At 70.9% G+C, this 55,588-nt stretch carries 55 protein-coding genes and 1 pseudogene (2 of these 56 cut by a window edge); 35 read left to right on the forward strand and 21 right to left on the reverse strand.

Annotation, left to right across the window (positions count from 1 at the left end; translation table 11 throughout):
• Nucleotides 1-159 carry the 5' end (the start) of an SDR family NAD(P)-dependent oxidoreductase gene (locus tag ACLBWJ_RS11430; RefSeq protein ID WP_447660336.1) on the reverse strand. 597 nt of this gene lie to the left of the window's left edge, so the window shows 159 of its 756 coding nt (coding positions 1-159); its start codon is at nucleotides 157-159; its stop codon lies beyond the left edge, outside the window.
• A gap of 78 nt (nucleotides 160-237) precedes the next feature.
• Between ACLBWJ_RS11430 and ACLBWJ_RS11435 the strand changes: the two genes are divergently transcribed.
• The gene (locus ACLBWJ_RS11435; RefSeq protein ID WP_447660337.1) at nucleotides 238-504 is read left to right on the forward strand and encodes a hypothetical protein; all 267 of its coding nucleotides are present in this window, start codon (nucleotides 238-240) and stop codon (nucleotides 502-504) included.
• Between the two features lie 31 nt (nucleotides 505-535).
• On the opposite strand, the gene ACLBWJ_RS11440 is transcribed toward ACLBWJ_RS11435, so the two are convergent.
• Nucleotides 536-913 carry a MerR family transcriptional regulator gene (locus tag ACLBWJ_RS11440; RefSeq protein WP_274179388.1) on the reverse strand — a complete coding sequence of 126 codons (378 nt, stop codon included), beginning with the start codon at nucleotides 911-913 and terminating at the stop codon, nucleotides 536-538.
• A 155-nt stretch (nucleotides 914-1,068) separates the two neighbouring features.
• Between ACLBWJ_RS11440 and ACLBWJ_RS11445 the strand changes: the two genes are divergently transcribed.
• On the forward strand, nucleotides 1,069-2,598 hold the full coding sequence (locus tag ACLBWJ_RS11445; protein ID WP_282501495.1) for a SulP family inorganic anion transporter: 1,530 nt from the start codon (nucleotides 1,069-1,071) through the stop codon (nucleotides 2,596-2,598).
• A gap of 30 nt (nucleotides 2,599-2,628) precedes the next feature.
• Here the strand turns inward: ACLBWJ_RS11445 and ACLBWJ_RS11450 are convergent, their stop codons facing one another.
• Entirely contained in the window at nucleotides 2,629-2,913 is a 285-nt protein-coding gene (locus ACLBWJ_RS11450; protein WP_447660338.1) for a hypothetical protein, read from the reverse strand.
• 701 nt (nucleotides 2,914-3,614) lie between these two features.
• Here ACLBWJ_RS11450 and ACLBWJ_RS11455 point away from each other — a divergent pair.
• The 5 genes from ACLBWJ_RS11455 to ACLBWJ_RS11475 all read left to right on the forward strand — a co-directional run bounded on the left by ACLBWJ_RS11455 (nucleotide 3,615) and on the right by ACLBWJ_RS11475 (nucleotide 7,673).
• On the forward strand, nucleotides 3,615-4,451 hold the full coding sequence (locus tag ACLBWJ_RS11455; protein WP_447660339.1) for a DUF222 domain-containing protein: 837 nt from the start codon (nucleotides 3,615-3,617) through the stop codon (nucleotides 4,449-4,451).
• On the forward strand, nucleotides 4,421-4,957 hold the full coding sequence (locus ACLBWJ_RS11460; protein ID WP_447660340.1) for an HNH endonuclease signature motif containing protein: 537 nt from the start codon (nucleotides 4,421-4,423) through the stop codon (nucleotides 4,955-4,957). Before ACLBWJ_RS11455 ends, ACLBWJ_RS11460 begins: the two co-directional genes overlap by 31 nt.
• A 245-nt stretch (nucleotides 4,958-5,202) precedes the next feature.
• Nucleotides 5,203-5,655: a helix-turn-helix transcriptional regulator gene (locus ACLBWJ_RS11465; protein ID WP_274179384.1), complete on the forward strand. Its 453-nt coding sequence runs from the start codon at nucleotides 5,203-5,205 to the stop codon at nucleotides 5,653-5,655.
• Between the two features lie 52 nt (nucleotides 5,656-5,707).
• Nucleotides 5,708-6,004 (forward strand): DUF7882 family protein, encoded by a 297-nt coding sequence (locus ACLBWJ_RS11470; RefSeq protein ID WP_112617853.1) that lies wholly within the window; start codon nucleotides 5,708-5,710, stop codon nucleotides 6,002-6,004.
• Between the two features lie 118 nt (nucleotides 6,005-6,122).
• Complete coding sequence (locus tag ACLBWJ_RS11475; protein ID WP_447660341.1) at nucleotides 6,123-7,673, forward strand: UDP-N-acetylmuramoyl-L-alanyl-D-glutamate--2,6-diaminopimelate ligase; 1,551 nt, start codon at nucleotides 6,123-6,125, stop codon at nucleotides 7,671-7,673.
• Here ACLBWJ_RS11475 and ACLBWJ_RS11480 read toward each other — a convergent pair.
• A complete protein-coding gene (locus ACLBWJ_RS11480) occupies nucleotides 7,607-7,993 on the reverse strand; it encodes a hypothetical protein (RefSeq protein WP_114587647.1) in 387 nt (128 codons plus the stop codon). The genes ACLBWJ_RS11475 and ACLBWJ_RS11480 overlap by 67 nt on opposite strands.
• Nucleotides 7,994-8,156: 163 nt before the next feature.
• Between ACLBWJ_RS11480 and ACLBWJ_RS11485 the strand changes: the two genes are divergently transcribed.
• From ACLBWJ_RS11485 to ACLBWJ_RS11500, 4 genes are all read left to right on the forward strand, one after another.
• A complete protein-coding gene (locus ACLBWJ_RS11485; RefSeq protein ID WP_112617855.1) occupies nucleotides 8,157-8,525 on the forward strand; it encodes a hypothetical protein in 369 nt (122 codons plus the stop codon).
• A 133-nt stretch (nucleotides 8,526-8,658) separates the two neighbouring features.
• A complete protein-coding gene (locus tag ACLBWJ_RS11490) occupies nucleotides 8,659-9,681 on the forward strand; it encodes an SDR family oxidoreductase (protein ID WP_282501489.1) in 1,023 nt (340 codons plus the stop codon).
• Between the two features lie 25 nt (nucleotides 9,682-9,706).
• Entirely contained in the window at nucleotides 9,707-10,222 is a 516-nt protein-coding gene (locus ACLBWJ_RS11495; RefSeq protein ID WP_447660342.1) for an ASCH domain-containing protein, read from the forward strand.
• A 152-nt stretch (nucleotides 10,223-10,374) separates the two neighbouring features.
• On the forward strand, nucleotides 10,375-11,679 hold the full coding sequence (locus ACLBWJ_RS11500) for an alpha/beta hydrolase (RefSeq protein WP_447660343.1): 1,305 nt from the start codon (nucleotides 10,375-10,377) through the stop codon (nucleotides 11,677-11,679).
• 7 nt (nucleotides 11,680-11,686) lie between these two features.
• On the opposite strand, the gene ACLBWJ_RS11505 is transcribed toward ACLBWJ_RS11500, so the two are convergent.
• The 8 genes from ACLBWJ_RS11505 to ACLBWJ_RS11540 all read right to left on the reverse strand — a co-directional run bounded on the left by ACLBWJ_RS11505 (nucleotide 11,687) and on the right by ACLBWJ_RS11540 (nucleotide 22,452).
• Complete coding sequence (locus ACLBWJ_RS11505; RefSeq protein ID WP_282501486.1) at nucleotides 11,687-14,197, reverse strand: DUF2156 domain-containing protein; 2,511 nt, start codon at nucleotides 14,195-14,197, stop codon at nucleotides 11,687-11,689.
• Nucleotides 14,198-14,269: 72 nt separating this feature from the next.
• The gene (locus tag ACLBWJ_RS11510; protein WP_274179378.1) at nucleotides 14,270-15,160 is read right to left on the reverse strand and encodes a hypothetical protein; all 891 of its coding nucleotides are present in this window, start codon (nucleotides 15,158-15,160) and stop codon (nucleotides 14,270-14,272) included.
• A gap of 47 nt (nucleotides 15,161-15,207) precedes the next feature.
• A complete protein-coding gene (locus ACLBWJ_RS11515) occupies nucleotides 15,208-16,221 on the reverse strand; it encodes a LacI family DNA-binding transcriptional regulator (protein WP_447660344.1) in 1,014 nt (337 codons plus the stop codon).
• Complete coding sequence (locus tag ACLBWJ_RS11520) at nucleotides 16,214-17,758, reverse strand: sugar ABC transporter ATP-binding protein (protein ID WP_447660361.1); 1,545 nt, start codon at nucleotides 17,756-17,758, stop codon at nucleotides 16,214-16,216. Before ACLBWJ_RS11520 ends, ACLBWJ_RS11515 begins: the two co-directional genes overlap by 8 nt.
• Nucleotides 17,759-17,804: 46 nt before the next feature.
• Nucleotides 17,805-18,824, reverse strand: coding sequence for an ABC transporter permease subunit (locus ACLBWJ_RS11525; RefSeq protein ID WP_447660345.1), 1,020 nt, complete (start codon nucleotides 18,822-18,824; stop codon nucleotides 17,805-17,807).
• Nucleotides 18,821-19,864 carry an ABC transporter permease gene (locus tag ACLBWJ_RS11530; protein ID WP_112617864.1) on the reverse strand — a complete coding sequence of 348 codons (1,044 nt, stop codon included), beginning with the start codon at nucleotides 19,862-19,864 and terminating at the stop codon, nucleotides 18,821-18,823. The genes ACLBWJ_RS11525 and ACLBWJ_RS11530 overlap by 4 nt, the downstream gene beginning before the upstream one ends.
• On the reverse strand, nucleotides 19,861-21,408 hold the full coding sequence (locus tag ACLBWJ_RS11535; protein WP_447660346.1) for a sugar ABC transporter ATP-binding protein: 1,548 nt from the start codon (nucleotides 21,406-21,408) through the stop codon (nucleotides 19,861-19,863). The genes ACLBWJ_RS11530 and ACLBWJ_RS11535 overlap by 4 nt, the downstream gene beginning before the upstream one ends.
• A gap of 63 nt (nucleotides 21,409-21,471) precedes the next feature.
• Complete coding sequence (locus ACLBWJ_RS11540) at nucleotides 21,472-22,452, reverse strand: ABC transporter substrate-binding protein (RefSeq protein WP_114587640.1); 981 nt, start codon at nucleotides 22,450-22,452, stop codon at nucleotides 21,472-21,474.
• A gap of 317 nt (nucleotides 22,453-22,769) precedes the next feature.
• Between ACLBWJ_RS11540 and ACLBWJ_RS11545 the strand changes: the two are divergent.
• The 5 genes and pseudogenes from ACLBWJ_RS11545 (at nucleotide 22,770) to ACLBWJ_RS11565 (ending at nucleotide 27,091) form a co-directional block, all read left to right on the forward strand.
• Nucleotides 22,770-23,515 (forward strand): annotated as a pseudogene (locus ACLBWJ_RS11545) (linear amide C-N hydrolase).
• 139 nt (nucleotides 23,516-23,654) lie between these two features.
• The gene (locus ACLBWJ_RS11550; protein ID WP_094260399.1) at nucleotides 23,655-23,825 is read left to right on the forward strand and encodes a CsbD family protein; all 171 of its coding nucleotides are present in this window, start codon (nucleotides 23,655-23,657) and stop codon (nucleotides 23,823-23,825) included.
• 159 nt (nucleotides 23,826-23,984) lie between these two features.
• On the forward strand, nucleotides 23,985-24,356 hold the full coding sequence (locus tag ACLBWJ_RS11555; RefSeq protein ID WP_282501480.1) for a sigma factor: 372 nt from the start codon (nucleotides 23,985-23,987) through the stop codon (nucleotides 24,354-24,356).
• A gap of 75 nt (nucleotides 24,357-24,431) precedes the next feature.
• Entirely contained in the window at nucleotides 24,432-25,442 is a 1,011-nt protein-coding gene (locus ACLBWJ_RS11560) for an LLM class flavin-dependent oxidoreductase (RefSeq protein WP_447660347.1), read from the forward strand.
• Complete coding sequence (locus ACLBWJ_RS11565; RefSeq protein WP_447660348.1) at nucleotides 25,439-27,091, forward strand: alpha-amylase family protein; 1,653 nt, start codon at nucleotides 25,439-25,441, stop codon at nucleotides 27,089-27,091. The genes ACLBWJ_RS11560 and ACLBWJ_RS11565 overlap by 4 nt, the downstream gene beginning before the upstream one ends.
• 153 nt (nucleotides 27,092-27,244) lie before the next feature.
• Here ACLBWJ_RS11565 and ACLBWJ_RS11570 read toward each other — a convergent pair whose 3' ends face one another.
• From ACLBWJ_RS11570 to ACLBWJ_RS11580, 3 genes are all read right to left on the reverse strand, one after another.
• A complete protein-coding gene (locus ACLBWJ_RS11570; protein ID WP_323986541.1) occupies nucleotides 27,245-28,165 on the reverse strand; it encodes a hypothetical protein in 921 nt (306 codons plus the stop codon).
• Between the two features lie 6 nt (nucleotides 28,166-28,171).
• On the reverse strand, nucleotides 28,172-29,710 hold the full coding sequence (locus ACLBWJ_RS11575) for a polysaccharide biosynthesis tyrosine autokinase (protein WP_112617871.1): 1,539 nt from the start codon (nucleotides 29,708-29,710) through the stop codon (nucleotides 28,172-28,174).
• Nucleotides 29,711-29,806: 96 nt separating this feature from the next.
• A complete protein-coding gene (locus tag ACLBWJ_RS11580; protein ID WP_274179367.1) occupies nucleotides 29,807-30,406 on the reverse strand; it encodes an arsenate reductase/protein-tyrosine-phosphatase family protein in 600 nt (199 codons plus the stop codon).
• A gap of 23 nt (nucleotides 30,407-30,429) precedes the next feature.
• Between ACLBWJ_RS11580 and ACLBWJ_RS11585 the strand changes: the two genes are divergently transcribed.
• Nucleotides 30,430-31,197, forward strand: coding sequence for a CPBP family intramembrane glutamic endopeptidase (locus ACLBWJ_RS11585; RefSeq protein WP_323986539.1), 768 nt, complete (start codon nucleotides 30,430-30,432; stop codon nucleotides 31,195-31,197).
• 25 nt (nucleotides 31,198-31,222) lie between these two features.
• Nucleotides 31,223-32,857, forward strand: coding sequence for an ATPase (locus tag ACLBWJ_RS11590; RefSeq protein WP_323986537.1), 1,635 nt, complete (start codon nucleotides 31,223-31,225; stop codon nucleotides 32,855-32,857).
• Here ACLBWJ_RS11590 and ACLBWJ_RS11595 read toward each other — a convergent pair.
• Entirely contained in the window at nucleotides 32,849-33,910 is a 1,062-nt protein-coding gene (locus tag ACLBWJ_RS11595) for a sensor histidine kinase (protein WP_112617938.1), read from the reverse strand. The two genes, ACLBWJ_RS11590 and ACLBWJ_RS11595, sit on opposite strands and share 9 nt — an antisense overlap.
• Before the next feature lie 51 nt (nucleotides 33,911-33,961).
• A complete protein-coding gene (locus ACLBWJ_RS11600; protein WP_282501474.1) occupies nucleotides 33,962-35,659 on the reverse strand; it encodes a PAS domain-containing sensor histidine kinase in 1,698 nt (565 codons plus the stop codon).
• A 228-nt stretch (nucleotides 35,660-35,887) separates the two neighbouring features.
• On the opposite strand from ACLBWJ_RS11600, the gene rplM reads away from it, so the two are divergent.
• Genes rplM through glmM form a run of 3 tightly spaced genes read left to right on the forward strand, consistent with a single transcriptional unit; the run spans nucleotide 35,888 to nucleotide 38,222 of the window.
• Entirely contained in the window at nucleotides 35,888-36,334 is a 447-nt protein-coding gene (gene rplM, locus ACLBWJ_RS11605) for a 50S ribosomal protein L13 (RefSeq protein ID WP_112617876.1), read from the forward strand.
• 29 nt (nucleotides 36,335-36,363) lie between these two features.
• Nucleotides 36,364-36,855: a 30S ribosomal protein S9 gene (rpsI, locus tag ACLBWJ_RS11610; RefSeq protein WP_023954328.1), complete on the forward strand. Its 492-nt coding sequence runs from the start codon at nucleotides 36,364-36,366 to the stop codon at nucleotides 36,853-36,855.
• Nucleotides 36,856-36,860: 5 nt separating this feature from the next.
• On the forward strand, nucleotides 36,861-38,222 hold the full coding sequence (gene glmM / locus ACLBWJ_RS11615; protein ID WP_447660349.1) for a phosphoglucosamine mutase: 1,362 nt from the start codon (nucleotides 36,861-36,863) through the stop codon (nucleotides 38,220-38,222).
• On the opposite strand, the gene ACLBWJ_RS11620 is transcribed toward glmM, so the two are convergent.
• Nucleotides 38,215-39,231 (reverse strand): NAD(P)/FAD-dependent oxidoreductase, encoded by a 1,017-nt coding sequence (locus ACLBWJ_RS11620; protein WP_274179362.1) that lies wholly within the window; start codon nucleotides 39,229-39,231, stop codon nucleotides 38,215-38,217. The genes glmM and ACLBWJ_RS11620 overlap by 8 nt on opposite strands.
• A gap of 157 nt (nucleotides 39,232-39,388) precedes the next feature.
• Here ACLBWJ_RS11620 and ACLBWJ_RS11625 point away from each other — a divergent pair, with 157 nt between their 5' ends.
• On the forward strand, nucleotides 39,389-41,119 hold the full coding sequence (locus tag ACLBWJ_RS11625; RefSeq protein ID WP_282501471.1) for a hypothetical protein: 1,731 nt from the start codon (nucleotides 39,389-39,391) through the stop codon (nucleotides 41,117-41,119).
• Between the two features lie 7 nt (nucleotides 41,120-41,126).
• On the opposite strand, the gene ACLBWJ_RS11630 is transcribed toward ACLBWJ_RS11625, so the two are convergent.
• On the reverse strand, nucleotides 41,127-42,071 hold the full coding sequence (locus ACLBWJ_RS11630; protein WP_269268822.1) for a Ppx/GppA phosphatase family protein: 945 nt from the start codon (nucleotides 42,069-42,071) through the stop codon (nucleotides 41,127-41,129).
• Between the two features lie 65 nt (nucleotides 42,072-42,136).
• On the opposite strand from ACLBWJ_RS11630, the gene coaA reads away from it, so the two are divergent.
• The 10 genes from coaA to ACLBWJ_RS11680 all read left to right on the forward strand — a co-directional run bounded on the left by coaA (nucleotide 42,137) and on the right by ACLBWJ_RS11680 (nucleotide 50,988).
• Nucleotides 42,137-43,093 carry a type I pantothenate kinase gene (gene coaA / locus ACLBWJ_RS11635; protein ID WP_404568870.1) on the forward strand — a complete coding sequence of 319 codons (957 nt, stop codon included), beginning with the start codon at nucleotides 42,137-42,139 and terminating at the stop codon, nucleotides 43,091-43,093.
• A 93-nt stretch (nucleotides 43,094-43,186) separates the two neighbouring features.
• Nucleotides 43,187-44,401 (forward strand): esterase/lipase family protein, encoded by a 1,215-nt coding sequence (locus tag ACLBWJ_RS11640; RefSeq protein ID WP_447660350.1) that lies wholly within the window; start codon nucleotides 43,187-43,189, stop codon nucleotides 44,399-44,401.
• Between the two features lie 36 nt (nucleotides 44,402-44,437).
• Nucleotides 44,438-46,288: a glutamine--fructose-6-phosphate transaminase (isomerizing) gene (gene glmS / locus ACLBWJ_RS11645; RefSeq protein ID WP_274179358.1), complete on the forward strand. Its 1,851-nt coding sequence runs from the start codon at nucleotides 44,438-44,440 to the stop codon at nucleotides 46,286-46,288.
• Nucleotides 46,289-46,313: 25 nt separating this feature from the next.
• Nucleotides 46,314-46,670, forward strand: a complete 357-nt coding sequence (locus ACLBWJ_RS11650) for a holo-ACP synthase (RefSeq protein WP_112617885.1) — start codon at nucleotides 46,314-46,316, stop codon at nucleotides 46,668-46,670.
• On the forward strand, nucleotides 46,667-47,803 hold the full coding sequence (gene alr / locus ACLBWJ_RS11655; RefSeq protein WP_282501469.1) for an alanine racemase: 1,137 nt from the start codon (nucleotides 46,667-46,669) through the stop codon (nucleotides 47,801-47,803). The genes ACLBWJ_RS11650 and alr overlap by 4 nt, the downstream gene beginning before the upstream one ends.
• Nucleotides 47,800-48,303: a tRNA (adenosine(37)-N6)-threonylcarbamoyltransferase complex ATPase subunit type 1 TsaE gene (gene tsaE, locus ACLBWJ_RS11660; protein WP_269268828.1), complete on the forward strand. Its 504-nt coding sequence runs from the start codon at nucleotides 47,800-47,802 to the stop codon at nucleotides 48,301-48,303. The genes alr and tsaE overlap by 4 nt, the downstream gene beginning before the upstream one ends.
• Nucleotides 48,304-48,339: 36 nt before the next feature.
• Entirely contained in the window at nucleotides 48,340-49,002 is a 663-nt protein-coding gene (tsaB, locus tag ACLBWJ_RS11665) for a tRNA (adenosine(37)-N6)-threonylcarbamoyltransferase complex dimerization subunit type 1 TsaB (RefSeq protein ID WP_447660351.1), read from the forward strand.
• Nucleotides 48,999-49,466 carry a ribosomal protein S18-alanine N-acetyltransferase gene (gene rimI, locus ACLBWJ_RS11670; RefSeq protein ID WP_269268830.1) on the forward strand — a complete coding sequence of 156 codons (468 nt, stop codon included), beginning with the start codon at nucleotides 48,999-49,001 and terminating at the stop codon, nucleotides 49,464-49,466. Before tsaB ends, rimI begins: the two co-directional genes overlap by 4 nt.
• Nucleotides 49,463-50,530, forward strand: a complete 1,068-nt coding sequence (gene tsaD, locus ACLBWJ_RS11675; protein WP_274179355.1) for a tRNA (adenosine(37)-N6)-threonylcarbamoyltransferase complex transferase subunit TsaD — start codon at nucleotides 49,463-49,465, stop codon at nucleotides 50,528-50,530. Before rimI ends, tsaD begins: the two co-directional genes overlap by 4 nt.
• Entirely contained in the window at nucleotides 50,527-50,988 is a 462-nt protein-coding gene (locus ACLBWJ_RS11680) for a hypothetical protein (RefSeq protein ID WP_274179354.1), read from the forward strand. Before tsaD ends, ACLBWJ_RS11680 begins: the two co-directional genes overlap by 4 nt.
• Here the strand turns inward: ACLBWJ_RS11680 and ACLBWJ_RS11685 are convergent.
• Nucleotides 50,967-52,202, reverse strand: coding sequence for a class I SAM-dependent methyltransferase (locus ACLBWJ_RS11685; RefSeq protein WP_282501468.1), 1,236 nt, complete (start codon nucleotides 52,200-52,202; stop codon nucleotides 50,967-50,969). The two genes, ACLBWJ_RS11680 and ACLBWJ_RS11685, sit on opposite strands and share 22 nt — an antisense overlap.
• A gap of 142 nt (nucleotides 52,203-52,344) precedes the next feature.
• Here ACLBWJ_RS11685 and groES point away from each other — a divergent pair, with 142 nt between their 5' ends.
• The 3 genes from groES to ACLBWJ_RS11700 all read left to right on the forward strand — a co-directional run bounded on the left by groES (nucleotide 52,345) and on the right by ACLBWJ_RS11700 (nucleotide 55,237).
• On the forward strand, nucleotides 52,345-52,641 hold the full coding sequence (gene groES / locus ACLBWJ_RS11690) for a co-chaperone GroES (RefSeq protein ID WP_023954390.1): 297 nt from the start codon (nucleotides 52,345-52,347) through the stop codon (nucleotides 52,639-52,641).
• Between the two features lie 122 nt (nucleotides 52,642-52,763).
• Entirely contained in the window at nucleotides 52,764-53,705 is a 942-nt protein-coding gene (gene rarD, locus ACLBWJ_RS11695) for an EamA family transporter RarD (protein ID WP_447660352.1), read from the forward strand.
• A gap of 173 nt (nucleotides 53,706-53,878) precedes the next feature.
• Nucleotides 53,879-55,237, forward strand: coding sequence for an ABC transporter substrate-binding protein (locus ACLBWJ_RS11700; RefSeq protein ID WP_112617893.1), 1,359 nt, complete (start codon nucleotides 53,879-53,881; stop codon nucleotides 55,235-55,237).
• 301 nt (nucleotides 55,238-55,538) lie between these two features.
• On the opposite strand, the gene ACLBWJ_RS11705 is transcribed toward ACLBWJ_RS11700, so the two are convergent.
• On the reverse strand, nucleotides 55,539-55,588 hold the 3' portion of the coding sequence (locus ACLBWJ_RS11705) for a hypothetical protein (RefSeq protein ID WP_447660353.1). Its footprint extends 931 nt past the window's final position; the window shows 50 of its 981 coding nt (coding positions 932-981); its start codon lies beyond the right edge, outside the window — the gene reads right to left on this strand; its stop codon occupies nucleotides 55,539-55,541.

The following is a 55,588-nucleotide window of genomic DNA, read 5'->3' on the forward strand; positions in this document are numbered from 1 at the left end:
CCCGACGGTCTCGTCGATCAGGTCACGACCGCGGGCCGCGACGATGACCTCTGCCCCCGCGGCGGCCAGCGCCTCGGCGATTCCCCGGCCGATGCCGGAGCTCCCGCCGGTCACGAGGGCGCGTCGGCCGGAGAGCCCGAAGAGGCTGTTCAGATCCATGCGTCCAGCGTACGGAGCGAAGCTGTGTTCGGATAACGCCCTGGCGAGGATCGAATACCTGTTCTATCCTCGGTTGTCATGACCGACACGACGAGCGCTCACGACGTCACCCTCTGGCTCGTCGACGACGTCCCGGCGCGGATGTTCTACGCGGGCAGGCGATGGAGCGTGAACGACATCCCGACCCGCCTCCGCGACTCGGTCTGGTCCCTCGCCGCCGACGACGATCGGCGACGGGGGCTCTACGGATGGCGCTTCCAGGCGACGGATGCCGACGGCGAGGCGTTCGTGTTCGACGTCTACTGCGGCGAGGGTGGCTGGCACGTGCACCGGGCCTACGCCTGAGGTCCGGGGCCGCTCCGCCGTCTCGCGTCGATCAGATGACGCTGAGCTGCTCGAGGAACTCGTCGGCCATCGCGACCTGCCGGGTCAGCTTCTCGCGCCGCTCGGTCGCGCCTGCCCGGATCGTCTCGAGGCGGGCGCGCAGCTCCTCGTCGGCGGGGGCGGCCGTGAGGGCGTCGACGACGTCGAGCAGCTCGCGCATCTCGTCGAGGCTGTACCCGAGCGGCTTCATGCGGCGAATGAGCAGGATGCGGGCCACGTCGTCCTCCGTGTAGAGGCGGAAGCCCCCATCGGTGCGCGCGGACGGCGTGACGAGGCCGATCTCGTCGTAATGGCGGAGCGTGCGGAACGACAGCTCGGTCCGCTCGGTCACCTCTCCGATGCGCATGGTGACCTCATCGCGATTCGACATCAAACCTCACGTTACGTTAGATTCTCGTCGGCGCCATTCTGCGCCGCCCCCTCATTCTTCCCGCGTCGGACAGCCGGCGCTGCGCGGGCTGCGCGACCACCCCGCCCGCGCGATCACTCCGCCCGCGTCGTCGGGCGCCGACCGAAAGGCACCGAGTGACCGCCGTCACCCCCGCCCGCGACAGCGCCGCGCGCTATCGCATCGAACCGACCGTCCTGCAGGCTCTGCGCAGCCCCCGGCTGCTGACCCGCGAGGTGCTGGCCGGGCTCGTCGTCGCCCTCGCGCTCATCCCCGAGGCGATCGCGTTCTCGATCATCGCCGGAGTGGATCCCCGCGTGGGGCTCTTCTCATCGTTCATCATGGCGGTCGCGATCGCCTTCCTCGGCGGCCGCCCGGCGATGATCACGGCTGCGACGGGGGCGATCGCGCTCGTCATCGCGCCCGTCGTGCGCGAGTACGGCATGGACTACTTCATCGCCACGGTGCTTCTCGGGGGCGTGATCCAGATCGTGCTGGCGGTGCTGGGTGTCGCGAAGCTCATGCGGTTCATCCCGCGGTCGGTGATGGTGGGCTTCGTCAACGCGCTCGCGATCCTCATCTTCCTCGCGCAGATGCCGCAGCTCTTCGGTGACGGCATCCCGTGGCTCGTCTGGCCGCTCGTCGCCGCGGGGCTCATCATCCTCGTCGCGCTGCCGCGGCTGACGAAGGTGATCCCGGCCCCGCTCGTCACGATCGTGCTGCTCACGGCGGCGGTCGTGGCGTTCGGCTGGCAGGTGCCGACGGTCGGCGATCAGGGCGAGCTGCCCTCGAGCCTGCCCGAACTGTTCGTGCCCGACGTGCCGCTCACCCTCGAGACACTGCGCATCATCGCGCCGTACGCGCTCGCCATGGCGGTCGTGGGTCTGCTCGAATCGCTCATGACCGCCAAGCTCGTCGATGACATCACCGACACTCACTCGCGCAAGACGCGCGAGGCTCTCGGCCAGGGCGCAGCCAACATCCTGTCGGGCGCGTTCGGCGGCATGGGCGGGTGCGCCATGATCGGGCAGACCATGATCAACGTGAAGGCGTCGGGGGCGCGCACGCGCATTTCGACGTTCCTCGCCGGGGTCTTCCTGCTGATCCTCGTGCTCGCGCTCGGCGACGTCGTCGCGATCATTCCGATGGCGGCACTTGTGGCCGTCATGATCATGGTCACCGTGGCGACCTTCGACTGGCACAGCATCCGTCCGGCGACCCTCCGGCGGATGCCGAAGAGCGAGACGGCCGTCATGCTCATCACCGTCGTGGCGACGGTGTGGACCCACAACCTCGCGATCGGCGTCATCCTCGGAGTCATCGCCGCGATGGTGATGTTCGCTCGTCGCGTCGCCCATTTCGTCACCGTCACGCGAACCCTCGACGCCGTCGGTGACGAGCCGGTCGCCCGATACGAGGTCGTCGGCGAGCTCTTCTTCGCCTCGAGCAACGACCTCACCACGCAGTTCGCGTACGCCGACGATCCCGCCCGCGTCGTCATCGACATGACCCGCTCGCACGTCTGGGACGCCTCGACGGTGGCCGCGCTCGACGCCGTCGTGAACAAGTACGAGCGGCACGGCAAGACCGTCGCGATCGAGGGACTCAACGCGACCGCATCCGCTCTGCACGGCCGCCTGAGCGGCAACGTCGTCGGCGGGCACTGACCCGCGGCCGCGCGGTTGCGGGCGGTTCGGTCAGTACGCGGTGAACGACACGAAGGATGCCGGACCGAATCGTCCGGTGGTGGGGTCGAGGTAACGCAGCCCCAACGTCACCGGTCCGGCGGTCGGCACCGAGAACCGCGAGGTGTACCGGCCGTCGGCATCGAGCGCCATCGGCTGATCGCGCCACGGCACCGCCTCGCCCACGCGGGCACGCTGCGTCTGGAGATTCGGCTGTCCCGTCGCGGCCAGATCGAAACCCGCTGCGGTCGCGGGAGGCGGCGTGGTAGTGGGGCTCGGAGCGGGCGTGGGTCGCATACGCCTCGTACGAGAAGCCGTCGCAGACGATGGTCGCCGTGACGGCCTCACCGTGCGACTTGTCGGTGACGAGGATGAGGCGGGCGGGCGCCCCCTCGCGGCTGGTCGTGCCCGACGAGCACACGAAGCCGACGTCGCCGCGCTGCCATGACCGCTTGCGGGCGTTCGGCCAGCCCCACGCGACCGTGAGAGTTGCGCCGTCGATCTCGATCCATGACGGACGGATGGCATCCCGAGCGGCCTGCTGACCTCGTGCCCGCGTGCGACCGAGCGGCCACCGCGCGGGAGCGGAACCTGATCGTGCCGACCCGGGTGGGCGGCTCGGCGGACGCGGGGGTGAGGCTGGTGGCGCGAGTGCGGGCGCGGTCGCGGTCGCGGCTGCGGGTGCGGGCTCCGGCGCGCGGTCGGTCGCGACGGAGGGAAGCGCGGGTCCGGGTGCCCGTTTCGGAGGGAGCCGGACGGGCGTTCGTCGCAGGGTGCATGTTGATGAGACGTTCGAGGCGACGGATCGTGACGCGGAAACCCGAAAAAAGTTGCGGGGGGAGCCTCGTCGGATGAGATTCGGACCGAGACTGATGGCCTGGCTCGGGGATGCTGGATTGTGGTTTCGTCGATTCCTCCCCAATCGGTCGAGCGAACCGCGTTCTCGCATCGAAGATAAGTTCGACCCGAATGTCGTAACCCGCTGCGACAATGGGAACATGACATCGAATAGCGGTCGCAGGCTCGGAGGCGAAGGCGCCTCGGGTGGGTCGTCGCACGCCGCGGCTTTCGCGGGGTTCGCTGAGGCCCTCGACCTCTTTCATGTCGGGGATGTCGCGCGAATGCGGGCGTTGGCGGAGCTGGGCAGGTCGGCTCTGCGTGAGGCGCGTCGCGACGGGGTACGAGGTATGGCGTCGGACATGGAGCTGCGTTCGGTCGCAGCCGAAGCCGCCGGGATGGCGCGACTCACCGACCGGCGCCTGCAGGGTGAGATCGACCACGCGATGACCGTCATCGATGACTACCCGGCCGTGTTCGAGGCGTGGGCCCAGCGGCGGATCGAACGTGGCCACGTGGATGTGGTCGTGCGGGTCGGCGCGAGGGTGCCCGCCGAGGTGCGCGATTCGTTCGCGGAGGCGGCGATCGCGGTGTGTGAGCGGGATGTGCCCTCCCGGGTGCGGGCAGCGTTGGATGCATTGGCGGCCCGGTTGCATACACAGAACTTCACCGAGCGACACAAGGCCGCGGCGGCGGAGCGGTGCGTGCGGGTCTTCCACGGCACGGACGGGATGTCGAACCTCGTCGCCAACCTCCCGACGGTCATCGCCGCCGGGATGCTCGACCGACTCACCCAGATGGGACAGTCGGTGAAGGATGCCCGGGCGGAGAGTGATGCCGCCGACACGCGGACGATGGATCAGCTCCGCGCAGACATTCTGGGCGACCTCGTCCTCGGCGGGGCGCCGGTGGTGGACCCGACGTATGGGATCGATCGGGCCGGTGGGCTGGGGCGATCCGGGCACGCGTGCAGGTCGCCGTCACCGCCGAGACGCTGATGGGGCGTGACGAGAACCCCGCCGAAGCGGTGGGCGCTGCGCTGATCGATGCCGATACGGCGCGCGAGCTCGCCGGGCAGGTCAGCGAGTGGGACCGGTTGTTCATCGACCCGGTCACCCGGACGCCGGTTGAGATCGACACCTACCGACCCACCGCTTCGATGAAGAAGCTCCTGATGGCCCGCGACCAGCACTGCCGGTTCCCCGGATGCCGACGGGCCGCGATCCGCTGCGAACTGGATCACACCATCGACTACGCCCTGGGTGGGCACACCCACATCTTCAACCTCGCCCACCTCTGCCAACGACACCACTCCATGAAGCAATTCACCAAATGGGAAGTCCGACAGCTCGGCGGCGGGGTTCTGGAATGGACCTCACCCCTCGGCCGGGTCTACCGCGAAGACGTTCCCATACCCGCGGTGTGCTTCACCATCGACACCGCGGATCCGCCACCGGATGCCGCACCCGGCGGACCGCCGCCGGACGAACCGCCACCGTTCTGAGCCTGCCCCCGGACTCCGCGCACGAATGTTGGGAAGTCGCGTCACGATTCGGGCTTCGGGCATCCCCTCCATGAGCGCATCGCGTGTGCTCGGGCTCGACTCGCTGGGGTCGCTGTTCGCCGCGGTGGCCGAGACCTACGCGGTGGCCGGACGTCCGCGTGACGCTGGGCTGTACTCCTCGAGGCCCTCGCCGTCGCCGACATCCTGCTGGGAGCCGGAACTCTCGACGCGACCGTACGCGCAGCATGCCGCAGCCACGGCGGAAGCGATCGCGCTCGTCCTCCGCGGCGACCCCGCCGAGGCGACCCTCGCGCAAGGATCGGCTCGGCGTCCGCCTGGCTCATCACGCCGGCGACGTCATCGCGCCATTCATCAGCGTGCCGCGAGAGCAGCTGGCCCCGCTACGAGAACGCCTCCGCGAGCGCCGTCCCGACCTCGCCGCCGCGGTTGCCGACGCGACGGAGGAATTCCACCGGCGGGAACCACGCGCGTCACAGGCGCTGCCTGCCCTGACACCCCGCGAGCGATCCGTCGCCTCGGTGATGCGAGGCGGCAAGACCTATGGCGAGATCGCCGGGGAGTTCACGGTCTCCATCAACACGATCAAGTCGCAGATGCGGTCGCTGTTCGCCAAGCTCGGCGTATCGACGCGCGATGAGGCCGTCGTCGTGCTCGAGCGTCACGGCTTCTATCTGTGAGCGGATGATACGCCCCGGCCCCGCGTTGCCCGCAGCCGCCTAGGCTGTGCCGGTGGGCAGATTCTTCTACGACAACGCGGCCAACTTCGTCGAGATCGACGACCGTGCGCTCGCGCATCTCCGGCTGGTCCTGATGACGAAGCTGCGGCGCGGCGAACCGCTGATGTTCGAGACGACCTCGCCGCACGGCACGAGCCGTCGCGATTTCTGGCTGCACCCCACGATCTCGGTCCAGTTCCAGTTCGCCGGCAGCCGCCAGCCGCAGATCAACCCGAAATGGATCGACGCCCTCATGGAATCGGCCAACAGCGCCGACGGTCTGCGGATGGTGCCCGAGCCCCAGAGCTGACGTTCTCCGTCTTAAGCGGCGCTTACGTTACGGTGCCAATCTCAGGCTCCGACGTGTTCTTCCCGCGGGTGACCGCCCGTTCATGGAACTGTCGAGTCAGAGATCGATGGGGCGGTACATGCAAGACGCTGGGGAGGGTCGGAAACTCGACCCTGATTGGTGGGCGACGGGGGTCGCCGGGGGGAACGTACCCGGCGGTCGCCTGCGCGGCGACAGCCGCACCGTGCAAGCCGGCGACGTCTTCGTCGCGCTCGGCCGAGACGAACGGGTCCGCGAGCACATCACGCAGGCGCTCGAGCGCGACGCGGCTCTCGTCCTGACCGACGCGAGCGTCACGCACGTCGATGCGCGGGTGCGCGGCATCCCGAACCTGGCCGCCGTGATCGGGCGGCTGGCCGACCAGTACACCGGTCGTCCGTCGGCCGACATGACATTGGTGGGCGTGACCGGCACGAACGGCAAGACCTCGACGGTGCAGCTCCTCGCGCAGAGCTGGGAGCTCCTCGGACGCCGCGCCGCCACCATCGGCACACTCGGAGCCGGCCTGTTCGGCGCTCTGGCGAAGACGTCGCTCACAACCCCGTCGGTGGTCGACATGCACGAGCTCCTCGCCGACATCCGGCGGGCCGGCGCCGACGTGGTCGCGATCGAGCTGAGCTCGCACGCCCTCACGCAGAGAAGGGTCGAGGGATGCCACTTCGACATCGCCGCGTTCACGAACCTCACCCGCGACCACCTCGACTACCACGAGTCGATGGAAGCGTACGGCCAGGCGAAGCAGGGCGTCTTCCGCCTTCCGGGTGTGCGCGCCGCGGTGCGGAACATCGACGACCCCTATGTCGCGGGCATCGCGCTCCCCGCGGGACTCGACGACGTCACCGTCTCGACGTCCGGCGCAGCGGCGGCGACGGTCCGCGCCGACGACATCCGGATGCGCGCTGACGGCGCCGACTTCACTCTCGCGATCCAGGACGACCGCTTCGAGGTAGCATCACCCCTCATCGGCCGGTTCAACATCGACAACCTCGCGATGACGGCGGGCATCCTCCGCGCACAGGGCGTCGCCCCCGGCGCCATCGCGCGGGCAGTGGGGGAGATCCGCCGGGTACCCGGACGCATGCAGGTCGTGTCGCCCGGCGCCGGCCCGCAGGTCGTCGTCGACTACGCCCACACGCCCGACGCCCTGCGGCAGGCCCTCATCGCCCTGTCAGGCGGCGCCGGCCAGCTGACCGTCGTGTTCGGCTGCACCGGCGACCGCGACCGTGGCAAGCGACCCGAGATGGCCGTGATCGCCGAAGAGCTCGCACAGACGATCATCGTCACCGACGACGATCTGCATCACGAAGACGGCGACGCGATCGTGGCCGACATCCTGGCCGGTTTCCGCTCGGTCGAGAACGTCCGCGTCATCCGCGATCGAGCGGCCGCGATCACGATGGCCGTCGCCCCCGCCGGTCCCGACGACATCGTCCTCATCGCCGGCAAGGGCCACGAGTCGGTGCAGATCATCGGCGACGACGCCGTCGCCTCCGACGATGTGTCGATCGCCACGGCCGCCCTCCGGGAATGGCGCGAGAAGCACGCCGCCGGAAGCGGCGACTCTCAGTTGCCGAGGGTCGAGGGCTCGCCCGCGTCGTCCTCCGCGGTGCTCTCCGACGGCTCGAAATGACCGAGTGACTTTTCCTGCAGGAAGGCGCAGAGCTCTGCAGCGATCTGGAGCTCGTGAGTCAGTGCGTTGAGCTCGTGACTGGTCAGGACGAGAGTGTCGGGCGCGCCCTCGATGGAGACGCACCAGTCGAGGTCGTCGCCCGCCGGCCGCGGCTCGATGTACACGGCGTTCGGCGCGTTCGTGAGCGGGACGAGGACGAGGCCCGTGTCGGCCCCGTCGGAACCGTCCTGCACCGCCACGCGCACCTCTTCGCCGGCGCCGCGAGCGTCGATGAACTCAGCGACCCAGTGCTCGAGGGTCTGCTTGCTGTGAAAAGGCACGTTCTCTCCCGGCCGTCGGCGCTCGTCAAACCGCCCGAGCGTAACACCTCCTCGGCCGGGAGAATCCCGGGCAGACCCGGATGCGACGGGTAGTTCGATTCATCGTCGTATCCAACCCGAAATGACGGGCGATCTCGTTCGATATATGACAAAATCCCACGTGATGAGCGATGACATCCCGCGGGTCCCCGTGCGGACCAAGACCCTCCTGGAGGAATGGGTCGCCGAGTTCCTCGAACAGGGGAAAGTTCCCGGCGTCTCGGTCAAGGTCGCCATCCAGGACGGGTCGGACGGGCTCGACACCGGACTCGTCATCGTGCACCTCGAGAATGCGCCCGCCGACGTCTACATGCAGCCGCGGGCGATCGACGACCCCGAGTGGGAGGCGACCCTCACCGCGCGGTCCGACGACCTCACCCTGACGCCCTATCAGATGGCCGGTCTTGCCGCCGAGGTCGCCTTCGCCGGCAACCTGTGCACGTTCCTGCAGTTCAAGTCGATCGAGTGGGACCGGATGTCGGGCATGCGCTGATCGCGCACGCCGAGACCTTTCCCTAGACCATCGCACCCTGCCTGGCAACAGGTGCGTTCCCGCGCGCTCGCGTGCCGACAATGGTCGCGATCGCGAGCTTCCACCGTGGATGCCTCGGTGGAAGGAGATCGTCATGGCTGCAGCGAGCGGGCGCGGAGTCGCCGTCGTCACCGGGGGAAGCGCGGGCCTCGGTCGAGCCATCGTCCGTGAGCTCGCGCACCGCGGCTGGGACGTCGCGGTCCTCGCGCGCGGACGTGACGGCCTCGACGGCGCTGTCGCCGACATCGAGGCGGCGGGCCGGCGCGCGCACGCGGTGTCGGTCGACGTGGCCGATGCGGACGCCGTCGACCGGGCCGCCGCCGATGTCGAGGGCGCCCTCGGCCCGATCGACCTGTGGGTCAACAACGTCATGTCGGGGGCGATCGCGACCTTCCTCGACACCTCGGCCGACGACTTCGACCGCGCCACGGCTGTCACCTACCTCGGCACCGTCAACGGCACCCGCGCGGCGCTCCGGCGGATGCGCGACCGGGGCCACGGACACATCATCCAGATCGGGTCGGCGCTCGCCCACCGCGGCATCCCGCTGCAGGCGGCCTACTGCGGCGCGAAGCACGCGATCCACGGCTTCACCGATTCCGTCGTCTCCGAGCTCACACACGAGAAGAGCCGCGTGGCCGTCTCGATCGTCGACATGCCCGCCCTCAACACGACGCAATTCGGATGGGTGAAGTCGAACTTCTCGCAGCATCCGCAGCCGGTGCCGCCCATCTTCCAGCCCGAGGTCGGTGCCCGAGCCGTCGCCGACGTCGCCGACAAGCCGCGCCGGCGCACGTGGGTGGGGGAGTCGACCGTCGGCCTCATCCTCGGCACTCGCGTCGCCGGGCGCTTCCTCGACTGGTACCTCGCGAAGAACGCCTGGGAGGGTCAGTTCGCGCCGGGATCGGCTGCGTCCGGGACGGCTCCGAACCTGTACGAGCCGGTGCCGGGCGACCACGGCGCCCATGGTGCGTTCGACGACCGCGCGCGGGGCGGGAGCGTGCAGACCTGGGCCATCCGGCACCGGGCCCCGCTGTACACCGCGGCGTCGGCCGCGGCGTCGGCGGCGCTCGTCGGCCTGATCGCCGGCGCGAGGGCGGTGGCGCGGCGGCGCTGAGACGGGCGGGTGCGAGGATCGAGGGATGAGCGAATACAGCGGATCATCCCGCGCCCTGCCCCTCGACGAAGCCGCCGCGGCCGAGATGTGGGAGCAGTACCGGACGGCGCACCCCGAGGCCGTGCTCGCTGCACCCGAGTACACCGTCGAGCACTTCGGCGACAACGTGCGCCTGGCAGATGAGCTGCTCGGCATCGTTCTCGCCGGCGGCAAGCGTGCCACCGCCGAGCTCGTCGCCGATTTCGTCGCCCGCGGCGATCTGATCCCGCGGATCGGATCGCACTGGATCGCCTGCGACAGCACCGGCGCTCCGCGCATCATCATCCGCACGACCGAACTGCGCCTGGGGCCGTTCACGAGCGCGGATGCCGCGTTCGCCGCCGACGAGGGCGAGGACGACCTGTCGCTCGAGAGCTGGCAGCGCGAGCACCGGCGCTACTGGACGCGCGTCGCCGCCGCCCGCGGGGCGGAGTGGTCGGAGGACGAGGACATCGTCTTCGAGCGGTTCTCGGTCGTCTGGCCGCCCGAGCACGCCGACTGAGCCCGACCGCGTCGCGGCCATCCCCGACCTGATGAAACCGCCGCGAAAACCGGACCGCGCGCGGGGTCGAGCACGCGGTCCGGTTTACGCTGTGGACGGGTCGGTGAGCCCGCCGCGCCATCCCGGCTCGACGCGACCCTCGGGAGGTCGATGTGAACTGGCTGCTCGACATCAACATCCTCTCCGGACCGGCCGTCGTGATCACGTGCATCCTCGCCGGCCTCGCGTTCGTGTCGCTCGTCGTGCTGCGACCCAGCCGGCGCTGGCAGCGTCGCCGGTGGACGCTGACCGCTGCGGCGGCGGCCGTCGCCGCGGGTCTGTTCGGGATGGCGCTGACGTGGCTGCTGGCGGATCACTACAACCTGTTCGGCGTCGTCCTCACCGCCGATTCACGGATGTGGGTCGCACTCGGATTCGCCGCCATCGGAGTCGCCCTCGCCTCGCTGTGGCGGCCGACCTGGCGACGTGCCGTCGCCGCGCCGATCGCGATCGTGCTCTTCGCAGCTACCGCGGCCATGGGCGTGAACATCGCGTTCGGCCAGTACCCGACCGTGCGCACCGCGCTCGGACTGCCCGCGTTCGGCGCCGCCGATCTGCCGTCGCTCGACGGCGGAGCCGAACGCCCGACGATCGCGGGCTGGACCGCCCCCGACGGGATGCCGTCGACGGGCGAGGTCGGCACGGTCACGATCCCCGCCACGGCCTCTGGGTTTCCTGCCCGCCCGGCCGTGGTCTATCGCCCGCCCGCAGCGCTCACCGACAACCCGCCGCTGCTGCCGGTGCTCATCGTGCTCTCGGGGCAGCCGGGGCAGCCCCAGGACCCGCTGATCGCGGCGCACCTGCAGCAATCGCTCGACGCCTACGCCGCGGCTCACGACGGCCTCGCGCCGATCGTCGTCTCGCCCGACCAGCTGGGCTCACCCGACGCCAACCCGATGTGCATCGACTCGCCGCTCGGGAAGTCCGCCACCTACCTCACCGTCGATGTGCCGACGTGGATCAAGGCCAACCTGCCGGTCCTGGACGCCCCCGACTTCTGGGGGATCGGCGGGCTCTCGCAGGGCGGTACGTGCTCGATCCAGCTCGGGTCCGCCCACCCCGAGCTCTTCAGCGCGATCCTCGACGCCTCGGGTGAGGAGTTCCCCTCGCTCGGCGACGAGGCGACGACGATCGCGCAGGGCTTCGGCGGCGACCGGGCCGCGTACGAGGCGGCCAAGCCCGCCGCGATCATGGCCGCTCACGCCCCTTATCGCGATATGACCGCGGTGTTCGGCGTGGGCAGCAATGACGCCGGCTTCCTCCCGGGTGTGCAGCGGATCTACCAGGCGGCGCAGGCCGCCGGAATGGATGCCACCTACGTCGAGGCCCAGGGGAGCGCCCACGACGCGACGTCATGGTCGTACATCTTCCAGCAGGGGCTGACCGTCATCGCGGACCACTGGGGTCTGGGCCGCTGAGCCGCCGCTAGCGCAGCGCGCCCGCCATGCGCACCGCCTGCGACAGGGTCAGCGTGGGCAGGTAGCAGCGGGTGAGCGCGACCCCCAGCGCTGGGAGCATCGCCGGGTCGGGGTACACGGCCCACAGCGGCACGAACTCGGGCTGGAACTTGCGCTTGAAGTTCAGCAGCGACCGGAACCCGTAGGCCGGCTCGAGCAGCCCGCCCAGCAGGTCGAGCAGTCGCGCGACATTGGTGCGGGCGGCGTCGTCACCGAGCTGCGTCGAGGCGAGCGGCGACCCCGACAGGCTGAGGAGCGTCAGCCCGTCGCCCTTCATCCGGTCGGCGGCGGCGCCGATCACGAACTCCATGATCCCGTTCATCGCATCGCCCCGCCGGCGCATGAAGTCGAGGGTGTATCCGGTCACCGTGCCGTGCTCGAACATCGGCAGCCAGCTCGTGACCGCTTCGATCCGGCCGCTCTCGTGGACCGCCATCATGATGCGCACCGCCGGGTCGTCGAGCTCGTCGACGCCGCCGAGGGTGAACTCCATCTCGGGCAGCGACCGGTCGGCGACCCAGCCCTCGGAGATCTCGCGGATCTGGGCGTGCTGGCCCGCGCTGAGCTCGCGCCATGAGGTCCACACCGCGGTGATGCCCGAGCGGGATGCGCGGTTGGTGGCGGTGCGGATGTCCTGGCGCTTCTTACCAGCCGTGTTCCAGTCGGGCAGGTGGAGCACGGCTTCCTCGGCCACCGGCATCCGCTGCCAGCCGAGATGATCGAAGATGCTGCCCTCGCGTGCGTCGACGCTGTAGAACACCGCCGTCCAGCCGTGGGCTCCGCAGAACTCCACGAAGTTCGACACGACGTCGGGGCGGTCGTGATCGGGGCCGAAGGGGCCGCCGAGGGTCACCGCGATGGTGCCGCGCACGCGGTAGGCGATCGCAGCGTCAGCGTCGGGAGCGAACCAGTACGAGTTGCCGCGCCAGGTCGACATGAACGACAGCGTGTCGCCCCCGCCCCGCTCGAGCACGCCCCGGGCGCGCAGGCGGTCGGGTGCGTCGAGCACGGTGCGCGGATTCAGGAGCACCCGAGCGACCGCCACGATCAGCAGCATCCAGAACACCAGCGACGGCAGGTACCACAGTGCCTGCGCGGCGGCCGATTCGGGCACGAACTCGACGATGTCGGAGGGGATGAGGGTCGGCGGCACGAGGCGCAGCGGGAGCGCCCGCAGCACCATCACGGCGTCGATCCCCGGACGGAAACCGTCGGCGAGGAGGAGCGTCCCGGCGAAGGAGGCAGCGAGCGTCAGGGCGGTGCCGATCGCCACGGTGAGGGCGAACGTGCGCTTGGCCGCCGCGGCCGTCGAGACGCGCGCCGCCCCGCGGAACGCGATCAGTACGACCGCCACGGCCAGCGGCACGATCGCCCCGACGATGACGCCCGTGAGCGTCTGCCAGACGAAGTCGGCGGTCTCGGGGTCGACGGCGGCGCCGATCGCGGCGACCGTGTCGGGCTCGATCACGAGGAAGGTGTAGACCATCCCCGCGAAGATCGCGAGATTGATGGCGACCGCGACCGCGAGCGCGATGCGCCGCCCGCCCCGGATGCCCCAGGCCGCGAGCAGCAGGACGATCAGCGGCAGCAGCGCCACGACACTCGACCAGCCCTGCAGATCGGCGATCGAGGAGAAGTCGTCGGGGCAGGGCGCGCCGGGCGAACCGAAGGCGCACACCTGACCGTCCACCACGCTCAGCGGATCGATGGAGAGGTACCCGTAGATCGACAGCAGCCCGGCGCCCGAGCCGGACGCGGTCGCCACGACCGGGCCGATCGCGGTGATCGCGACGATGGCGGCCAGCAGGACGCGCTTCTCGTAGTACGAGCTGCGCACCAGCCGGAAGCCGCGGACGCGGCCCCCCAGTGCGAAGCCGAGCGCGAAGCCGACGGGAACCGCGAGGAGCGAGAACAGATCGTTCGCGCCGCCGGAGTAGAGGTAGAGCGTGATGGCGGAGAAGAGCGCCAGCAGTCTCGTGCGGCGGCGCCAGATCGTCCCGAAGAAGGCGCTCGCCGCCATCGCCGTCGCCAGCAGCGGGGCGGTGGGGGAGAAGACGTCGACGGCGGGTGCGTTCAACGGGATGCCGGCGAGGTAGGTCTGCTCGAACAGATCGATCGCGAACCCGAGGAACGACGCCGCGACCCCGCCGACGACGTACGCGATCGCGGTCCGCAGGCTTCCCATCGCGCGCTCCGCCGCGCCGACGACGAGGATCACGAGGACGACGAACGCGACGAGCGCCGGCGCCGTCTCCACGACGAAGAGCGAGGTGAGCGAGCTCCACCAGTGACGCACCGCGGTGCCCGCCGGGTCGGCGTCGTCGACCGGGATGAAGCCCCAGTCGATCGGCTGGAAGATCATCCCCGCGACGCTGAGTCCGATCGTCAAGGCCGCGATCAGCAGCGTCACCGGTCGATGGCGCGACCACGAGCGCGCGCTCGTGGCGAAGGTACGCAGGTCGCGCAGGGGTGACGTCACCTGACGCACGATAGTGGCTCCGCCTGTGGGCACAGAGTCCACGCACAGCTCACGCTTATCCGGCTCGCACCCTCATCCGGCTCGAACAGAGCCGAACCACAGCGCGAAGTAGTAAGCGAAGTTGCGGTTGCCGTACGACGAGCACGGGCCGCCCGAGCCCCACCCCGCCGACAGCGCGGCCGGGTCGGGCTGATAGGGCGTGTAGTTGTACAGCGCCGCCGTCGCGTCGTTCTCGATCGCGACATCCGTTCCCCCGCACGCGGGGTCGGGGTGGAAGGCGATGAAGTGCGTGCCGGGCTGGCGCATGAAGCTTGATGCGCGGTACGAGGCCAGATCGGTCGCCCCCGCGACGATCTGCGCGCCCACGCCTTCGTACTCCGGGTCGCAGGGAGCGGTGTCGGGACAACTCGCGCCCATCGCCGCCCGCAACCGTCCCTCCGTGGGCGCCCGGGCGGCGCGGCCCTCGACCAGCGACTGCTCCTTCTGCAGGGTGACGAGGATGACGCGGGCCGAGATCCCGCAGGCCTCCTGCACCCGGTGGATGATCTCCGCGACCGGCAGCTCACCCCCCTCGATCGCGCGGCAGATGACGTCGCCGGTGCGTTGCGAGACCCGAGCCTCACGCGACGAGATCCCCGCGGTGGCGACGTTCAGACACGCGTCATTGGCGCACTCGCCGATCCGATCGTCGAGGAACGCCTGGATCTCGGCGGCTGAGAGCGCGTCGTGATCGAAGAACAGGGCGTCGTCGATGAGGTTCCCGGGATCGATGTCACCGACGTTCGGCGGGAGCTCCCGCGGCTCCTCGGCCGGCTGCGGCTGCGCGCCGGGGAGCGCCGAGAGATTCGACGCCGTCACCCCGATCGCGACGATGACGGTGACGAGCAGTGCGGGGACGAGAACGAGCACAGCCGCGATCCCGATCCGGCGACGGCGCCGCCGCATCCGGGATCGAGAGGCCATGGGAACGATCGTGCCGCACCCGGTCACGAGAACGCTGGGAGCGGCGCTCAGCCGTCCGACACCGACGACTGCCGGACCATGAGGCGGGTCGGCAGCGGGGTGGCCTCGGTGACGACATCGGGCTGCTCCACCACGAGCAGGACCTTCTGCATGATCAGGGCCCCCAGGGCCGGGAAGTCCTGCTCGACCGTCGTGAGCGCGGGATGGAGGAACGCCGCTTCGGGCACGTTGTCGAATCCGACGATGCCGACGTCCTCGGGCACCCGCAGACCGCGTTCGCGCAGCGCCGACAGTACTCCGATCGCCATGTGGTCGTTGCTCACGAAGATGCCGTCACCCGCGGCGATGTCGCTCTCGATCGCGATGCCGAACCCGCTCGCAGCCGACCAGTCGCCGTAGGTGAGCGGCGGGATGTCGAGCCGCCTCGCGACGAGCTCGTCGCGCCACCCGCGCACGCGCTCGGCGGCGTCGGGATTGCGGGCGGGGCCCGCGATGTGGTGGATGCGGCGGTGACCGCTCTCGGCGAGGTGGCGCACGGCGCTCCGCGCACCCCGGTACTGGTCGATCGACACGAGCTGCGGATGCGGCCGGCTGGTGGCGGCGACGGCGACCAGCGGGATGTCGAGCTCGAGCCCCTGGATGGCCGCGAGCACGTCGAGGTCGACCACGATGAGGACGATCGCGTCGACGCGCTGGCGCAGCAGGCCGTCGATCGCCGACCGCACGGCGGCGACGTCGCTCTCCGGCGAGCTGATCGCATCGACGTTGTAGCGTTCCGAGCGCGCGGCGAAGTTGAAGTGGGTCGCGACGGAGGTCGGCCCGAACTGCACCGTCCCCGGCGTGATCAGACCGATCGTCCGGGTGCGGCGGGTCACGAGCGCCCGCGCCGCGGGAGAGGGGCTGTAGCGCAGCTGCGCGATCGCCTTCTCGACCCGCTCGCGTGTGGCGGGCCGGACGTTCGGCATGTCGTTGAGCACCCGCGACACCGTCTGATGAGAGACACCGGCGAGTCTCGCGACGTCGAAGATGTTCGCTGCCCGGGGCGTGCGCGCGTCAGTCATCGGCCTCTTCGGTCTTGTCGTCGGCGCGCGCCACGAGGGCGATCAGCAGGTCGGAGCTGAGATCCGCGGCCGGTACGACGTGGGCGATGCGGCCGTCGCGGACGACCGCGATGGTGTGCGAGACCCGCAGCACCTCGTCGAGCTCGGCCGAGATGTAGACCACCGAGACGCCGTTGTCGGCGAGCTCTCCGACCAGGCGCTGCACCTCGGCCTTCGCGCCCACGTCGATGCCCCGCGTGGGCTCGTCGAGCACGACCACGCGGGGAGACAGGGCCAGCAGCCGCGCGAGCAGGACCTTCTGCTGGTTGCCGCCGGAGAGCTCCCGGACCGGGCGGTCGATGTCGGCGGGTCGGATGTTGAGGGCCTCGATCCAGCTGCGGGCGAGCTCGCGCGCGCGGGCGGCGCCCACGGGGCGCAGGATGCCGCGCTGCGCCTGCAGGGCGAGCGTGATGTTCTCGAGCACGCTGAGGTCGCCCAGCACACCGTCGGTGCGGCGGTTCTCCGACGAGTAGACGACACCCCGCCCGATCGCCGACCGCGGGCCGTGGCCCCCGAGCGGGGTGCCGTCGAGGAGCACCGTGCCCTCGTCGAGGCCGTCCACGCCCGTCAGCGCGCGGGCGAACTCCGTGCGTCCGGAACCCAGCAGGCCGGCGAACCCGATGACTTCGCCCTCGGCGAGCTCGAGGTCGAACGCATGTCGCGTGCGGCTCGACCGTGCTCCCCGGGCCGACAGCACGACCGGCCCGTCGCTCAGCGGCGCGATGTCGTCGTCGATCGCGGCGAGGCGGGCTGCGGAGTCGCCGAGCATCTTCTCGACGAGCTCGACGCGCAGGAGCTCGGTGGTGGAGTACTCGCCGACGAAGCGGCCGCCGCGCAGCACGGTGACCCGGTCGCACAACTCGTAGACCTGGTCGAGGAAGTGAGACACGAACAGCACCGCGATCCCGCGGGCGGTCAGCTCGCGGACGACGCGGAACAGCTCGGCGACCTCGTCGGCGTCGAGGCTCGAGGTCGGCTCGTCGAGCACGAGCACCCGCAGGTTCGGTCCCGAGACCGCGCGCGCGATGGCCACCAGCTGCTGCACGGCGAGCGAGTGCGACGACAGCAGCGAGCCCGGGTCGATCGATACCCCGAGGGATTCGAGCGCCGAAGCGGCGCGGCGCCGCATCTCGGCATGGTCGATGAGCCCGAACCGGCGGGGCTCGCGTCCGAGCGAGACGTTCTCGGCGACCGTGAGGTTCGGCAGCAGGTCGATCTCCTGGTAGACGGTCGAAATGCCCGCCGCGAGCGCGTCCGCGGGGCGAGCGAGGTGCACCGGTGCGCCGTCGAGCAGGATCTCGCCGGCGTCCAGTCGGAGCGCGCCGGTGATCGCCTTGATGAGCGTCGACTTCCCGGCGCCGTTCTCGCCCATCAGCGAGTGCACCTCGCCCGCGAACAGCCGCAGATCGACGTTCGCGAGCGCCTGCTCGGGGCCGAAGCGCACGTCGGCGCCGCGCACCTCGAGCGTCGGCGCCGCCTCGGGATCCATGCGCACCATCATGCCGCCCCGATGCCCCGCCGCGCTGCCGCGGCGCGGCGGGCCGTCACCGCCGCGTCGAGGATCGGCTGACGATCACCCGCTGCACCACGACGAACACGAGCAGCAGCGCGCCCACCGTGATCCGCGTCCACGACTGCTCGGCGCCCAGGAACGAGATGATCGTGCGGATGAGCCCGTAGACGAAGACGCCGATGAGCGACCCGACGACGAACCCGCTGCCTCCCGTGAGGAGGGTGCCGCCGATCACGACCGCGGCGATCGTGTCGAGCTCGGTGCCGACGCCGTTGAGGGGATAGCCCGCGCCCGAGTAGGCCGTGAGCACGATGCCTGCGATCCCCGCGCACACGCCGCTGATGACGTACACCAGCAGGCGGGTGCGCACGACCGGCAGGCCCATGAGGCGCGCCGACTGCTCGCTGCCGCCGATCGCGTACACGGTGCGACCGAAGCGCGTGTAGCGCAGCACGAGCGCGGCCAGCACGACCGTGAGCAGGGCCAGGATGCCGGTGGGCGTGATGTACCAGCCGCCGACCGAGAGGCGGGTCGACTGCAGCCACAGCAGGCCCTCGTCGGCGACCTTGATCGACTCCAGGCTGACCACGAAGGCGAGGCCGCGCGCGAGGAACATCCCGATGAGCGAGGCGATGAAGGGCTGGACGTCGAAGAACTGCACCAGCACGCCGATCAGCAGGCCGATCGCGCCGCCGATCACGATCATCGCCGGCACTGCGACGGCGACGGGCACTCCCTCCGACAGCAGCCTCGCGCACAGGATGCCGGTGAAAGCCATCACGGCGCCGACCGACAGATCGATGCCGCCGGTGAGGATCACGAAGGTCATGCCGACAGCGAGCACCAGGAGGTAGGCGTTGTCGAGCAGGATCGACGACAGGATGCGGGGCAGCTGGAAGTTCGGGAAGTTGATCATGGCGCCCGCGATCATCACGACGAGGATCACGGCGGCGGCGAACACCGGCACGAGGGCGATGTGGCGGCTGAGGAAGCGGCGCCACGGGGTCAGGGCGCGCTCGTGCGCGCGGGGGGCAGCGGTGAGCGATGTCATGACAGCACCTTCGCGTCGGAGCGGGCGGAGACGGCGCGGGCCGCGGGGCGGGCACCGGAGGTGAACCAGCCGCGCACACGGCGCGACTGCAGCAGGACGACCACCAGCACGGCGCCGGCCATGAACACCGGGCTCACGGCGGGCGGGACCCCGAGGAAGGTGATCGTGGTCTTGAGGGTCTGGATCGTGAAGACGCCGATGACGGTTCCGGCGATGCTGAACTTGCCGCCCGCGAGCGACGTGCCGCCGAGCACGACGGCGAGGATCGCGTCGAGCTCGATGTACATCCCCGCCGCGTTCGCATCGGCGGCCATGATGTTCGAGCTGTAGAGAATGCCCGCGATACCAGCGAGGGTGCCGCTGGCGATGTAGGTGCCCCAGATGATCCCGCGCGAGCGGACGCCCGCCAGGCGGCTCGCCTCGGGGTTGATGCCGACGGCCTCGGTCAGCATCCCGAGGGCGGTGCGCCGCTGGACGACGGCGACGACGATGATCGCGGCGACCGAGACGCACAGGGCGAAGGGCAGGCCGAACACGTATCCCTGTGCCATGAACTGGTACGGCTCGCTGTTGATCGTGGTGATGAATCCGCGCGTGATGAGCAGAGCGACACCGCGTCCGGCGAGCATGAGGACGAGCGTGGCGATGATCGGCTGGATGCCGAGCACCGCGACCAGGAAACCGTTCCACGCGCCCAGGACGAGAGAGGTGCCGACACCCGCCGCGATCGCGATCGCGACGACGCCGAGATTCCCCGGCTCGGGCGATGCCTCGATGATCGTGAGGGCGACGGCGCCCGACACGGCCATGATCGCGCCCACGGACAGGTCGATCCCGCGGGTGGCGATCACGAGCGTCATCCCGAGGGCGACGAGCATGAGCGGAGCGCTGTTGCGGAGGATGTCGATGAGCGAGCCGTACAGCTGACCGTTCTGCACCGTCACGCTGAGGAACGAGGGCCGTGACACGGTGTTCACCGCGATCAGGGCCACGAGGGCGAGCGCCGGCCAGACGAGCCGGTGCGTGATGAGCTTCTTCACGCGATCTTCTCCTTATCCGAGGGGTTCTCGGCGTCGCCTTCGGCGATGAAGGCGACCAGTGTGTCGACGTCCACATCCTGGGTCATGAGTTCGCCGATCTTGCGGCGATCGCGCAGAACGGCGACGCGTTGCGCGATGCGCAGCACCTCCTCGAGCTCCGACGAGATGAAGACGACGGCGAGGCCCTGAGCCGCGAGTTCGGCGACCTTGCGCTGGATGTCGGCCTTGGCGCCGACGTCGATCCCGCGGGTGGGCTCGTCGAGGATGAGCAGTTCGGGCGCGGTGGCCAGCCATCGCGCCAGCAGCACCTTCTGCTGGTTGCCTCCCGAGAGGTTGCGCACGAGGGCGTTCGGGTCGGCGGGGCGGACGCCGAGGGCCTCGAGGTACTCGGCCACGAGTGCGTCGCGTTCGCTCTGCGGGACCCGGCGCAGCGCACCGCGTCGCGCCTGCACGCCGAGCACGATGTTCTCGGCGACGGTGAGGTCCGCGATGATGCCCTCGGATCGGCGGTCCTCCGAGGAGAACGCGATGCCGTGATCGAGTGCGTGACGCGGGGTGGTCAGACGGGTCGGGACGCCGTCGACCTCGACGGAGCCGGCATCCGATCGATCTGCGCCGGCGAGCAGGCGCGCCAGTTCGGTGCGGCCCGAGCCGAGCAGGCCCGCGATCCCGACGACCTCTCCGCGGTGCACATCGAGATCGGACGCCTCGATGACGCCGCGGCGTCCGACGCCGCGGGCACGCAGAACCGGGACGGCGTCGCGGTCGATCTCGCGTTCAGCGGTCGACGACAGGGCGTCGAGGGCGCTCAGCTCGCGTCCGATCATGCGCGCCACGAGGGCCTCGCGTCCGAGCTCGACGATGGGGTACTCCCCGACGAGCCCGCCGTTGCGCAGCACCGTGAGACGGTCGGAGATCTCGTAGATCTGGTCGAGGAAGTGCGAGACGAACAGGATGGCGACGCCGCGGTCGCGGAGGCGCCGCATGACAGCGAAAAGCTGCTCGACCTCGCCGCGGTCGAGGCTCGACGTGGGCTCGTCCAGGATGAGGACCCGCGTGTCGATGACCATCGACCGGCTGATCGCGACGAGCTGCTGCACCGCGATCGAGTGGCTGGCCAGCACGGAGTGTGTGTCGACGTCGAGACCGAGCTCCGCGAGGTGTCCGGCGGCCGCCTCGTGCGTTGCGCGCCAGTCGATGCGTCCGGCGCGGCGCACCTCGTTGCCGAGCATCACGTTCTCGGCGACCGAGAGGTTGGCGCAGAGGTTCACCTCTTGATAGACCGTCGAGATCCCCGCGGCCTGCGCGTCGGCGGTGCTGCGGAACGAGCGCTCGCGTCCGTCGACGACGATGCTGCCGCTGTCGATCGCGTAGACGCCCGTGAGTGCCTTGATGAGTGTGGACTTGCCGGCGCCGTTCTCTCCCATGAGGGAGTGGATCTCACCGCCGTAGAGCGTGAGATCGACGGCATCGAGTGCCTTCACGCCGGGGAACTGGATGGTGATTCCGCGCATGGCGACTGCGACGGGGCGTTCCGTGGTCATCATCGACCCGCTTTCTGGAAGGGGTGGCGGCCGGCCCCCGCCGGCCGCCACCCGGGTGTCGGATCAGTAGGGGCGGCTGTCCAGGACTTCCTTCGCCTGCTCCTGCGTGAAGCTCTGGTCCTCGACGATGTAGGTCTTGTCGACCGACTCGCCCGCGACGACGGACTTCACGACCTCGGCCGTCTTCTCGCCGAGCAGCGGGTTGCACTCGACGATGAAGTTGAACTCGCCGTTCGCGAGAGCGGTCATGCCGTCCTTGACCGCATCGATCGTCACGATCTGGATGTCGGTGCCCGGCTTCATGCCCGCCGCCTTGATGGCGTCGAGGGCACCGAGACCCATGTCGTCGTTGTGAGCGAAGAGCACGTTGATCTCGGAGCCGAACTTCTGCAGGAAGCCCTCCATCACGGTCTTGCCCTCGGCGCGGGTGAAGTTGCCGGTCTGCGAGTCCAGCACCGTGATGTCGGTGCCGGCCACGGCGGCGTCGAAGCCGGTCTGCCGGTCGGTCGCGGCGGACGATCCGGTCGTCCCCTCCAGGATCACCATGTTCGTCGGCTTCGAGCCGAAGTTCTCGGCGACCCACTCGCCGGCGGTCTTGCCCTCCTGCTCGAAGTCGAGCCCGATCCAGCTGGCGTAGAGGTCCTCGGATGCCGAGACCGTGCGGTCTTCGAGGATGACGGGGATGCCGGCATCCTTCGCCTCCTTCAGCACGTCGTCCCAGCCGTCGCTGACGATGGGGGCCAGGACGATCGCGTCGACGCCCTGGTTGATGAAGCTGCGCACCGCGGCGATCTGCGCTTCGGGCTTGTTGTCGGCGGCGTTGAAGATCAGGTCGAAGCCGTTCTCAGCCGAGAACGCCTCCTTGATCGACTCGGTGTTGGCGCTGCGCCATCCGCTCTCGGAGCCGGTCTGGGCGAACCCGACCGTGATGACGTCGTCGCCGCCGGACGCGCCGGGAGAGCTGGAGCTCGCGCACGCCGTGGCGCTGAGCGCAACGACGCCGAGCATGGCGATCGCGGTGACGACGGACTTCACCTGGGACATCGGAAACCTCCTCGTTTCGTCCGGCGGCGTCGCCGGATCTCTGATGCGTGTCACCTCTCGGGGACGCTCGAATGTTAGCGCTCACAACACGGGTGCTGTCAAGAGCGTCTCGGGTCACGAATGCGCAATGCCAGGGGGTTCTACGCCATAGGTCGCCTCGGTGATCCGTTTCATCGAGGTGAGCGCTCACAAGAGCCGTGGGCCATGACTGCACCGAGCGGCGATGCCGGTGTCAAGTGCCCTACCGAGCGTCGCGCGGATCGGGATAGGGCTGGGCCAGGGCCGAGGGGCGGCCCGTCACGACAGGAGGCGGCACCGTGTGCACAGGAGTCAGTTGCACCACACGCGATCACTACTTCGGCCGGAATCTCGACCTCGAGTTCTCCTATCACGAGGAGGTGGTCGTGACCCCGCGGAACTTCCCGTTCCGGTTCCGCCGGGTCGACCCGCTCGAGACGCACCACGCGATCATCGGCATCGCGACGATCGCGAGTTCATCCCCTGGGTGCTCGGACGATTCGAGACCGTCGACGAGGTCGAGGCCGCCCTGGCTGGCGTCACGATCGTCGACGTCTCGTTCAGCGAGGCCTTCCCGGCGTCGCCGCTGCACTGGATCATCGCCGACCGCTCGCGTTCGATCACGGTCGAGAGCGTTCGGGAGGGTCTGCGCGTCTCGCCGGAGCTGCCGCCGGATCGCTACAGCCGCGGCATGGGGGCGATCGGGCTCCCCGGCGATCTCTCGTCGTCCTCCCGGTTCGTCAGGGCCGCCTTCACGCGGATGAACTCCGTCGTGGGCGAGTCGGAGTCGGAGTCGATCAGTCAGTTCTTCCAGATCCTCGGATCCGTTGCGCAACAGCGCGGGTGCGTCCACGTCGGCGAGGAGGGCACGTTCGAGATCACCATCTACTCGTCGTGCTGCAACACCGACACCGGCGTGTACTGCTACACGACGTACGAGAACAGCCAGGTCTCCGGTGTCGACATGCACCGGGAAGACCTCGACGCCGATGCTCTCGTGCACTACCCGCTGGTGACCGGCCAGCAGATCAACATGCAGAACTGACGGCGTTCATATCGCATTCGCGCCGTGAACGCGAGCGGGTGCGCGGGCGGAACCGGTCGACCTACCGTGTGATGACCGGGATGAACCGTCCCGGCATCCGGGGATCAGACCCGGACGCAGATCGACGGAAGGGGCCGATATGGGACTCGACGACAAGATCAAGAACGCAGCTCAGGACGTCGCCGGCAAGGCCAAGGAGGCCACCGGCAAGGCGACCGACAACGAGCGTCTCGAAGCCGAAGGTCACAAGGACCAGACCGCTGCCAACGTCAAGAAGGCCGGCGAGAACGTCAAGGACGCCTTCAAGTAAGACGCTCCCTCACGCGAGCGCCCCGGGTCCCCGCGACCCGGGGCGCTCTGCTGTGCGTGCGGCGCCGCGGATCCATTCATATGACTGGATCGGCCTACCACGGGCGGCCTCGGGACTCAAGCGCTTCCTGCCCGGTCCGCGGTGTCGGACGATTCCCTCATGACAGACCTGCTCGCGCCGGACACGGCCGCGGACGAGCCCGCGCGTCCTGGCACCGACGCCGAGCTCGGCGCGCTTCTCACCGCCGTCGCCGCCGGCGACCGGGGAGCGCTCGCCGACCTGTACGACGCGACGTCAGCCGCCGCCTTCGGGCTCGCGCTGCGGCTGACCGCGAACCGAGCGGCCGCCGAAGAGGTGGTGCGGGAAGCGTTCCTGAATGTCTGGCGCGACGCCCGCCGCTACGACCCCGGTGCGGCCCCGGTCCGCGCGTGGATCCTCGGGCACCTCCGGCGTTGCGTCCTCGATCGCGGTGGGCTGGCCGGGCTGCGCGAAGCGCTCACACGCGTCCACGAGACGGGCGGGCCCGCCTGAGCGCCGGCCTGTACCGCACCCGGCGGCATCGAGCAACCCGACGTCGTCGGGTGCGCGGGACCGAAAGACTGGGGCATGGCCTTCATCGGATATCACGCTTCGCACGAACAGCTCGCGCCCAGCGCGCTCCTGGAAGCCGTCATCGAAGCCGAACGCGTCGGCTTCGACGGGGCGTTCAGCGCTGACCATCTCGCCCCGTGGACGCCGCGTCAGGGGCATTCCGGGAACACGATCGCTTGGCTGGGCGCAGCGCTCGCGTCGACGCGGTTCCCCATCGGGTCCGTGTCGACTCCCGGGCAGCTGTATCATCCCGTCGTCAGCGCACAGGCGATCGCCACCCTCGCCGAGATGTTCCCCGGCCGGTACTTCGCGGCGCTCGGCAGCGGTGAGCTGCTCAACGAGCACGTCACGGGGGCGCCCTGGCCATCCAAGGACGAGCGCACGGCACGCCTGGGGGAGTGCGTCGACGTCATGCGGGGGCTGCTCGCGGGTGAGAAGGTCGATCACGACGGCCGCGTCCGCGTGCATGAGGCCCGGCTGTGGAGCCTGCCCACCGGACCGGCGACGCTCATGGCCACCGCGGCCTCGCAGGAGACGGCGCGCTGGGCCGCCGGGTGGGCCGATGGGCTCGTCACGGTCGGGACGAGCCGCGAGCAGGTCGCCGAGATCGTCAGCGCCTACCTGGATGCCGGCGGCCTCGGTCCCACGTGCCTGCAGGTCCACATCGCCCTCGCCGAATCGTCGGACGAAGCCGCCGCGCTCGTGCGCGACCAGTGGCTCCACGGCGTCGTGACGCCCCCGGAGGCGTGGGACATCGCTCAGCCTGAGGACTTCGCGGCCCGCGCGGGCGACCCCACAGACGCCGAACTCGCCGAGCACGTCATCATCGGCGTCGACTCGCCGAGCGGCATCGCCGAGCTGGCGGACCGCCTCGCCGGCCTCGTCTCCACCGGTTTCGACCGGCTCTACATCCACGAGATCTCCCAGGACCAACGCGCCTTCCTCGGCGAGCGGGCGGGGGCGCTCCTGCACGCGTTGCGCGAACGGCTCGGCGCGAGAACCGACCTCCCCGGGGGCGCACGATGAGGATCTCCGACACGAGCGACCTCTGGTGGAAGAACGCGGTGCTGTACTGCGTGGACGTCGAGAAGTACCTCGATGACGACGGCGACGGCGACGGCGATCTGCAGGGCCTCGCTCGGCGGCTGCCCTACCTCGCCGACCTCGGTGTCACCTGCCTGTGGCTCATGCCCTTCTACCCGACGCCCGGACGCGACAACGGCTACGACGTGTCGGACTACTACGGGGTCGATCCTCGGGTGGGGTCCCACGGCGACTTCGTCGAGCTCATCCGTACCGCTGAGGACCGCGGTATCCGGGTCATCGTCGATCTCGTCATGAACCACACCTCCGACCGGCATCCCTGGTTCCTCTCGGCGCGCGAGAGCCGCGACTCGCCCTACCGCGACTTCTACGTGTGGCGGGACGAGATCCCCGACGACCCCCGTGAGACGCAGTTTCCCGGCGAGGAGGACGGCGTCTGGGAGTGGGACGAGAAGACCGGGCAGTACTACCTCCACAGCTTCTATTCGCACCAGCCCGATCTGAACGCCGAGAACCCGGCCGTCCAGCGCGAACTGGCGAAGGTCATGGGCTTCTGGCTGCAGCTGGGAGTCTCCGGCTTCCGGGTGGACGCGGTGCCCTCGTTCGTCTCCGCGCCCGAGCGCCGCGAGCCGCAGCGTGATCACGATGTCCTGCGCGCGCTGCGGCGCTTCGCCCAGCGGCGCTCGAGCGCGGCGATGCTCGTGGGCGAGGTCAACGTCCCGCACGATGAGCAGGCCGCGTACTTCGGGGCCGACGGCGACGGCGAGCTGCACATGCAGTTCGACTTCGCCAGCAACCAGGCGCTGTATCTCTCGCTCGCGCGAGAAGACCCGCAGCCGCTGCGCTCCGCGCTCGAGAGCCGGCCCGACATCTCGACGATCTCGCAGTGGGCGAACTTCGTCCGCAACCACGATGAGCTCACCCTCGATCAGCTGTCGGACGCCGAGCGCGAAGAGGTCTTCGCCGCCTTCGCCCCCGAGGAGTCGATGCAGGTCTTCGGGCGCGGCATTCGGCGACGCCTTCCTCCGATGCTGGGCGGCGATCCGCGCCGCATCCGCCTCGTCTACAGCCTGCTCTTCTCGCTCCCCGGAACACCGGTGCTGCTGTACGGCGAGGAGATCGGGATGGGTGAGAACCTCGACATCGACGAGCGGGACGCCGTCCGCGTGCCGATGCAGTGGCGTCCCGACGGCGGATTCTCCACCGCCGCCGCGAGCGCGCATCCGCTGCCGTCGCCCGAGGGGCCGTATGGGCCCCAGCACGTGAACGTCGAGGCGCAGCTCATGGCCCCCGACTCGCTGTTCACGTTCGTCCGCGGGCTCGCGCGGAGCTACCGGCAGTCCCCGGAGATCGGCTGGGGCGACCTCGAGCTCGTACCCGCCACCGCGCCGTCTGTACTCGCGCATGGCGCCCGCACGAGCGAGAGCCGATTCGTCGCCGTGCACAACTTCGCGGGGGAGCCGGTCGCCTTCGAGATCGACCTCGGCGAGGAGCCCGACGGCACCGAGCTCGTCTGCCTCGCCTCGGGCGAGAGCTGGGCGCTCGAGGGGGCCACGGTCTCGATGGAGCTCGACGGCTACGGTGCGCGCCGCCTGCGCGTCACGCGCCCGGGTGACGGGCGCCTGCGCTGAGGGGGTTAATCCGCGGGTGAAGCCTCGGGTGAAATCCTCCCCGGGGGCGGTGTGGGCGTCCGGTTCGCGAGCAGGATGGGGACGGGAGCTCGGGAGACGGGGAACGGAAGGCCGGGGGGATCGTCCGTTCCCCGCCTCCGGGCCCGGTCGGCGCTAGCGGGCGATGGTCGTCACGGCGTCGCCCGACCACACGATGACCTCGTCGTCGAAAGCGGCGATCGCCGCCGGCGCGGCCGGATCGCTGTCGGGGATGCACTCCGGGGTCGAGGCTGTTCCCGCCGCGTCGACCCACGTCAGGGCCAAGGTTCCCGCGCAGGCATCCGTCCCGGCGCTCACGAGCGCGGTCGCGCGGCCCAGGACATCGAGAGCGACGACATCCGCGAGCGGTAGAGGAGCGAACGCACCGCTGCCGACGCGGGTGTGGGCGACCCCGTCGCACACCAGAGCGGTCTGCTGCGCCCCCACTCGCACGCTGGCGGGGGCGGCGCAGGGGAGCGCGACCTCGCCCGAGGGCGACGCCAGCACCGTGGGTGCGGAGCCCGAGGGATAGGTCGCTCGCGCCAGGAGATCGGGGTACGGGTCCCAGAACCGGCCCTGCGTGTACGTCCGCAGCAGCTGGGGAGAGCAGTCCGCCGCATCGGCGATCAGCTCGGCCTCGGTGCCGGACAGACCCGACAGCGCGCGGACCTGAGCGATGCCGCGGGAACGCGGGGTGACGTCGACCCAGGTGGTGCCGCCGTCGTCTGATCGCTCGACGACCGGTTCGCCGGCGCCGCAGGCTCCCGCCGTCGCGCGCCACAGCATGCCCTCGGCTGAGCGAGCGAGGAAGCGCTCCTCGGCACCGCCCGTGGCGGGGGTCGCGCTCGACGACGGTGAAGCGCTCGCGTCCGGCCCCGGCCCCCGGAACGAGAAGGTCGGCACGGGGCCCGCGGTCGGCGCGCCCGACGGCTGCGGACTGCGGTCGTGCTGCAGCGCCAGCGCCGTGAGCGCGACCACGACGAGCGCGAGCGCGCCGACGCCGGCCACCGACAACGCGCGGGCGATGGGCGGTGCGGTCAGGTCACGTCGCGCCATGCGCCATCAGCTCGCAGAAGGACCGGAGCGGCGGGACTCGTCGGAGGAGCGAGCGCGGAAGCCGAGGTCATCGAGCGTCGGAGCCGGACCGGTCTCGACCGGCTCGGCGCGGCGTCCCCGACGACCGCGCGGCTGCTTCGCCGGGGCGGCGGGCTTGCCGCGGCGAGCCTCGCGGGCCGCGTTCTCCTCCTGCGTGTAGCCGTAGCCGTAGCCGTAGCCGCCGTAGTACGCGTCGGGCCCGCGGGTGGGCACCATCGTCAGCACCACGCCGGCGACCTTGGCGTCGACGGTCTGAAGAGCGTCGATGGCGCCGGTGAGCTGATGGCGGGTCGTCCGGCCCGCCGCGACACCGACGATCGCTCCGCTGGTCGCACGGGCGAGGATGGCCGCGTCCGTCACGGGCAGGAGCGGCGGGGCGTCGCACAGCACCACGTCGAAGTCGCGCTCCAGGACCTCGAGCAGCTGACGCATCTGGGGCGATGCGAGCAGCTCGCTCGGGTTCGGCGGGATCTTGCCCGACGGCAGCACATACAGGCTGCGACCGCCCCAGGGCAGCATGACGTCGCCCAGGCGTGCTCGGCCGATCAGCACATCGGTGAGGCCCGCTCCGCCCTCGAGGCCGAGATACTCGTCGACCTTCGGCTTGCGCAGGTCGGTGTCGAGCAGGGCGACCTTCTTGCCGGCGTCGGCGAGGGCGATCGCGAGGTTGATGGTCGTGGTCGACTTGCCTTCGCTCGGCACCGAGCTCGTGACGACGAAGCTGGAGCGGCCACCCATGTCGAGGAACTGCAGGTTGGTGCGCAGCGCGCGGAACGATTCCGCGCGGGGGCTCAACGGATCGGCGTGCACGATGAGCGGCCGGTCCTTCGCCTTCGGGTCGAAGGCGATGGCGCCGATGAGGGGCGACTCGGTGACCTGCTCCACATCGCGCGAGCTGCGGATGCGGGTGTCGAGCACGGTGCGCAGGACCGCGATCCCGATGCCGAGCGCCAGGCCGACGAGGAGGCCGAGCGCGAGGTTGAGGGGAACGTTCGGGCTCGACGGGCTGAGGGCCGGCTGGGCGTCGCGGACGCGCGACAGCTGAATGGGGCTCGCGCCCGACTCGCTCGCGGGCTCGATCGCGGGGACCGCCGCCGACAGGCTCGCAGCCAGGGCGTTGGCGATGTCCGCCGCCGCGACCGGATCGGTGTCGACCACGGTGATCGTGATGAGCGTCGTGTTCAGGGCAGCGCTCGCGTTGACCTTCTCGGCGAGCTGGCCCGCCGTCGTCCCGAGGCCGAGCTCGGCGATCACCGGGTTCATCACGATCGGCGTCGAGACGAGGCCGACGTACGTGTTGATCCGCGCCTGCGCGAACGTCGACCCCTGCTGCAGCTCGGCGACGCTGCCGGAGGTCTGCGTCGAGACGAAGACCGTGCTGGACGATTCGTAGGTGGGCGTGCGCGTCAGCGAGTACGCGGCCGCGGCGCCCACACCGACGAGGGTGACCACGAGGATCACGATCCAGTTCTTGCGGAGGATGCGAATGTAGTCGGAGAGCTCCATGCTGCCCTTCGGTGCGCGCCACGAGGGCATCGGCGGAAACTCGGATCAGTCTGCCACAGCCATGTTTCCGGCCGGGGTCGGATCGCGCACCTCGGATCAGGAGGTCGTCGCGACCGCCACGACGCGCACCACCTGGTCGATCGCGGGATCGAGCTGCGCCGCCGACGCCTCATATGTCGACCACGACCGGCGGTAGGGGTCGACGACGTCATCCTCCGTCGGATCGGCGGGCGGGAGGACGAGGCCGCGCTGGCCCGCGACCGCTGCGACCGCCGCCCGCAGTCTGCCCGCGGCATCCTGGTCGGCCGCCGTCGCGACGGCCCCCTGCAGCGCGGCGTCCGACAGCGACGAGGCCAGGCGCGCGAACTCGCGCACGGTGAACGCCACGCGTGTCCGCGCGGGGACGAGCTCCGCCACGGCGCGCCGGTGCTCGCGGGCCATCGCCAGGACGAGGTCGGCCGAGACGAGGTGCTGCTCGGTCAGGAAACGAGCCCGGTGCGCCTCGGCATCCGAGGCCGAGATTCCGCGCGCCAGCGCCAGGCGCTGCGCCTCGGGCGTCATCCCGTGATCGGCCAGGCCTCGCGTCCCGGCGCTCGTGACGCGCACGCCCCGGCCGGCCAGACGGGTCTGGAGCATCAGAGCCGCCAGGGGTGAACGGCAGATGTTCCCCGTGCAGATGGTCGCGATCTCGATCATGGGACCTCCGCTAACGTGGGCGCGTGCACACCCACCCTAGCGAGCCGGTCGCGACGACGTCGCGGCGCCCACGTCACCGTCGCGTCGACTGGCGCCAGGGCGGATCGAGCGTGCGCCGGTGGCGCGAGATGATGCTCGCCTGGGCGCTCGTGAGCCTGGGCGCGGGAATCCTGCTGGGGTATCTCGTGCTGTGGCTCCAGCCCGCGGCGTCGTGGTCGGGCGTCGCCGCGACGGCGGCGCTCTGGCTCGGGATGCTGATCCCCGTCGTCCTCGCGCTTCGCGTCTCGCGACCCGCGGGTCTCCTCCGGTTCCGAGCCGCCGACCTCCTCATCGGGCTCGGCTTCGGCATCGTGCTCCGTCTGGTGCAGGGGCTCATCCAGCAGGGGGTCGAGGGGCAGGCCCGCTTCCCCGGGCTCCTGCTCGTCGACGGGCGGCTTCCCGCGAGCTGGTGGCTGACGGATGCCGCCGCCGCGGGGCTGGTCGCCCCGGTCCTCGAGGAGTTCTTCTTCCGCGGGGTCGTGCTCGTCGCGGTCTACACGCTGCTGCGCCGGGCCGCGGGGCCGGCCACGGCCGGCGTGGCGGCACTGCTGGTGTCGACGGCCGTCTTCCTCGTGAGTCATCTCGTCGGCGGGGCCCTCGGTGTCGACGGCGTCCTCTCGATCGCGCTGGTCGGGGTCGTGTGCGCCGGCCTCGTCCTCCTGACCGGGCGCATCTGGACCGGCGTCGTCGCACACGTCGTGTTCAACCTCTCGGGCGTGGGCCTCGCCCTCGTCGGGGCGTTCGCGGGCTGAGAACGCCGGAGAGCGCGGAGCCGGCATGACGACCTGGTGGAACGCAGTCTCCGGAGGCGCCTTCTACACGCGGTGGAGCGCGGCGGTGTCGCTGCTGGTCGCCGGCGTGTTCTCGGTGCCGTCCGTCGGCGGCGCCGGAATCGAGGCGTATCTGCGCGGTGCCACGGTGGCCGTCCTGGGCTGGTCGGTGCTCGCGGCGATGGTCGTCCCGGTCGCCGCGGCCGAACGGCGGCTCGCGTCGCGTCCCGCGCGCGGCGTCGTCGTGCTCGCGTCGCTCGTCGTCGTCGCGACGATCCGTCCCGCCGTCAACGACGCCATCAGCTCCGCCCTGTTCGGCATCGTCCCGAGCGGGCCGGCGTCGTCGCGGATCGCGACCAACCTCGTCACCGCGCTCGCGCTGCTGTCCATCGTCGCCGTCATCACGTCGCGTCACGCCGCCGCACGGGCAGCCGCCGAGCGGTTGCGCGCGGCGCTCGTGCGGGTCGAGCGCGCGGAGGCGCACCGGCAGCATGTCGCGGCCGAGGCCCGCGCCGCGCTCGTGGCGGGCATCGCGGCCCTGCGCCGCTCACGCGAGCGCATGCTCGCCGGACCGATCGATTTCGACGTCGTCCGCACCTTCTCGGAGGATGTCCGCGGGCTCAGCCACCGCATCGACCGCCTGTTGCGCGAGCGCGACGACGAGATGAGCGAGGCCGGCCCCGCGTCGCACGGGAGAGGCCCGGGCCTGTCGATGCGGCTGGTCGCGCCGCCGTGGTTCAGCGTCGCGCCGCTCTACGCGCTGGCGTGCTTCCCCTACGCCGTCGCCGCCGGCGGCGTCGGAGTGGGCCTCGCCGGCATCGCGGGGGGAGTCGTCGTCGATGTCATCGCCGGCGGTGCGGTGCGTCGGTGGGCCCGGCCGCCGCGTCCGGTCGTCTTCCTGCTGGTGTGGATCGCCGCCGGGTGCGCGATGAGCGTCGTCACCTACCTCTTCCTCCCGCGCATCGGTGTGCTCGGCCTCGTCCCCGTGCTCGCCGTCCCGGTCGTCGCGGTGCTGGTCGGCCTCTGCCGCGACGCGCTGTCGCGCGCCCGTACCGATGAGCGCCGGGCGGCGGCCGGGCTCGCCGAGGTCGCACGCGAGGCCGCCGAGATCGATGAGAGCGCGGGCCCGCGGCGCGCCATCGACGTGCTGCACGGGCGCGCGCAGGGCGCCTGCGTCGTCTTCGCGGCCCGCGTCGACGAGCGCGCCCCGACCCCCGACGAGGTGGACGACTTCCGGTGCCGTACCGAGGCCGCGTTCGAGGAGATCCTCGAGTCCGGTGACCCCGAGCGGATGCCGGCGAGCGAGTCGCTGGATCGCCTGATCGAGGCGTGGGCGCCCGCCGTCGCGGTCACGCAGCGCATCGACGACGCGGTCCGGCTGCGGTTGAGCGACCCCGACGCGGCCGAGCGCGTCGTCTCCGTCGTCACCGAGGCGCTCGTCAACGCCGTCAAGCACTCCGGGGCGCGGCGTGCCCGGGTCGTGGCGCGGGTCACCGGATCGGGTTCGCTGCTGCTGCGGGTGTCGTCGCCCGGGCGGCTCGGGCCCGTTTCCGGACGCGGTCTCGGGACCGTCGGGCGACGCGTGTACCAGGACGGCGACGACGTCGTCCTGGAGACGGTCATCACGCTGCCGTCACTGTGAGGGCGGCAGGCGCAGGGTGACGGTCGTCCCGGTTCCCCTGATGCTCTCGATGGATGCCTCTCCGCCGAGTCGTCGCGCGATGTCGCGGACGCTCGCGAGGCCGACGCCCGTGCCGCCGTCGCCCGGATCGGAGAGGCGGCCGCGGTGATAGGGCTCGAAGATCGAGGCGAGGTCGTCGGAGTCGATGCCCCGGCCGCTGTCGGCGACCGTCACCACGGCGGCATCCGGCTCCTCCGACACCGACACGACGATGGTGTCCTCGCTGTACTTGGCAGCGTTGTCGATGACGTTCGCGAGAGCGCGTCGCAAGAGCGCGCGATCGGTCGAGACGTGGGCGCGGCCGGCGCCGCGGACATCCACGCGCTCGTTGACGTCGCCCGGCAGCACGAGTTCCGCCGCCTCACGGGCGAGGGTCAGCAGGTCGGTCTCCTCGCTCTCATCGCCGTCGGTTCCCCGCACATGCGCCGAGAGCTCTGCGGCCATGGCGATGATGTGGTCGGTCACGCGTGAGACGTGTTGCAGCAGACCCGACTGCGCCTCCGGGATCTCGTCCTCGAGCAGGTCGACGTAGCCGCGCAGAGCGGTGATCGGCGAGAGAAGGTCGTGGGCGAAGGCCCGCAGGAAGCCGTCCTTCTCGTCGTCCAGGCGCTTGGCCTCGCTCAGGTCGCGCACGATCTTGACGAAGCCCGCGGGTTCGCCGTCGTCGTCGCGGACCGCGGTGATCAGCACGTGCGCCCAGAACAGCGTGCCGTCGCCGCGCACCCGCCAGCCGGTGTCCTCGACCGACCCGTCGGTGCGTGCGGCGGCGAGCAGTCGCGCCGGCCGACCGCGCTCGCGGTCCTCGCGGCGGTAGAAGCGCGAGAACGACGTGCCGATGACCTCATCCGCGGGGTAGCGCTTCAGACGCTCGGCCCCGGGGTTCCATGACCGCACCACGCCGGCGTCGTCGAGCTCGACGATCGCGACCGACGTCACCTGCGCGGCCCAGTCGGTGGCCGTGCCCGCGAGGACGGCACCCGTCGCGCGGGCGTGGTCATAGGGGGAAGCGCTCATCGTCGTCGTCACCTCGAACGGGCCGAGTTGTCGAGAATCTCAGCGTCGAGGTCATTCTTCCGTCGTGACGAATGTGCCGCCCGCGCTTGACACGGGGTGGTCGAGTGCACGATCGTCGTGCGCCGCACCGGGCAGCACGATCGCCATCGCCGTGCCGCCCGATGCCGAAGCGCCCACGCGAACACGGCCGCCGTGCGCGACGACGGCGTTGCGGACGACCGAGAGGCCGATGCCGAAGCCCTGGATCGCGTTCTCCCGGGCATAGGGGGTCCGGTAGAACGGATCGAACACGCGCGTCCGCTCGATCGAGGTGAGCCCGGGGCCGTTGTCGCTGACGACGACGTGCACACCCGACTCGTCGACGCGCTGGCCGATGACGACCGCGGACGAGGGCGGGCTGAACTTCACGGCGTTGATCAGCAGCTCCTCGAGCGACTGGCGGATGCGCACCGGGTCGAGCACGACCCGGTCGTGCGTCGCACCGATCTGCTGGATCGAGCTGCCGCGACGCTCGGCGCGCGGCGAGACGGCGCGCACGGCCGAGGCGATCAGGTCGCTGAGTGTCACCGGACGCGGCGAGACCTCGGTGTCGGTCGACGCGGCGGCGAGCAGTTCGTTGATGCGGTCGGTGAGCACCAGCACGTTGCGCTCGACCAGCGAGAGGTAGCGCGTCGCTGCGGCGTCGTCGGGCCGGACGTGGTCGGTCAGAAGATCGAGGTAGCCGGTCACGCTCGTCAGCGGCGTCCGCAGCTCGTGCGACACCGTGCGGAGGAAGTCGTGTCGCAGCTGCGCGGCATCGGCCATCTCGGTCACGTCGTGGGCGACCACCAACGTGCCCAGGAGAGTCCCGTCGGCGCGGCGCACGCGGTCGGCGTCGGCGAGGATGGCCCGTTGCGCCGCCGGCGGACCGACCCACTCGACGGCGTCGCTCACCCTGTCGCCGCGCAGGGCGCGGGGGATGAGCTGCTGATGATGGGGTACCGGCGTCGTGCGGTCCGCCGCCAGCACGGCGTCACCCGCGTAGGGAGCCTCGCTGAGCGAGAACCCCATCGCTCGGGAGAGGTCCTCGGCGGTGCGGTTCGCGAGCATGAGCCGCCCCGCGTCGTCGTAGAGGGCGACACCGCTGCGGACGGTGTCGAGCACCGTGCGCAGGACGAGTTCGTTGTCGCGGGCCCGGGCGAGCGCGCGCTCCCGTTCCTCGTGGGATGCGCGCAGGCGGCGGCCGCTGCGCCGCAGATGCTGGGCGGCGATGTTGACGACGACGGCGACGGCGAGGATGAGGCCCGGGAGGGTGAAGACGTTCGCCCACTCGAGCGGCGTGACCGGCCAGCTGCCGCGGACGAAGAAGGGGAGCGAGGTCATGAGCGCCGCCCCGCCCACGGCGGCGGTGAAGGCGATGGGCGGGAAGCCGTAGGCGATCCAGAGGATGGGGAAGATCGCCAGCATACTGACACCGGGCAGGAGCCACACCACCTCGGTGCGCACGAGCGCGACGGCGACGATGTCCGTCACGGCGAGGGTGACCAGCCAGGAGGGCGAGAACCGCTCCCACGGGAGGAGGGCGCCGGCCATCGACGCGAGGATGACGATCACGACCGCGGCGCACATGAACGGCGACGAGAGTGACTCTGGTGCTCCGAAGGCGAGCGCGACGATCACGACGAACGTGCCGACCACGAACGGCAGCTGCGCCCGGGTGAAGACGCGGATGCGACCGAGGCGAGAGCGCCGCAGTTCGAACAGGGGCATCCGGGGTCTCCGATCGGGGTGCATGAGAGATCGAGGACGGCCCGGGGGGACAGGCGCGGCTTTGATAACGTCGACAGATAGCGTACGCTGTCTCTTTGGTGCGCGTGCCACGCAGGCGTGCCGCTACGAACGTGAGCCCTCCACTGGCGTGTTCGTCCGATTTCGGACCAACCACCCCGGAGCGGGATTCACGAACTCCTCCGTTCGATTCAAGAAAGCAGCACTACTGTGACGCGCACTTTCACCCCCAAGGCTGGCGAGATCCAGCGCGAGTGGCTGGTCATCGACGCAACCGACGTCGTCCTCGGCCGCCTCGCCTCTCACGCCGCCGTCCTCCTCCGCGGCAAGCACAAGGCTTCGTTCGCCCCTCACGTCGACACCGGTGACTTCGTCATCGTCGTCAACGCCGACAAGGTGGCCCTGACGGGTCAGAAGCTCCAGAAGAAGATGGCCTACCGCCACTCGGGCTACCCGGGCGGCCTCAAGTCGGTCTCCTACGAGGAGCTCCTCGAGAAGAACCCCGTCCGCGCGGTCGAGAAGGCCATCCGCGGCATGCTCCCGAAGAACAGCCTGGGCCGCCAGCAGCTCTCGAAGCTCAAGGTCTACGCCGGTGCCGAGCACCCGCACGCTGCGCAGCAGCCCACCACCTACACCTTCGACCAGGTCGCCCAGTAAGCGCCGCGAAAACACTCAAGGAAACACTGATGGCGAAGATCGCTGACTCCCTCGAGGAGACCCCCCAGAACTACTCGACCGAGACGCCCGCCTCGGAGGCTGCTGCAGCCGCCGCGCCCCGTCCGGTCCTCTCGGTTCCCGGTGCCGCCGTGGGCCGCCGCAAGCAGGCCATCGCCCGCGTGCGCCTCATCCCCGGTTCGGGCACCATCACGGTCAACGGGCGCACGCTCGAGGACTACTTCCCGAACAAGCTCCACCAGCAGCTCATCAACGACCCGTTCACGGTGCTCGAGCTCGCCGGCTCGTACGACGTCATCGCCCGCATCTCCGGTGGCGGCCCCTCGGGCCAGGCCGGCGCGCTGCGCCTCGGCATCGCCCGTGCGCTCAACGAGATCGACGCTGAGAACAACCGCCCGACCCTGAAGAAGGCCGGCTTCCTCTCGCGCGACGCTCGCGTCAAGGAGCGCAAGAAGGCTGGTCTCAAGAAGGCCCGTAAGGCTCCTCAGTACTCGAAGCGTTAAGCTCCGTGGCGCTGTTCGGTACGGACGGTGTTCGGGGGCTGGCCAACGGCCCCCTCACCGCCGAACTCGCACTCACCCTGGCCCAGGCGACTGCCGTCGTCCTGGGCCAGGGCCGTATCGCGGAGGCGCGCAAGGCAGCCGGCAAGAGGCTGACCGCCGTTGTGGCGCGCGACCCGCGCGTCTCGGGGGAGTTCCTCTCCGCCGCGGTCGCCGCCGGGCTGGCGTCTTCGGGAGTCGACGTTCTCGACGCCGGGGTGCTGCCGACGCCCGCTGCGGCGTTCCTCGTCAGCGACATCGACGCCGACTTCGGCGTCATGGTCTCCGCGTCCCACAATCCCGCGCCCGACAACGGCATCAAGATCTTCGCCCGCGGCGGGGTCAAGCTCCCCGACGAGGTCGAGCGCCGTATCGAGGAGGCCCTCACCGGGCCCAAACTCCAGCCCACCGGCGCCGACGTCGGCCGCATCCGTGTTTTCGCCGATGCCGAGGACCGCTACGTCGTCCACCTGCTGGGCTCGCTGCCGCATACCCTCGACGGGCTGCACGTCGTGCTCGACTGCGCTCACGGAGCGGCATCCGGGGTGTCTCCGCAGACGTTCCGCGACGCGGGTGCGAAGGTCACTGTCATCGGTGCCGACCCGGACGGTCTCAACATCAACGACGGGGTCGGCTCGACCCACCTCGACCGCGTCGCAGCAGAGGTGATCCGGACCGGAGCCGACATCGGCATCGCCCACGACGGCGACGCCGATCGCTGCCTCGCCGTCGACGCCGACGGTCGTGTCATCGACGGCGACCAGATCATGGCGATCCTCGCCGTGGCGATGAAGCAGCGGGGGCGGCTGCCGTTCAGCACCCTCGTCGCGACCGTCATGAGCAACCTCGGTCTGCACCGGGCCATGGCCGAGCACGGCATCACCGTCGAGCAGACCGCGGTCGGCGACCGCTACGTGCTGGAGCGGATGAACCAGGGCCGCTTCGGGCTCGGTGGAGAGCAGAGCGGGCACGTCATCATGAGCCGCTACGCGACGACCGGCGACGGCCTGCTGACCGGGCTGCACCTCGCCGCCGAGATGGCTCGGCAGGGCAAGACCGCGGCCGAGCTCGCGGCCGTCATGACGGTGTATCCCCAGGTCCTCGTGAACGTCCGCGGCGTCGATCGCGACCGGGTCGAGAGCGACGCCGGCGTGCAGGATGCCGTCGCCTCGGCGTCCGCGCGCCTCGGCGACTCCGGCCGTGTGCTGCTGCGCGCCTCGGGTACCGAGCCGCTCGTGCGGGTGATGGTTGAGGCGACCACCGAGGCCGAGGCCCAGGCGATCGCCGACGAGCTCGCGGCCGTCGTGGCCGACCGCCTCGCGCTCAGGTGATGCGTCCTCGCAGCTCCGCCTCATCGGTGGGCGCGTCGGCGAGGACGAGGCGCGCAGCATCCGTGGCGTCGGCGACGTTCCAGAGCAGCACGCCGACCGGCGCGCCCGTCTCGTCGCGGTAGTACACCACTGTCCGCGGTCCGGATTCGTCGTCGCCGGTCTCCACGACGAGGGTGTCGAGATCGGGGTCGAGGGTGCCGACCGCCTCCCACCGGACGTCGAACACCTGCGAGTAGAAGTACGGGGTGTGGCGGTAGGCCTCGCCGCCGCCCGCCATCGATCGCCCGGCCGCCCGGCCCATCTCCTGGGCGTTGTCCACGTGCTCGACGCGGGTGCGACCGAGCAGCCGGTCAGGGTACGAGGCGATGTCGCCGGCCGCCCAGATCGCGTCGTCGGTCGTGGCGAGGAACGCGTCGACCACGACCCCGTCATCGACGGCGAGCCCGGACTGCTCGGCGAGGTCGGTCACCGGCGAGACGCCGAGGCCGAGCACGACCGCGTCGCCGCGCAGCCGCGATCCGTCGTCGAGCACGACCTCGAGGCCGTCGGCCGACGCGTCCGTGACCACCTCCTCGACCCGGCGGTCGGGCACCAGGCGCACACCAGCGTCTCGGAACAGCCGCTGGTACCGCTCGGCGAGCGGAGGCGGGAACGTGCCGTCGCCGAGTGTGGTGCTCGGGAAGACCAGATCGACCCCCACGCCGTTCTGCACGAGGGCGGCGGCGAGCTCCGCGCCGATGTAGCCCCCGCCGACCACGACGATCCGCTCGCCCTCGGCGGCGAGCTCGCGCAGCCGCCGGTAGTCGTCGGCGGAGCGGAAGAAGAGCACCCGGTCGCTGTCGGGCGCATCGACCTCGTGCGGGCGTGAACCGGTCGCGAGGAGCAGCCGACGGTAGCCGAAGCGCTCGCCGGATTCGTCCTCGACCGTGCGCCCGTCGCGGTCGATCGCGGTCACGGTGGTCCGCAGTCGGATCTCGGCGCCCGTGTCGTCGGCCGTGCCGAGCGGCACCTGATCCCAGGTGAAATCCGGGTGGGCGCCACCCGATCCCAGCGCGTGCCGCCGACTCCAGCCGAGCGTATGATGCGCGCGTTAACGGCGACGTCGCTCGGATTCGCTAGGATTTCGGCCGGTGCGGCAGCGGCCCGCCGAAGTCGAGGGGGCGGATGTGAACCGGGGGCGAACATCGCGACATCGAGCGCGGGTTCGTCCGGGCGTCGCGATCTGGTGGGATGCCGTGTCGAGCGGGCGGTTCTTCACACCCTGGAGCGCCCTCGTCGCCGTTCCCGTCTCCGCCATCGTCCTCGCCCCCTACGCGACCGTCGACACGCCCCTGGAGCTGCTGTCGGCGCAGTTCTCCGGTTTGCTCGTCGCGGGGATCCTGGCTGTGGCCCTGCTGCCGGTCGTGCTCGCGGAACGACGGATACCGTCATCGACGGCACGCGGGGTGCTCGTGCTGGCGGCTCTCGTCGCCGCGGCCGTCGCGCGGCCCTTCCTCAACGACGCTCTGGCGGTCGGTGCGTTCGGACTCGGAACCGACCCCGCGTGGAGCGAGCGCATCGTGACCAACGTCGTCGCGTGGGTGAGCGTGCTGTCACTCGTGGCCGTGACCGAACAGCTCTACGTCAGCTCGCGGACCGCGAGGACGCGCCTCGCCGACGCGCTGCGGACGGTGACCGACGAGCAGCGCCGCGCCGGTCGCTACGAACGGGACACGCGCGAGTTCCTCACGTCCGAGATCAGCGCCCTGCGCACCGCGCTGGCCGCTCTCGTCGCTTCCCCGCTCGACTTCGAGCGCGTGCGAGGTTTCTCCGACGGCGTCCGCTCGGTGAGCCACCGGGCCCGAGATCGCGCGGGGCTCGAGCTCGCCGACATCTCTCCCGACGACGCGGGGCCGTCGGCGATCGAGACGGCACGCACCGTGTTCGAGCGATTGCGTCCGCCGGCGCCGGGCCTCGTCGGCGTCATCTTCGCCGCGGGGAGCGCGCCGTTCGCGCTGCGCACCGAGGGCCCCGTCTTCGCGGCGGTCCTCATCGTCGGGGTGCTCGCCCTGTGCCTCGCGGTCGACCGGCTCACCCGCGGCATCGCCTGCCGCTCGTCCGCGCTGCGACGGGGGAGACGCCTCGTCGGGCTGTGGCTCGGCGCGGGGATCGTGGTGGCCGCGGCGGCGGCGGTGCTCGTGGGGGAGCCCAGCTTCATCCCCGTCATCCCTGCGATCGCACTGCCCGGCATCGCGATCGTGGCGGCGCTGTGTGCCGAGGCGATCCACCGGGGCCGGGTCGAGACCCGTCGGCTGGGCCGTGCGCTGCAGGCGCTCGTCCGCTCCGCCGCGGACCAGACCTCGAGCACGAGGCAGAACCTGGCGCATGCCTCCGACGTCCTTCACAGCCGGGTCCAGAGCACGTGCGTGATCCTCGCGGCCCGCGTGGACGACGAGATCGCGACGCCCGGCGACATCCGCGACTTCGAGCTCGCGATCAGCGCGGGGCTGACCGACGCCCTCGGGGCCCGTCGGCCCGGGGCGGCGCGAGCGGCGGACCTCGCCGAGACCGTGGCGATCTGGCGACCCGTGCTGACGGTGTCTTCCGCGGTGGATCCTGCTGCGACGGTCGCCATGTCGGACGCCCTCGTGACGACGCGCGTCGTCGCGGTCGTGGCCGAAGGGCTCGTGAACGCGGTCAAGCATGCCGCGGCCCGCTCGGCCGACATCGAGGTGCGAGGCGCCGCCGACGGGGCATCCCTGTCGGTCCGCGTCCGCACCCCCGGGCGGTTGCGCAGCGACGCCGGTGCGGCGACGGGCCTGGGCCTCGCCGGGCTCGGACCGTCGGCGCGGGTGTTCCAGAACGGCCGCGACGTCGTTCTCGAAGCCTCCGTGCCGGTCGGCGCGGACGTCGGGTGATCGACGGTCAGGGACGCGGAGCGCTCCATGACAGCGACTCGATGTAGCGGAGAAGCACTCCCTCGCGCAGCGCCCAGGGCGAGACCTCGAGCTCGTCGACGTCGAACGCGCGCATCGCCTCGTGGAGGACGACGGCGCCCGCGACGATCTGGAAGGTGCGGTCGGCGGTGATCCCCGGGAGCTCCTGCCGGGCGGATGCCGGGATGCGGGCGAGCCGCGGGATCCACGAGTTCAGCGCCGAGCGGGGCAGGGTCATCCGCTCGATCCCCGACCAGCCCGGCACCGGGTCGCCCGCGAGCTTCGCCAGCGAACGGATGGTCTTGGAGGAGCCGACGACGTGGTCGGGTCGAGGGCTGTCCGCCATCGACGCGACGATCGGCTTCAGGGTCGCGCGCGCGTGCTCCCGCAGGACGTCGACGGCATCCTCGCCCGGCGGGTCGGCGGGCAGGAACTGCACCGTCATCCGGCCTGCGCCGAGCGGCACCGAGGCGGCCGTGTCGGGCAGCTCGTCACTGCCGGCCGCGATCTCGAGAGAACCGCCGCCGATGTCGAACAGCAGGATCTCGCCCGCGGACCAGCCGAACCAGCGGCGCACCGCCAGGAAGGTGAAGCGCGCCTCCGACTCGCCGCCGAGCACCTGCAGGTCCTGCCCCAGGGCTTCCTCGATCGCGGCGATGACCTGCGGTCCGTTCGCGGCGTCGCGCACGGCGCTCGTGGCGGTGGCGAGGAGCTCAGCGACGTTCTCCGTGCGCGACACCGCGACCGCCTCGGTCACGGCGGCTACGAGGGCGCGGACGCCGTCGTCGCTGATCGAGCCGTCGGGCTCGAGATAGCGCATCAGTCGCAGCACCGTCCGCTTGCTCGTCCGGGCGAGGGGGCGCCCTCCGGGGCGGACATCGGCGACGAGCAGGTGGACGGTGTTCGAACCGATGTCGAGGACTCCCAGACGCACAGGTTCACAGTAGTGGCAGGCCGCCAGCGCCGCCGGGCCTCCGGCCGGGGGTTACGATGAGCGCGATGTCCCCTGAAGATGTGCAGGCGCTGGCGCCGCTCGCTCCCGCCCTGTACCGCGAGATCGACCGCTCCGACTGGTCCCGGCTCGCGGCGGGTGTGACCCAGCCGCTGACCGAGACCGAGATCGTCCAGCTCCGCGGACTCGGGGACCGGATGGACCTCGGTGAAGTGTCGCAGGTCTACCTCCCGCTCAGTCGGCTGCTCTCGCTGTACGCCAGCGCGACCCGGCGCCTCGGGGCCGACACCGACGCGTTCCTCGGCGAGCAGGACAGCACGACGCCCTTCGTCGTCGGCGTGGCCGGATCGGTCGCCGTCGGGAAGTCGACCGTCGCGCGTCTGCTTCGCGAGCTGATGAGTCGCTGGCCCGGGACGCCCCGGGTGGAGCTCGTCACGACCGACGGCTTCCTGTATCCCAACGCCGAGCTCGAGCGTCGCGGGCTGATGGCTCGGAAGGGCTTCCCCGAGAGCTACGATCGCCGCGCGCTGATCGAGTTCCTCACGGAGGTGAAGTCCGGCGCCCCCGAGGTGCACGCCCCGTTCTACTCGCATATGCGGTACGACATCGTCCCGGACGCGCAGATCACCGTCCGCCGCCCCGACGTCGTGATCGTCGAGGGGCTGAACGTCCTGGCACCGCCGCCCGCGCCGCACGAGGTCGCCGTCAGCGACATGTTCGACTTCTCGATCTACGTCGATGCGGATGCCGAGCACATCAGTCAGTGGTACGTCGAGCGCTTCATGGCGCTCAAGGCGGGCGCATTCAACAACCCCTCGTCGTACTTCAACACCTTCGCCGACCTGGACGACGACGAAGCGGTGGCGATGGCGCGCGGCTTCTGGAACGACATCAACCTCCCGAACCTCGTCGAGAACGTCCTGCCGACGAAGCACCGGGCGACACTGATCCTGCACAAGGGCGCTTCGCACGCCGTCGAGCGCGTGCTCCTGCGGAAGGTCTGACTGCCTCGACCCGGCGTTCTGTCAGCGAGTGCTCGCTAAGCTCCGGTGTCTTCTGTTACGCACCCGTCACCGCAACCTGCTAGGTATGGATCCATGGAACTGGGGCGGCGTTCGCGCGCGCTCGTGCGCGGTGCGTTACGCGCGCGCTCGCGGCTGCGCCGCCGGCGGTCCCGGTGGCGGTCCCTCGTCGCGCTGAGCACGGTCGTCGTGCTCGCGGCGACTGCGACCCTCGCTCCCGCGGCGGCGTCGTCCGCGTTCGCGCCTGCGGCAGTGGCCGGCCCGGCCGTGGCGCTCGGCGACCGTGTCGTGCGGCTGAGCGAGCAGGCGGAACCGGACTCGCGGGCGGTGCTGCTCGTCCACGGGTGGCTGAGCACCGTCCTCCCCGACGCCGACGGCCAGCGCTCCTACGCCCGGTCGCCGTTCGCTCGCCCGGTGCAGTGGCGCGACGGCTCCGGTGCGCCGGTGGCGCGGGGGATGACGGCGTCGCTGCAGCAGCGGCTCGAAGCGCGGCCGGGGGTCGCCGTGTACGCGTTCGACTACTCCGCGAACTCCGCCGGGTGGGTCGGCTCGACCGGTTCGGCCGACAATCTCGCCGCCGCGATCCGTTCGATAGCCGACGCCGTCCACGGCCCGGTCGACGTCGTGACCCATTCGATGGGCGGGCTGGCCCTGCGGTACGCCCTGCGCGACGCCCCGGACATCGCCGCGCTCATCGGCGAGGTCGTCACGGTCGCCGCTCCCACGCAAGGCTCGGACATCGCCAATGTCGCGGTCGACATCGCCGGGGCGGTCCGCGCCACGATGTCGACGGTGCCGGTGCTGCAGAACCTCGTGCTGCCCTGGATCGGCGCGGTCTGCAACAAGCAGCTCGCGGAAGACGCGCGCGGCGGCTGCGATCTGCCACCCGTCATCCGGACGGGTATCGCCGCCCTCGGCCCGGCAGGTACGTCCCTGCGCGCCGGGTCGGCGGAGCTCGCCGATCTGCCCGACTGGCCGGCGGGTCTGCACGTGCACGCGATCGCGGCGTCCGCCGTCGTCGCGATGCCGCTCCCATCGGGGAAGACCGGGGAGGCCCGCCTCGGCGACGGTCTGGTCGCCGAGACGTCCGCCCTCGCCGGAGCGGCGGACACGACGGTGGTCACATGCCGCAGAGACCTCCCGCCCGGCGTCGGCGGAGTCGGGATGATCCTGTCGGGCCAGGTCGCCGCCCCGCCGTTCGGCGGCGCGTGCGGGCACGACGCGGTCTTCTCCAATCTCGAGGTGGTCGACGCCGTGCTAGCAGCGTTGCGCGGGCCCGCGTCCGGCTAGCTCGAGCGCCCGGGCTCCCGATCTAGGATGGACCCCATGTGCGGAATCATCGGCTATGTGGGTCCTCGTCCCTCGCAGGACATCCTCATCTCGGGCCTGGCCCGCCTCGAATACCGCGGCTACGACTCCGCCGGCATCGCCGTCATCGACGGTGAAGGAGGTCTGGGAACGCGCAAGCGCGCGGGCAAGCTGCAGATCCTGCGCGACGACCTGGCGGCGCACCCCCTGGCCGACGGCACGACCGGGATCGGCCACACCCGGTGGGCGACGCACGGCGGCCCGACCGACGCGAACGCCCACCCCCACCTGGCCGACGACGACAAGCTCGCGGTCATCCACAACGGCATCATCGAGAACTTCTCCGAGCTGAAGTCCGAGCTCGTCGCCGAGGGATACACCTTCCGCAGCGAGACCGACACCGAGGTCGCCGCTGTGCTGCTGGGCCGCGAGTACCAGGCATCCGGCGATCTGGTCGAGGCGTTCCGCGCGACGGTGTCGCGCCTGGAGGGGGCATTCACGCTCCTGGCCCTGCACCGCGACCAGCCCGGTCTCGTCGTGGGCGCCCGCCGCAATTCGCCGCTGGTGATCGGCCTCGGCGACGGCGAGAACTTCCTCGGCTCCGACGTCGCCGCCTTCGTCGAGCACACCCGCCACGCGCTCGCGATCGGCCAGGACGAGATCGTCGCGATCACCCCTCAGGAGGTCACGGTCACCGACTTCTCCGGTGCCGCCGTCGACGTCGAGCCGTTCGAGGTCGTATGGGATGCCGCCGCCGCGGACAAGGGCGGCTGGTCGTCGTTCATGGCCAAGGAGGTCTCGGAGGAGCCCGAGGCCGTTGCGAACACCATCCGCGGGCGCGTGCACGACGGTCTCGTGCAGATCCCCGAGCTCGATGGCCTCGACGAGCTGTTCACCGGCATCGATCGCGTCATCGTCATCGCGTGCGGCACCGCCGCTTACGCCGGCATGGTCGGCAAGTACGCCCTCGAGCAGTGGGCGCGCGTTCCCGTCGACGTCGAGCTCGCCCACGAGTTCCGCTATCGGGATCCCGTCATCGGCCCGCGCACGCTCGTCGTCTCGATCAGCCAGTCCGGCGAGACGATGGACACGCTCATGGCGGTCAAGTACGCCCGCGAGGCCGGCGCGAAGACGCTGTCGATCTGCAACACCCAGGGCGCGACGATCCCGCGCGAGTCCGATGCCATCGTCTACACCCACGCCGGTCCCGAGGTCGCCGTCGCGTCCACGAAGGCGTTCGTCGCGCAGATCACCGCGCTGTACCTGCTGGCCCTGCACGTTGGCCGTGTGCGCGGTGCGCTGAGCGCTGAGGCGATCGCCGAGCAGGTCGCTCAGCTCGAAGCGGTGCCCGAGAAGATCGCCCGGGTGCTCGCGAGCGAGCAGGAGCACATCGAGCAGTTCGCCCACTGGATGGCCGACACCCGCTCGGTGATCTTCCTCGGCCGTCACGTCGGCTACCCGATCGCGCTCGAGGGCGCGCTCAAGCTCAAGGAGATCTCCTACATCCACGCCGAGGGCTTCGCCGCCGGAGAGCTCAAACACGGCCCGATCGCGCTCATCGAGCCCGGTCAGCCGGTATTCGTCATGGTGCCCTCGCCGACGAGCTCGCCCCTGCTGCACGCGAAGGTCGTGTCCAACATCCAGGAGATCCGTGCCCGCGGCGCGCGCATCATCGCGGTCGCCGAAGAGGGGGATGCCGCCGTCCTCCCGTTCGCCGACGAGGTGCTGCGCATCCCGCTCGCCGAGCCGCTGTTCGAGCCGCTCCTCGCGGTCGTTCCGCTGCACATCTTCGCCATGGGCCTGGCCACCGCCAAGGGCCTCGACGTCGACCAGCCGCGCAACCTCGCCAAGTCGGTCACCGTCGAGTGAGTCCGTCGGGCTGGAAGGGGATGCCGTGATCGTCGGCATCGGCGTCGACCTGGTCGACGTCCCGCGCTTCGAGCGTTCGCTCGAACGCACCCCTCGCCTGCTCGACAGGCTCTTCTCGCCCGCCGAGCGCGCCCTCAAGCCCCGGTCTCTCGCTGCCCGGTACGCCGCGAAGGAGGCGCTCATCAAGGCCCTCGGCGGCTCGGAGGGCGTGCACTGGGTCGACATCGAGGTGGCGTCGGAGTCTTCGGGGCGTCCGGTCTTCGCCCTCACCGGTGAGACGGCCGCCACGGTGGCCGCACGGGGCGTGACGGCGGTGCACCTGTCGCTCTCGCACGATGCGAACCTCGCCACCGCCTACGTGATCGCCGAGGCCGCATCGTGACCGTACGCCCGCTGCGCGAAGCCCTCATCGACGTCGAGGCGATCGAGCACAACGTCCGTCATCTGCGGCGTCTCGTCCAGACCGAGATCATCGCCGTCGTGAAAGCCGACGGTTACGGGCACGGCGCCGTGCGTGCGGCGACCGCGGCCCTGTCGGGTGGCGCGACGCGACTCGGCGTGGCGGACATCGCCGAGGCCGTCGCCCTGCGCCGAGCGGGAATCACCGCCCCCATCGTCGCGTGGCTGCACGCGCCCGGCGCGGATTTCCGCGAGGCGGCCGAGCACGGCGTCGAGCTCGGGATCTCGAGCTTCGCGCAGCTGCAGGCCGCCGCGGCGGCAGCATCCGTCGGGCGCTCCGTCGGTGTGCACCTCAAGGTCGAGACAGGGCTCGGGCGCAACGGCGTCGAGCCGCGCGAGTGGCAGCGCGTCTGCGCGGAGGCGGCGAGACTCGAGCGCATCGGCCAGCTGCGCGTCATCGGCGTCTTCAGTCACCTCTCCAACACGAGCATCGAGGACGACCGCGCCGCGCTCGCCCGATTCCACGACGCTCTCGCTGAGGCGAGCGCGGCGGGGGTGCATCCGCCGCTGCGCCACATCGCCGCGTCGAACGCGGCGATCGCGCTGCCCGAGACGCGGCTGAACTGCGTCCGCCTGGGGCTCGCGATCTACGGACTCTCTCCGCTTCCGGGTCGCTCCTCGGCAGACCTCGGGCTGCGGCCGGCGATGACCCTGCGCACCTCGGTCGCCGCGGTGCGACGCGTGCCGGCCGGCCAAGGCGTGTCGTACGGCTACACGCACCGCACCGCGTCCGAGACGACGCTCGCCCTGGTCCCGCTCGGCTATGCCGACGGCGTGCCCCGGCAGGCCTCCGGCCGCGGGCCGGTGGTCATCGGCGGCCGGCGGTTCACGGTCTCGGGCCGGATCGCGATGGACCAGTTCGTCGTCGACGTCGGTGACGCCGAGGTCTCGATCGGCGACGAGGTCGTGCTCTTCGGCGACCCCACGCTGAGTTTTCCCGCCGCCGCCGACTGGGGTGATGCCGCGGACACGATCGATTACGAGATCGTCACCCGTATCGGCCCGCGGGTGCACCGCACGGCGGTATCGTCCGAGATGACGGGAGGCCGGCGATGAGCGGAATGGACGACTACCTCGGCGAACGCGAGGTGACTTCAGCCGACGAGATGGAGGCCTGGGGGAGGGAGATCGGATCGCGGCTCCGCGCCGGCGATCTCGTCGTCCTCACCGGGCCTCTCGGGGCCGGAAAGACGACGCTGACCCGGGGGATCGGCGCCGGCCTCGGCGTCCGCGGACCGATCCAGAGTCCGACCTTCGTCATCGCACGCACCCACCCCTCGCTCGTCGACGGTCCGCCGCTGATCCATGTCGACGCCTACCGCCTGGGGTCCCCGGCGGAGCTGTCGGACCTCGATCTCGACCTGGACGCCAGTGTCACGATCGTCGAGTGGGGACACGGCATGGTCGACGGTCTTCGCGACAGCTGGTGGGAGATCGAGCTCGAGCGGGGCTGGAGCGGCACCGGGCTCGACAACGCCTGCGGCACGAGCGGCCCGGCGGCAGCGGAGATGGCCGACGCGGCCCCGCGCCTCGTGACGGTCACACGGCGCCCCTGAGCGCGAGGCCGCACGGCCCGGGCTACCCTGGGTGACGTGATTCTGGGCATCGACACCTCGATCGGCACGGCCGTCGCGATCGTCGACCCCGCGGGCCGTGTCCGCGCCGAGGTCGTCAGCCGCGACCCCCGCGGTCACGCCGAGGTCATCGGCGATCTGCTCGTGCGCGTCTTCCACGAAGCGGGGGTCGACCTCGTCGAGATCACGGCCGTCGCCGCGGGCATGGGGCCGGGTCCGTTCACGGGACTGCGGGTCGGGATCGCGGCCGCACGGGCGTTCGCCCTCGGGCGCGGCGTCCCCCTGATCGCGGTCGCGAGCCACGATGCGGCGGCGCGCGCACACGTCGATCCCGCGTACGCCACCGCCGGCGCGGCTCCCGTCGAGGGCGAGCCGGTCGCGATCGTGACCGATGCCCGCCGTCGCGAGGTCGCCGTCTCGATCTATCGCGTCGAACGGGGGATGCCGGTGCGCCTCACCGACGCGCATCTCGTGCCGCGCGCGTCGACCGAGCCCCTCGCCCTGTTCGGAGCTCCCGCCTCGGAGCTGCCGGAGACGACATCCATCAGTGCCGCAGCCCTCGCCCGGATCGCGGCCGAACGGCTGTCGGCGGGCGCCGCCGACGCGTCGGCCGCCGAGCCCCTGTACCTCCGCGCCCCGGACGTGACGGTGCCGGCCGGACCGAAAAAGGTGGGCACGTGAGCCTGCGGACCGCGACCGGTGACGACCTCGACGCGATCATGGCGCTCGAGCAGGCGTCGTTCCCCACCGATGCGTGGAGCCGCACCGCCATGTCCGCAGAGCTCGCCTCGCCGCACGGGCGCTACCTCGTCGACGTCGAGGACGATCGCGTCGTCGGTTACGGCGGTGTCCGGTCGGTGCGGGGCGCGGATGACGCCGACATCCAGACCATCGCCCTCGAACCGTCTCGGCGCGGCACCGGTCGCGGCCGAACCCTGCTGCGGGCGCTCGTCGCCGAAGCCCGCGACCGCGGCGCTCGCGAGCTCTTCCTCGAGGTGCGCGCCGACAACCCCGTCGCCCAGGCCCTCTACGTCTCGGAGGGGTTCGTCGAGATCGCCCGCCGTCCGCGGTACTACCAGCCCGACGACGTCGACGCGATCATCATGCAGCTGAACCTCCGCGGTGAGGGAGGGACCGACCGATGACCACCGACCTGACCCGCTCCGAACCCCTCGTGCTGGGGATCGAGACCAGCTGCGACGAGACCGGCATCGGCATCGTCCGCGGGCGCACGCTGCTGTCGAACACGATCGCGAGCTCGATGGCCGAGCATGCCCGTTACGGCGGCGTCGTGCCCGAGGTCGCCGCGCGCGCCCACCTCGAGGCGCTCCAGCCGGCGATCGAGGCCGCCGTGGCCGAAGCGGGCGTCTCGCTGCAGGAGCTCGACGCGGTCGCCGTCACGAGCGGCCCAGGGCTGGCCGGCGCGCTCATGGTCGGCGTCGGGGCTGCGAAGGCCCTCGCCGTGTCGCTCGGGAAGCCGCTCTACGCGGTCAACCATCTGGTCGGTCACATCGCGGCCGACATCCTGACCGGTGACGACGTCGAGTACCCGACCGTCGCCCTCCTGGTCAGCGGCGGACACACCTCGCTCCTCCTCGTCCGCGATCTGGTCTCCGACGTCGAGATGCTCGGCGAGACGATGGATGACGCCGCCGGCGAGGCCTTCGACAAGATCGCCCGCATCCTCGGTCTGCCCTACCCCGGAGGCCCCGAGATCGACCGCGCCGCAGCCAGCGGCGACCCCGACGCCATCCGATTCCCGCGCGGACTCTCCCGAGCGTCCGACCTGGCCGCGCACCGGTACGACTTCTCCTTCTCCGGGCTGAAGACCGCCGTAGCGCGCTGGATCGAGCAGCGCGAGGCGGCGGGCGAGACCGTGCCCGTCGCCGACGTCGCGGCATCCTTCCGCGAAGCAGTCGTCGACGTCCTCGTGACCAAGGCGCTCGACGCGTGCGCGCAGCACGGCGTGCCACGGCTGCTCCTCGGCGGCGGCGTGATCGCCAATCGCCGGCTGCGCGAGGTCGCGCTCGAACGAGCCGCCGCCGCGGGCGTCGCGGTGCGCATCCCGCCGCTGAGCCTGTGCACCGACAACGGGGCGATGATCGCTGCGCTCGCCGCCGAGCTCATCTCCTCGGGCGCCGACCCGTCGACCCTCTCGTTCGGCGCCGACTCGACGCTTCCGGTCACCGAGATTCAGGTACGCGGGTGAGCGATGACCGTCGGCGCAGTCGGCGCCCCGCCGTGGCAGCGCCGACGGATGACGTCGCGTCGGCTCCCGAGGCCGCGAGGCTGCCGGGCGAGCACCGCGGTGGGTTCCAGCGCGAGTTCACGCAGCCGACACCGCTGCTGAGCAGCCCCGAGGTCGGCCCGCGCGCCGAGCCCGCTGCGTCGCAGCCGCGCGTCGAGTGGGCCCCGGCGCCCGAGATCCTGCCGCGGTCGGGGGCGTGGGCGCTGGCCCTGGCGATCGTGGCGCTCCTACTGTCGCTGTTCGTCGGGTGGGCGTTCCCGCTGGGTATCGCAGCGGTCGTCATGGCGGTGCTGGCGCTGCGCCGACCGTGGGAGCGTCGCGGGGTCGCGGTGTGGGCGCTCGGCCTCGCCGCGTTGTCGATCCTCTACAGCGCGGGCTGGCTCGTCTGGGCGGCGGCTCAGGCCGGGCTGCTGGACTGAGCCCCGTCGCCGGGGCGGCCCTCACCGTCCTCGACGCGGTCGGCGAGGACGGCCACCCGGCGGTCTCCGACGCGCGTGAGGAGGAGGGTCGCCGACGCGCTCCCCGACAGGCTCAGCTTCTTGCGGAACTGCGCAGGATCGATGTCGACCCCGCGTTTCTTGATCTCCAGGATGCCGATCCCTGCGCGCTTGAGCGCGGCGTCGATCTCGCGGGTCTTCAGCGGCAGGACCTCGCGCACCCGGAACGTCGTCGCGAACGCGCTGGTACGCCCCGTGTCGGAGGTCATGTACGCCGTGCCGCCGGCGAGCATCCCCGCGTCGAGTGAGCGGGCCACGTCGCCGATCAGCCGAGCGCGGATGACGGCGCCGTCTGGCTCGTGCAGGTAGGCGCCCAGATCGCGCGGATCGACGTCCGAAGCATCATCGGCGGCGGTGAGCTCGGCGGCACGATCGCCGCGGATCACGAGGGCGGACCGCCGGACGCCCGGGCGAGCGAGAGCGCCCGACCAGAGGACGAGCTCGATCGTCGAGCCGTCCGCGCTGATCCACTGCGCCTCGCCGTCGGTGGGAAGGTCGTCGCGGTCGAACGCAGGGCCGAGCTTGATGCCCGTCGGCATCCGACCTGCGAGGTCGAAGGCCCACTCGAGCGACGGCGTGTAGTCGGATGCCGCGATGCGCCGCGTCTCGCTGTGGCCCGAGGTGCGGCGAGCGGGGTCGAGCCAGACGGCATCGACGCCGTCGAGATCGGTCTCCTCCGCCCGCCCGTGGCGCACGCGAGCGGCTGCACCGAAGGGGGCGAGGTTGTAGGCGGCCAGGGCGGCCGTGATCTCGTCTGCGTCGACGGCCAGGACCTCGAGTCCGATGCCGGCGAACCCCAGGGCGTCGCCGCCGATGCCGCAGCCGAGGTCGGCGACGCGGGCGATGCCGGCATCGCGGAACCTGCCGGCGTGGCGGGCGGCGACAACGAGACGCGTAGCCTGCTCGAGGCCGGCCCGGGTGAACAGCATCCGATCGGCGAACGGACCGAACTTCGCCCGCGCGCGCTCGCGCAGCCGCGCTTGCCCGACGACGGCCGACACGAGGTCGGGGGAAAGGCCCTCGCGTCGCAGCCGCGACACGGCCGACGCGGCATCCGCCGTAGACGAGATCCGGAGGGCGTCGACCAGACGGAGTCCCTCGGGGGTCAGCAACGCGGAGAGCTCGGCGTGATCCACCACGACAGCCTACGCGGGGCGGTGCGGCCGGTTCAGGGGTGTTGGCACTCGCGTTGCGTGAGTGCCAACGTCCCCCTAGACTCGGAGTTGGCACTCTCAGGGTGAGATTGCCAACAAGTCTTGTCGAAGAAAGAGGTAGACCGTGTCGGTTTCCATCAAGCCGCTCGAGGACCGCATCGTCATCAAGCAGGTCGAGGCCGAGCAGACCACTGCGAGTGGTCTGGTCATCCCCGACACCGCCAAGGAGAAGCCCCAGGAGGGCGAGGTCGTGGCGGTCGGCCCCGGCCGCATCGATGACAACGGCAACCGTGTTCCGCTCGACGTCGCCGTCGGCGACCGCGTGATCTACAGCAAGTACGGCGGAACCGAGGTCAAGTTCGGCGCTGACGAGTTCCTCGTGCTCTCGGCCCGCGACGTCCTCGCCGTCGTCGTCCGCTGACGCAGAGCTCTTCCACGAAGGCCCGGGTGCATCGCATCCGGGCCTTCGTCATGGCAGGCGTGCGGCGGCGGATGGCAGTCCGTCGTGACCTCGCCGTGTCATGACCGTCCTATGCTTGGCTCGTGACACCCCTCGATCCCGCCCGTGAACGCTCGCTTGGCGGGATCTACGCTTTCTCGGCCTACGTGCTCTGGGGCTTCATGCCCCTCTACTTCCTCACGCTCGCCCCGATGGGGCCGTTCGAGGTCGTGTCGTGGCGCATCCTGTTCTCGCTGGTGTTCTGCGCGATCCTCCTCACGGTGCTCCGGGCCTGGGGCAAGCTGATCGCGATCCTGCGCACGCCGCGCCTGGTGCTGTGGACCATCGTGGCTGGGCTGCTCATCTACGTGAACTGGCAGGTCTTCCTCATCAGCACCCTCACGGGGCACGTGATCGAGGGGAGCCTCGGGTACTTCATCAACCCGATCGTCACGGTGCTCCTCGGCGTCCTCGTCCTGAAGGAGCGGCTGCGGGTGGCCCAGTGGGTCGCGATCGGCATCGCCGCCGTCGCGGTCGGCGTCATCGTCATCGGCTACGGGGCCTTCCCGTGGATCGCCCTGACCCTCGCCGCGAGCTTCGGCACCTACGGACTGGTCAAGAAGCAGATCGGGCCCTCGGTCGACGCCGTCAGCGGCCTGACCCTCGAGTCGCTCTGGCTGGCGCCCGTCGCGATCGTGCAGGCGATCATCGTCGCGGTCACCGGCGGGCTCGTGTTCGGCTCGGTCAGCCCCGGCCACACCGCGCTGGTGACCCTCGCCGGGATCGTCACCGCCGTGCCCCTGCTCTTCTTCGCCGCCGGCGCCCGTCGCAGCAGCCTCACGGTGATCGGCCTGCTGCAGTTCGTCGCGCCGATCCTGCAGTTCATCACGGGAGCCTGGATCCTCGGCGAGCCGATGCCTCTCGAGCGCTGGATCGGCTTCGGGCTCGTCTGGCTCGCCCTCGTCGTGCTCAGCGTCGACTCGCTGCGCGCCGCTCGTCGTCCGAGACGCGTCGACGAGGCATCCGACGTCGCCCCCGTCGTCTGACGTGGCACCGGTCCCACCCGCGTCATCGCGCGGGACTCGGCGGGCCGGAAGTAACGATTAGGTCGCGTAACAGACCGTTAACACATCGCAACATCCCTGATGCAGCGGCACCACTAGGTTTGACCCAACCTCGCGGGGCTTCGGTGCCGCGTTCCCACTCATCAAGGAGCACAATGGGCGTTCTCACCCGTTCCCGCACCGCGAAGGTCCTCGGCGGTATCGCCGTGATCGGCGCGAGTGCCCTCGTCCTCGCAGGCTGTGCCGGAGGCAGCGAACCGGCTGCATCGGGTGACGCCGAAGGGAACTCCTCGGCCGATTTCCCCATCGACTGCGAAGCGGCCGAGCCGGCGTCGTACACCCCCGAGTACACCTCGACCTCCACCGGTCCCGGCACCGACCTCACCTACACGATCGGCACGGCTCTGCCCGTGACCGGCAACCTCGCCTTCCTCGGCCCGCCCGAGATCTCGGCGACCGAGTTCGCCGCATCCGAGATCAACGCCGCGGGCAAGGGCATCACGATCGACCTCAAGCAGGGCGACTCGGGTGACACCGACAACAAGGCGTACGAGACGGAGATCCCGCGACTGCTGGGCGAAGGCGCCACGGCGATCATCGGCGCGGCATCCTCGGGCACGTCGCTGCAGTTCATCGACCAGGTCATCGCCGCCAACGCCATCCAGTTCTCGCCGGCGAACACCTCGGCCGCCTTCACCGGCTACGAGGACAAGGGTCTCTACTGGCGCACCGCTCCCTCGGACGTCCTGCAGGGCGAAGTGCTCGGCAACCTGATCGGCGCCGACGGCAACGAGACGCTCGGCATGATCGTCCTCAACGACGCCTACGGCACCGGCCTCGCGTGCTTCACCAAGGCCGCCTTCGAGGCTGCCGGCGGCGAGGTCGTCGCGACCTCGCTCTACAACACCGGTGACACGAACTTCTCGGCCCAGGTCGAGGACGTGCTCGCAGCCGGCCCGGACGCGATCGCCCTGATCACGTTCGAAGAGGTCAAGACGATCATCCCCGAGCTGATCGGTGCCGAGGTGGCCCCCGAGCAGCTGTACCTCGTCGACGGGAACCTGGCGAACTTCGGCGACGACTTCGAAGCCGGCACCATGGCCGGCGCGAAGGGCACCTACCCCGCCGTCGACCCCGCGTCGATCGCAACCTTCCGCGACAACCTGCAGGCGTTCTGGACCGGTGCCGGCAACGCCGAGCTGCAGGACTTCACCTACGGGCCGGAGTCGTATGACGCCGTCGTGCTGCTGGCACTCGCGGCGCTGCAGGCCGGATCGACGGCCGGCCCCGACGTCGCCGCGAACCTGCAGGCGGTCTCGGGCGGCTCGGGCGAAGGCACGAAGTGCACGACCTTCGCGGAGTGCGCCGACCTGATCATCGCCGGTGAGGCCGCGGACTACGACGGTGTCTCGGGCCCGATCACCTTCAACGAGGTGGGCGACCCGACGGAGGCATCCATCGGCGTCTTCGAGTACGGCGACGACAACAACTACGAGTTCGTCCGCGTCGGCTGATCCCCGCGCACGAGGGCCCCGGTCTCCTGACCGGGGCCCTCGTGCGCGCCGTGGGGCGGGCTCGGGGTGTGGGTTGGCAGTTGGTGCCCGCTCCTGGCGCCAGTGTGGGCGCGAGCTGCCAGGTGAGCGCTGGGTGGGCTCGCGCTCGCGCGTGGGTTGGCAGTTGGTGCCCGCTCCTGGCGCGTGTGTGGGCGCGAGCTGCCAGGTGAGCCCTGGGTGGGCTCGCGCTCGCGCGTGGGTTGGCAGTTGGTGCCCACTCCTGGCGCGTGTGTGGGCGTGAGCTGCCAGGTGAAGCGCGCCGTCAGCGCGAGGGAGACCATCCGCGTCGCCGGAGAGCACCGCTGACGAGAG

The organism is Microbacterium sp. M4A5_1d, from assembly GCF_053345465.1.

What these genes read in the sequence shown, in the direction of transcription:
- ACLBWJ_RS11435 (WP_447660337.1), top strand. Translation starts at nt 238, where the DNA reads ATGACCGACACGACGAGCGCTCACGACGTCACCCTCTGGCTCGTCGAC.
- ACLBWJ_RS11440 (WP_274179388.1), bottom strand. Translation starts at nt 913, where the DNA reads ATGTCGAATCGCGATGAGGTCACCATGCGCATCGGAGAGGTGACCGAG.
- ACLBWJ_RS11450 (WP_447660338.1), bottom strand. Translation starts at nt 2,913, where the DNA reads ATGCGACCCACGCCCGCTCCGAGCCCCACTACCACGCCGCCTCCCGCG.
- ACLBWJ_RS11455 (WP_447660339.1), top strand. Translation starts at nt 3,615, where the DNA reads ATGACATCGAATAGCGGTCGCAGGCTCGGAGGCGAAGGCGCCTCGGGT.
- ACLBWJ_RS11465 (WP_274179384.1), top strand. Translation starts at nt 5,203, where the DNA reads ATGCCGCAGCCACGGCGGAAGCGATCGCGCTCGTCCTCCGCGGCGACC.
- ACLBWJ_RS11475 (WP_447660341.1), top strand. Translation starts at nt 6,123, where the DNA reads ATGCAAGACGCTGGGGAGGGTCGGAAACTCGACCCTGATTGGTGGGCG.
- ACLBWJ_RS11485 (WP_112617855.1), top strand. Translation starts at nt 8,157, where the DNA reads ATGAGCGATGACATCCCGCGGGTCCCCGTGCGGACCAAGACCCTCCTG.
- ACLBWJ_RS11490 (WP_282501489.1), top strand. Translation starts at nt 8,659, where the DNA reads ATGGCTGCAGCGAGCGGGCGCGGAGTCGCCGTCGTCACCGGGGGAAGC.
- ACLBWJ_RS11495 (WP_447660342.1), top strand. Translation starts at nt 9,707, where the DNA reads ATGAGCGAATACAGCGGATCATCCCGCGCCCTGCCCCTCGACGAAGCC.
- ACLBWJ_RS11510 (WP_274179378.1), bottom strand. Translation starts at nt 15,160, where the DNA reads ATGGCCTCTCGATCCCGGATGCGGCGGCGCCGTCGCCGGATCGGGATC.
- ACLBWJ_RS11515 (WP_447660344.1), bottom strand. Translation starts at nt 16,221, where the DNA reads ATGACTGACGCGCGCACGCCCCGGGCAGCGAACATCTTCGACGTCGCG.
- ACLBWJ_RS11520 (WP_447660361.1), bottom strand. Translation starts at nt 17,758, where the DNA reads ATGGTGCGCATGGATCCCGAGGCGGCGCCGACGCTCGAGGTGCGCGGC.
- ACLBWJ_RS11525 (WP_447660345.1), bottom strand. Translation starts at nt 18,824, where the DNA reads ATGACATCGCTCACCGCTGCCCCCCGCGCGCACGAGCGCGCCCTGACC.
- ACLBWJ_RS11535 (WP_447660346.1), bottom strand. Translation starts at nt 21,408, where the DNA reads ATGACCACGGAACGCCCCGTCGCAGTCGCCATGCGCGGAATCACCATC.
- ACLBWJ_RS11540 (WP_114587640.1), bottom strand. Translation starts at nt 22,452, where the DNA reads ATGTCCCAGGTGAAGTCCGTCGTCACCGCGATCGCCATGCTCGGCGTC.
- ACLBWJ_RS11550 (WP_094260399.1), top strand. Translation starts at nt 23,655, where the DNA reads ATGGGACTCGACGACAAGATCAAGAACGCAGCTCAGGACGTCGCCGGC.
- ACLBWJ_RS11555 (WP_282501480.1), top strand. Translation starts at nt 23,985, where the DNA reads ATGACAGACCTGCTCGCGCCGGACACGGCCGCGGACGAGCCCGCGCGT.
- ACLBWJ_RS11560 (WP_447660347.1), top strand. Translation starts at nt 24,432, where the DNA reads ATGGCCTTCATCGGATATCACGCTTCGCACGAACAGCTCGCGCCCAGC.
- ACLBWJ_RS11565 (WP_447660348.1), top strand. Translation starts at nt 25,439, where the DNA reads ATGAGGATCTCCGACACGAGCGACCTCTGGTGGAAGAACGCGGTGCTG.
- ACLBWJ_RS11570 (WP_323986541.1), bottom strand. Translation starts at nt 28,165, where the DNA reads ATGGCGCGACGTGACCTGACCGCACCGCCCATCGCCCGCGCGTTGTCG.
- ACLBWJ_RS11575 (WP_112617871.1), bottom strand. Translation starts at nt 29,710, where the DNA reads ATGGAGCTCTCCGACTACATTCGCATCCTCCGCAAGAACTGGATCGTG.
- ACLBWJ_RS11580 (WP_274179367.1), bottom strand. Translation starts at nt 30,406, where the DNA reads ATGATCGAGATCGCGACCATCTGCACGGGGAACATCTGCCGTTCACCC.
- ACLBWJ_RS11590 (WP_323986537.1), top strand. Translation starts at nt 31,223, where the DNA reads ATGACGACCTGGTGGAACGCAGTCTCCGGAGGCGCCTTCTACACGCGG.
- ACLBWJ_RS11595 (WP_112617938.1), bottom strand. Translation starts at nt 33,910, where the DNA reads ATGAGCGCTTCCCCCTATGACCACGCCCGCGCGACGGGTGCCGTCCTC.
- ACLBWJ_RS11600 (WP_282501474.1), bottom strand. Translation starts at nt 35,659, where the DNA reads ATGCCCCTGTTCGAACTGCGGCGCTCTCGCCTCGGTCGCATCCGCGTC.
- rpsI (WP_023954328.1), top strand. Translation starts at nt 36,364, where the DNA reads ATGGCGAAGATCGCTGACTCCCTCGAGGAGACCCCCCAGAACTACTCG.
- coaA (WP_404568870.1), top strand. Translation starts at nt 42,137, where the DNA reads ATGTCCCCTGAAGATGTGCAGGCGCTGGCGCCGCTCGCTCCCGCCCTG.
- ACLBWJ_RS11640 (WP_447660350.1), top strand. Translation starts at nt 43,187, where the DNA reads ATGGAACTGGGGCGGCGTTCGCGCGCGCTCGTGCGCGGTGCGTTACGC.
- glmS (WP_274179358.1), top strand. Translation starts at nt 44,438, where the DNA reads ATGTGCGGAATCATCGGCTATGTGGGTCCTCGTCCCTCGCAGGACATC.
- tsaE (WP_269268828.1), top strand. Translation starts at nt 47,800, where the DNA reads ATGAGCGGAATGGACGACTACCTCGGCGAACGCGAGGTGACTTCAGCC.
- tsaD (WP_274179355.1), top strand. Translation starts at nt 49,463, where the DNA reads ATGACCACCGACCTGACCCGCTCCGAACCCCTCGTGCTGGGGATCGAG.
- ACLBWJ_RS11700 (WP_112617893.1), top strand. Translation starts at nt 53,879, where the DNA reads ATGGGCGTTCTCACCCGTTCCCGCACCGCGAAGGTCCTCGGCGGTATC.